This is a genomic window from Embleya sp. NPDC055664 (genome assembly GCF_053618075.1).
Genome location: NZ_JBSHGZ010000016.1, coordinates 115343 through 173013 on the forward strand (window position 1 = coordinate 115343; position 57671 = coordinate 173013).

Annotated in this window: 48 protein-coding genes and 1 pseudogene (2 of these 49 running past the window's edge); 26 read left to right on the plus strand and 23 right to left on the minus strand. The window is 72.4% G+C overall.

Going from position 1 to position 57671, the window contains the following annotated elements:
* From ACWGR4_RS25170 to ACWGR4_RS25200, 7 genes and pseudogenes are all read right to left on the minus strand, one after another.
* Positions 1-502, minus strand: partial view of a DUF6271 family protein gene (locus ACWGR4_RS25170; protein ID WP_452132781.1) — the 5' end (the start) only. Its footprint begins 812 nt before the window's first position; the window shows 502 of its 1314 coding nt (coding positions 1-502); the start codon lies at positions 500-502; its stop codon lies beyond the left edge, outside the window.
* Positions 484-1557, minus strand: coding sequence for a phytanoyl-CoA dioxygenase family protein (locus ACWGR4_RS25175; protein WP_452132782.1), 1074 nt, complete (start codon positions 1555-1557; stop codon positions 484-486). Before ACWGR4_RS25175 ends, ACWGR4_RS25170 begins: the two co-directional genes overlap by 19 nt.
* Before the next feature lie 988 nt (positions 1558-2545).
* The gene (locus ACWGR4_RS25180; protein ID WP_452132783.1) at positions 2546-3727 is read right to left on the minus strand and encodes an NAD(P)/FAD-dependent oxidoreductase; all 1182 of its coding nucleotides are present in this window, start codon (positions 3725-3727) and stop codon (positions 2546-2548) included.
* A 3-nt stretch (positions 3728-3730) separates the two neighbouring features.
* Positions 3731-3919, minus strand: a complete 189-nt coding sequence (locus ACWGR4_RS25185; protein ID WP_380007324.1) for a ferredoxin — start codon at positions 3917-3919, stop codon at positions 3731-3733.
* Positions 3920-3974: 55 nt separating this feature from the next.
* Complete coding sequence (locus tag ACWGR4_RS25190; protein ID WP_452132784.1) at positions 3975-4826, minus strand: fumarylacetoacetate hydrolase family protein; 852 nt, start codon at positions 4824-4826, stop codon at positions 3975-3977.
* Complete coding sequence (locus ACWGR4_RS25195; protein WP_380007330.1) at positions 4823-5779, minus strand: DODA-type extradiol aromatic ring-opening family dioxygenase; 957 nt, start codon at positions 5777-5779, stop codon at positions 4823-4825. Before ACWGR4_RS25195 ends, ACWGR4_RS25190 begins: the two co-directional genes overlap by 4 nt.
* Positions 5775-7242 (minus strand): annotated as a pseudogene (locus ACWGR4_RS25200) (aldehyde dehydrogenase); the annotation flags it as partial. The pseudogene ACWGR4_RS25200 and the gene ACWGR4_RS25195, both read right to left, overlap by 5 nt.
* A 174-nt stretch (positions 7243-7416) precedes the next feature.
* Here ACWGR4_RS25200 and ACWGR4_RS25205 point away from each other — a divergent pair.
* Positions 7417-8928, plus strand: a complete 1512-nt coding sequence (locus ACWGR4_RS25205; protein WP_452132785.1) for an aldehyde dehydrogenase — start codon at positions 7417-7419, stop codon at positions 8926-8928.
* 112 nt (positions 8929-9040) lie between these two features.
* The gene (locus ACWGR4_RS25210; protein WP_452132786.1) at positions 9041-9730 is read left to right on the plus strand and encodes a gamma-glutamyl-gamma-aminobutyrate hydrolase family protein; all 690 of its coding nucleotides are present in this window, start codon (positions 9041-9043) and stop codon (positions 9728-9730) included.
* Between the two features lie 31 nt (positions 9731-9761).
* Here ACWGR4_RS25210 and ACWGR4_RS25215 read toward each other — a convergent pair whose 3' ends face one another.
* Positions 9762-10139: a DUF4259 domain-containing protein gene (locus tag ACWGR4_RS25215; RefSeq protein ID WP_452132787.1), complete on the minus strand. Its 378-nt coding sequence runs from the start codon at positions 10137-10139 to the stop codon at positions 9762-9764.
* A gap of 190 nt (positions 10140-10329) precedes the next feature.
* Between ACWGR4_RS25215 and ACWGR4_RS25220 the strand changes: the two genes are divergently transcribed.
* Both ACWGR4_RS25220 and ACWGR4_RS25225 read left to right on the plus strand, forming a co-directional pair.
* Complete coding sequence (locus tag ACWGR4_RS25220) at positions 10330-11550, plus strand: sensor histidine kinase (RefSeq protein ID WP_452132788.1); 1221 nt, start codon at positions 10330-10332, stop codon at positions 11548-11550.
* Entirely contained in the window at positions 11547-12224 is a 678-nt protein-coding gene (locus ACWGR4_RS25225; protein WP_452132789.1) for a response regulator, read from the plus strand. Before ACWGR4_RS25220 ends, ACWGR4_RS25225 begins: the two co-directional genes overlap by 4 nt.
* Before the next feature lie 94 nt (positions 12225-12318).
* On the opposite strand, the gene ACWGR4_RS25230 is transcribed toward ACWGR4_RS25225, so the two are convergent.
* Entirely contained in the window at positions 12319-12891 is a 573-nt protein-coding gene (locus ACWGR4_RS25230; RefSeq protein ID WP_380007342.1) for a MarR family winged helix-turn-helix transcriptional regulator, read from the minus strand.
* A gap of 197 nt (positions 12892-13088) precedes the next feature.
* Between ACWGR4_RS25230 and ACWGR4_RS25235 the strand changes: the two genes are divergently transcribed.
* The gene (locus ACWGR4_RS25235) at positions 13089-14552 is read left to right on the plus strand and encodes an APC family permease (protein ID WP_452132790.1); all 1464 of its coding nucleotides are present in this window, start codon (positions 13089-13091) and stop codon (positions 14550-14552) included.
* A 63-nt stretch (positions 14553-14615) separates the two neighbouring features.
* On the opposite strand, the gene ACWGR4_RS25240 is transcribed toward ACWGR4_RS25235, so the two are convergent.
* Complete coding sequence (locus ACWGR4_RS25240) at positions 14616-15431, minus strand: acetoacetate decarboxylase family protein (RefSeq protein WP_452132710.1); 816 nt, start codon at positions 15429-15431, stop codon at positions 14616-14618.
* 194 nt (positions 15432-15625) lie between these two features.
* Here ACWGR4_RS25240 and ACWGR4_RS25245 point away from each other — a divergent pair, with 194 nt between their 5' ends.
* The 3 genes from ACWGR4_RS25245 to ACWGR4_RS25255 all read left to right on the plus strand — a co-directional run bounded on the left by ACWGR4_RS25245 (position 15626) and on the right by ACWGR4_RS25255 (position 19434).
* Positions 15626-16984 (plus strand): glutamine synthetase family protein, encoded by a 1359-nt coding sequence (locus ACWGR4_RS25245; RefSeq protein WP_452132711.1) that lies wholly within the window; start codon positions 15626-15628, stop codon positions 16982-16984.
* 48 nt (positions 16985-17032) lie between these two features.
* Positions 17033-18280, plus strand: a complete 1248-nt coding sequence (locus ACWGR4_RS25250; RefSeq protein WP_452132722.1) for a cytochrome P450 — start codon at positions 17033-17035, stop codon at positions 18278-18280.
* 98 nt (positions 18281-18378) lie between these two features.
* Positions 18379-19434, plus strand: coding sequence for a PI-PLC domain-containing protein (locus ACWGR4_RS25255; RefSeq protein WP_452132712.1), 1056 nt, complete (start codon positions 18379-18381; stop codon positions 19432-19434).
* Positions 19435-19698: 264 nt separating this feature from the next.
* On the opposite strand, the gene ACWGR4_RS25260 is transcribed toward ACWGR4_RS25255, so the two are convergent.
* Together ACWGR4_RS25260 and ACWGR4_RS25265 are read right to left on the minus strand one after the other, a co-directional pair.
* A complete protein-coding gene (locus ACWGR4_RS25260; RefSeq protein ID WP_380007357.1) occupies positions 19699-20388 on the minus strand; it encodes an HU family DNA-binding protein in 690 nt (229 codons plus the stop codon).
* A 1506-nt stretch (positions 20389-21894) separates the two neighbouring features.
* Positions 21895-22290, minus strand: a complete 396-nt coding sequence (locus ACWGR4_RS25265) for an MmcQ/YjbR family DNA-binding protein (RefSeq protein WP_380007457.1) — start codon at positions 22288-22290, stop codon at positions 21895-21897.
* Positions 22291-22502: 212 nt separating this feature from the next.
* On the opposite strand from ACWGR4_RS25265, the gene ACWGR4_RS25270 reads away from it, so the two are divergent.
* The 6 genes from ACWGR4_RS25270 (at position 22503) to ACWGR4_RS25295 (ending at position 28075) form a co-directional block, all read left to right on the plus strand.
* Entirely contained in the window at positions 22503-23030 is a 528-nt protein-coding gene (locus ACWGR4_RS25270; protein ID WP_380007361.1) for a gamma carbonic anhydrase family protein, read from the plus strand.
* A gap of 540 nt (positions 23031-23570) precedes the next feature.
* On the plus strand, positions 23571-24767 hold the full coding sequence (locus ACWGR4_RS25275; protein WP_452132713.1) for a globin domain-containing protein: 1197 nt from the start codon (positions 23571-23573) through the stop codon (positions 24765-24767).
* A gap of 398 nt (positions 24768-25165) precedes the next feature.
* Positions 25166-26221, plus strand: a complete 1056-nt coding sequence (locus ACWGR4_RS25280; protein WP_452134242.1) for a nitric oxide synthase oxygenase — start codon at positions 25166-25168, stop codon at positions 26219-26221.
* Positions 26222-26277: 56 nt separating this feature from the next.
* Positions 26278-26958 carry a TetR/AcrR family transcriptional regulator gene (locus ACWGR4_RS25285; RefSeq protein ID WP_380007367.1) on the plus strand — a complete coding sequence of 227 codons (681 nt, stop codon included), beginning with the start codon at positions 26278-26280 and terminating at the stop codon, positions 26956-26958.
* Positions 26955-27728 carry an SDR family NAD(P)-dependent oxidoreductase gene (locus ACWGR4_RS25290; RefSeq protein WP_452132714.1) on the plus strand — a complete coding sequence of 258 codons (774 nt, stop codon included), beginning with the start codon at positions 26955-26957 and terminating at the stop codon, positions 27726-27728. The genes ACWGR4_RS25285 and ACWGR4_RS25290 overlap by 4 nt, the downstream gene beginning before the upstream one ends.
* A 137-nt stretch (positions 27729-27865) precedes the next feature.
* Positions 27866-28075 (plus strand): cold-shock protein, encoded by a 210-nt coding sequence (locus ACWGR4_RS25295; RefSeq protein WP_380007373.1) that lies wholly within the window; start codon positions 27866-27868, stop codon positions 28073-28075.
* 132 nt (positions 28076-28207) lie between these two features.
* On the opposite strand, the gene ACWGR4_RS25300 is transcribed toward ACWGR4_RS25295, so the two are convergent.
* Positions 28208-28702: a PaaI family thioesterase gene (locus ACWGR4_RS25300; protein ID WP_126642249.1), complete on the minus strand. Its 495-nt coding sequence runs from the start codon at positions 28700-28702 to the stop codon at positions 28208-28210.
* 224 nt (positions 28703-28926) lie between these two features.
* Between ACWGR4_RS25300 and ACWGR4_RS25305 the strand changes: the two genes are divergently transcribed.
* The 4 genes from ACWGR4_RS25305 to ACWGR4_RS25320 all read left to right on the plus strand — a co-directional run bounded on the left by ACWGR4_RS25305 (position 28927) and on the right by ACWGR4_RS25320 (position 33043).
* Positions 28927-30915, plus strand: a complete 1989-nt coding sequence (locus tag ACWGR4_RS25305; protein WP_452132715.1) for an ABC1 kinase family protein — start codon at positions 28927-28929, stop codon at positions 30913-30915.
* A gap of 179 nt (positions 30916-31094) precedes the next feature.
* A complete protein-coding gene (locus ACWGR4_RS25310; RefSeq protein WP_380007379.1) occupies positions 31095-31799 on the plus strand; it encodes a hypothetical protein in 705 nt (234 codons plus the stop codon).
* A 150-nt stretch (positions 31800-31949) separates the two neighbouring features.
* A complete protein-coding gene (locus ACWGR4_RS25315) occupies positions 31950-32708 on the plus strand; it encodes a class I SAM-dependent methyltransferase (protein ID WP_380007382.1) in 759 nt (252 codons plus the stop codon).
* Between the two features lie 128 nt (positions 32709-32836).
* On the plus strand, positions 32837-33043 hold the full coding sequence (locus ACWGR4_RS25320; RefSeq protein WP_380007385.1) for a hypothetical protein: 207 nt from the start codon (positions 32837-32839) through the stop codon (positions 33041-33043).
* 148 nt (positions 33044-33191) lie between these two features.
* On the opposite strand, the gene ACWGR4_RS25325 is transcribed toward ACWGR4_RS25320, so the two are convergent.
* A complete protein-coding gene (locus ACWGR4_RS25325; protein ID WP_452132716.1) occupies positions 33192-33848 on the minus strand; it encodes a hypothetical protein in 657 nt (218 codons plus the stop codon).
* 340 nt (positions 33849-34188) lie between these two features.
* On the opposite strand from ACWGR4_RS25325, the gene ACWGR4_RS25330 reads away from it, so the two are divergent.
* Positions 34189-36231 carry a prolyl oligopeptidase family serine peptidase gene (locus ACWGR4_RS25330; protein WP_452132717.1) on the plus strand — a complete coding sequence of 681 codons (2043 nt, stop codon included), beginning with the start codon at positions 34189-34191 and terminating at the stop codon, positions 36229-36231.
* 42 nt (positions 36232-36273) lie between these two features.
* On the opposite strand, the gene ACWGR4_RS25335 is transcribed toward ACWGR4_RS25330, so the two are convergent.
* From ACWGR4_RS25335 to ACWGR4_RS25345, 3 genes are all read right to left on the minus strand, one after another.
* Positions 36274-37056, minus strand: coding sequence for a DUF3152 domain-containing protein (locus ACWGR4_RS25335; protein ID WP_452132718.1), 783 nt, complete (start codon positions 37054-37056; stop codon positions 36274-36276).
* Between the two features lie 128 nt (positions 37057-37184).
* Positions 37185-38114 carry a hypothetical protein gene (locus ACWGR4_RS25340; RefSeq protein ID WP_452132719.1) on the minus strand — a complete coding sequence of 310 codons (930 nt, stop codon included), beginning with the start codon at positions 38112-38114 and terminating at the stop codon, positions 37185-37187.
* A gap of 102 nt (positions 38115-38216) precedes the next feature.
* The gene (locus ACWGR4_RS25345) at positions 38217-38729 is read right to left on the minus strand and encodes a SigE family RNA polymerase sigma factor (RefSeq protein ID WP_452132720.1); all 513 of its coding nucleotides are present in this window, start codon (positions 38727-38729) and stop codon (positions 38217-38219) included.
* A 272-nt stretch (positions 38730-39001) separates the two neighbouring features.
* Between ACWGR4_RS25345 and ACWGR4_RS25350 the strand changes: the two genes are divergently transcribed.
* Positions 39002-39568: an NADPH-dependent FMN reductase gene (locus ACWGR4_RS25350; protein ID WP_452132721.1), complete on the plus strand. Its 567-nt coding sequence runs from the start codon at positions 39002-39004 to the stop codon at positions 39566-39568.
* Positions 39569-39856: 288 nt separating this feature from the next.
* Positions 39857-40366, plus strand: a complete 510-nt coding sequence (locus ACWGR4_RS25355) for a cupin domain-containing protein (RefSeq protein ID WP_380007406.1) — start codon at positions 39857-39859, stop codon at positions 40364-40366.
* 73 nt (positions 40367-40439) lie between these two features.
* Here ACWGR4_RS25355 and ACWGR4_RS25360 read toward each other — a convergent pair whose 3' ends face one another.
* Positions 40440-40880, minus strand: coding sequence for a DUF2000 family protein (locus ACWGR4_RS25360; RefSeq protein ID WP_452132578.1), 441 nt, complete (start codon positions 40878-40880; stop codon positions 40440-40442).
* Positions 40881-40930: 50 nt separating this feature from the next.
* Here ACWGR4_RS25360 and ACWGR4_RS25365 point away from each other — a divergent pair, with 50 nt between their 5' ends.
* Positions 40931-41839, plus strand: a complete 909-nt coding sequence (locus tag ACWGR4_RS25365) for a helix-turn-helix transcriptional regulator (RefSeq protein ID WP_380007412.1) — start codon at positions 40931-40933, stop codon at positions 41837-41839.
* A gap of 125 nt (positions 41840-41964) precedes the next feature.
* Positions 41965-46530: a hypothetical protein gene (locus tag ACWGR4_RS25370; RefSeq protein WP_452132579.1), complete on the plus strand. Its 4566-nt coding sequence runs from the start codon at positions 41965-41967 to the stop codon at positions 46528-46530.
* Positions 46531-46680: 150 nt separating this feature from the next.
* Here the strand turns inward: ACWGR4_RS25370 and ACWGR4_RS25375 are convergent, their stop codons facing one another.
* Positions 46681-47703, minus strand: coding sequence for an ABC transporter substrate-binding protein (locus ACWGR4_RS25375; protein WP_380007418.1), 1023 nt, complete (start codon positions 47701-47703; stop codon positions 46681-46683).
* A 224-nt stretch (positions 47704-47927) separates the two neighbouring features.
* On the opposite strand from ACWGR4_RS25375, the gene ACWGR4_RS25380 reads away from it, so the two are divergent.
* On the plus strand, positions 47928-49328 hold the full coding sequence (locus ACWGR4_RS25380) for an aminotransferase class V-fold PLP-dependent enzyme (RefSeq protein ID WP_380007421.1): 1401 nt from the start codon (positions 47928-47930) through the stop codon (positions 49326-49328).
* A 16-nt stretch (positions 49329-49344) separates the two neighbouring features.
* Here ACWGR4_RS25380 and ACWGR4_RS25385 read toward each other — a convergent pair whose 3' ends face one another.
* From ACWGR4_RS25385 to ACWGR4_RS25395, 3 genes are all read right to left on the minus strand, one after another.
* Positions 49345-51111 carry an ATP-binding cassette domain-containing protein gene (locus ACWGR4_RS25385; RefSeq protein ID WP_452132580.1) on the minus strand — a complete coding sequence of 589 codons (1767 nt, stop codon included), beginning with the start codon at positions 51109-51111 and terminating at the stop codon, positions 49345-49347.
* Between the two features lie 120 nt (positions 51112-51231).
* Positions 51232-54300, minus strand: a complete 3069-nt coding sequence (locus ACWGR4_RS25390) for a helix-turn-helix transcriptional regulator (protein ID WP_452132581.1) — start codon at positions 54298-54300, stop codon at positions 51232-51234.
* On the minus strand, positions 54183-54842 hold the full coding sequence (locus tag ACWGR4_RS25395) for a GNAT family N-acetyltransferase (RefSeq protein ID WP_452132582.1): 660 nt from the start codon (positions 54840-54842) through the stop codon (positions 54183-54185). Before ACWGR4_RS25395 ends, ACWGR4_RS25390 begins: the two co-directional genes overlap by 118 nt.
* A 155-nt stretch (positions 54843-54997) precedes the next feature.
* Here ACWGR4_RS25395 and ACWGR4_RS25400 point away from each other — a divergent pair, with 155 nt between their 5' ends.
* Positions 54998-56812, plus strand: a complete 1815-nt coding sequence (locus tag ACWGR4_RS25400; RefSeq protein ID WP_452132583.1) for a glycosyl transferase — start codon at positions 54998-55000, stop codon at positions 56810-56812.
* Positions 56813-56847: 35 nt separating this feature from the next.
* Here the strand turns inward: ACWGR4_RS25400 and ACWGR4_RS25405 are convergent, their stop codons facing one another.
* A complete protein-coding gene (locus ACWGR4_RS25405; protein ID WP_380007436.1) occupies positions 56848-57294 on the minus strand; it encodes a hypothetical protein in 447 nt (148 codons plus the stop codon).
* Between the two features lie 245 nt (positions 57295-57539).
* Here ACWGR4_RS25405 and ACWGR4_RS25410 point away from each other — a divergent pair, with 245 nt between their 5' ends.
* On the plus strand, positions 57540-57671 hold the beginning of the coding sequence (locus tag ACWGR4_RS25410) for a histone deacetylase (protein ID WP_452132585.1). It continues 528 nt past the right edge of the window; only the first 132 of its 660 coding nucleotides appear in the window; it begins with the start codon at positions 57540-57542; its stop codon lies beyond the right edge, outside the window.

The following is a 57671-nucleotide window of genomic DNA, read 5'->3' on the forward strand; positions in this document are numbered from 1 at the left end:
CGAGGGTGGTCTCCGACACGCCGGCGCTCGCCTCGCGCGCCGGTCGGCCGAGCGACATCAGCTCGTGGTGGATCGGGAAGACGGGAGCGCCGTCGAGCATTTGGTAGGTGCTGTCCGAGTCCCGGCGGTGGATCGATCGGCAGCCGAGGGCGGCGGCGATCAGGAACGCGCGGTTCGTGCAGGCGCCGTAGGAGACCCGGTCCGGGAGCATCAGGTCGAGCAGCAGGTCCGGCTTGGTGACGTCGGCGCGGGCGAGAACCGCGCGGAGGAAGGCGCGCTGTTCGCTCTCGTCGAGGTGGTGCACGACCACGTGCGGTGTCGCCGGCAGAGCGGCGACCGCCTGCCGGTGTTCGCTCAGTGTCGCCGGGTCGGCGGAGTCGAGGATCAGCAGGTGCACCTCGACGTCGAAGCGCCCGGCCGCATGGGCGGCTTCGGCGGCGATCGCCGAAATGGTCGCGGCGCAGGCCCTGTTGGTGGGGAGGGTCAGGCAGATTGCGTGCATTGCGCTTCTCCGGTCGATGGTGCGGGTGTGTGCCCGCTCCAGGATTCGAGGCCCAGGAGCTTCCTGCCGAGGTCGTTCAGCGTCGCCGTCTCGTACCTGAGGGATTCGTGTTTGCGGGCGTCGCCGACCAGCGTCTTGTTCCAGTCGGGGGTGCGCAGGTGCCGCCAGGAGTCGACTCGGGATTCGGTCAGTTCCCGGTTGCTTTCGAGCGCGGGCATCATGGACAGGTACTGGACCGCGCGCACGCCGCGCTCGGAGGTGTTGCGGGCCACGCCGTGGGCGAGCAGTCCGTTCCAGATCAGCAGGTCGCCGGCCGCCAACTGCGGTCGCACCACCGGGTATTCGTCGCGGTCGGCATCCGGCCGGATCGGGTCGCGGTCCTCGGGTTGGCCGGACTTCCAGTGCTCGAATCGGCGGAACAGCTCCGGCGAGCACTGGAAACCGCCGTGGTCCGTGCGGGTGTCGTCGAGCGCGATGATGCCCTGTACCCGCTGCGGGGGTGTCGCGAGTGTGGTGTCGACGTCCCAGTGCAGCTCGATGTCGAAACCCTTGTCCGTGGGCGCGATGTGCGCGCGGTCACGGTCGCGGACGTTGGGCGGGTTCAGGTTGAGCCGGTCCAGCGTCACCCACAGCTCCTCGCAGTCCCACACGTCGACGAAGGCGTCATAGACACGGGCGGACTGGCGGCTGTCCCAGATGAGTTGGTGGTGGTATGCCTCGACGAAGCCGTAAATGTGCAGCTCGCGATCCAGCGCGGAACGGAAGTGCCGGTCGTCCGAGTACCAGCTCTCGGGGTCGTCGGGGTCGAGCCCCTGGAAGTCCCAGGCGAATTCGAGCAGTCGCGCGGCGGCCTCGGCCGGGATGGCCTCCTTGACGACGACGTACCCGTAGGTCTGCCAGAAGTCGAAGTCGGCTTCGGAGAGCACCCGCAGGGGTCGGGTCTTCTTCAGGTCGCGCAGCGGGGTCGGGGCCAGGTAGGTCTCGCCGATCGAACTGAAGTAGGGGATCTCGGACGCGGCTCGGTACGGGTATGGGTCGGATTCGGGCGTCGGCATACGATCCCTCCAAGGCTCGAATGATCTGGTCGGTATGGGGGCGTGGGACATCGCGGTTCGTGCCGGCGTACCGGCGCGTCGGCGCGATCGCCCCGCCCCCGGCCGTCGCCGTCCGGGATCGACCGGGCGAGTCGAGGCACGGGCGGCGGTCGGCCGTTCCCGGGCACGTGAAGTCGTGGATAGGAAAGGGCGGTTCGCTCGTCATCGGACAAGCGCGGCTGCTCGCGCGCGCTCGCCCGGCCTGCGGGTCGCCTCGATCCGACCGGGGGCAGGACACATCGCAACCTCGCCTGCCTGCGCGTGCCGCGAGGTCGTGCCGGTCGCGGAACGTGTGTCGGGTGAGGCCGCCGATGTGGTGCCGTGTGCGGTGCTCGGGAGTTCGGCTGTGGGAGTCAGCCGTGGAAAACGGCCGAGGGAGGTCGGCCGGGAGGTTCGGCGGTACAAGGGGGGTGGTCCGGGGAGGCCGTGATCCCCGACGAAGCCTCGATCGGGATTCCTACCTCCTCGTATCCGGCGCCGCACATCGATCGCGGACACCCAAAGCGAACGCGAGATGCCTCACCGACCGGCCGCGCTACCACGCTGCGGCCATGCCGGGACACACACCTCTCCAATCCCCGTACCTCTAGGTTGGTCTAGACCAACTTTCAGTGTCAACCCCCACGATGATCCTTTTTGCAACGGCGCGTTCCCGCATGATCACGCAGGCGGAGGACGGGGGCTCGGCGACGCGCGAGGTGTTCGGATGCCGTTCGACCTCGGTTGCCCGGGAGTTCGCTGGGCGTGCCGGCAACTGTCGTGCGGAACCCGCTCGAAGGGACGAGAATCGGCCGGCACGACGTCGCCCGGGCGACCGCCGGTCGCTCGTCCGGGGCGGCGGGACGGCGCGGGCGTACACACGGCAACAGCTACGACTTCGAGTGGGAACCGGACTGCTCCGTGGTCTTCGACACGGAGGGTTGCGACAGCGGGGTCACGCGGGAGGGGGTCAGTCGAGGTGGCCGCGGTATTTGGTGGACAAGGGGTGGCCTCTGGGGGTCAGGGCCACCACGCCCACCAGGGTGTCGTCGCGGTGGTAGCCGACCGCGCAGGCGGTGGTCCACGTGCCTTCGAGGAGGCGGATGTCGGTGGCACCGAGGGCGGGGGCGCCGTAGGACTGGAGGCGGTCCTCGTACTGGTCGGACCAGAAGCCGGGCAGCGGGGCGAAGGGGGCGTCGGGCGCGGCGGTGTCGGACAGGTGGGCGGTCAGGGTGCGGGCCGCGTGCCTGGCCGTGTCCGTGGGGATGCTCCAGTGTTCGACGCGGCGTGGGACGTCGTCGTAGCGCGGGTTGGCGAAGCGGGCCACATCGCCGACGGCCACCACGTCGGGGCGGGATTCGACCCGCAGGGCCGCGTCGCAGCGCACGCCGTCGGTGAGGTCGAGGCCGTTGCCGGTCAGCCATTCGGTGTTCGGGATCGCGCCGATCGCCTCGATCACCACGTCGGCCGGGAGCGTGCGGCCGTCGTCCAGGACGACCCCGGTGGCGTGCCCCTTCCCCGTCAACCGCTCCACCGTGCGGCCGAGTTCGAAGCGCACCCCACGATCCGTGTGCCGCCGGCGCACGGCCGCGCCGAGTTCGGCGCCGAGCGGGCGGTACATCGGCTCCGCCTCCCGCGCCACCACCGTCACCTCCGCCCCCGACAGGCGGGCGGTGGCCGCGACTTCGCAGCCGATGAAGCCCGCGCCCACGACCACCACCCGACGCCCGGGACCGAGCGCGTCGCGCAGCCCGCGCGCGTCGTCGAGGGTGCGCACCACGTGCCGCCCCACCGCCGGCCCCGGGCAGCCCAGCCGACGCGCACGCAGCCCGGTGGCCACCACCAGTCCCGCGTACGACAACGACGATCCGCCCGCCAACCGGACCCGACGCGCGTCCAGGTCGACCCCGGTCACCGCCTCGCCCAACCGCCAGTCGACGTCCGCGCAACTCGCGCGCAGCCGAAAGGCGACCGCCGCGTGCGTCACCTCGCCGGCGAGCGCGTCCTTGGACAACGGCGGCCGGTTGTACGGCATGTGCGGCTCGTCGCCCAAGACGGTGATGCCGCCGGTCCAGCCGGCCGCCCGCAGTTGTTCGGCGGCCCGCAGACCGCCCATGGACGCGCCGACGACCACCACCCGACGCCCGGTCATCGCTCAGTCCTCGATCGTGATGGCCTGCAACGGGCAGACGTCGGCGGCGTCCTCGACCGCGTCGCGCAGCGTGTCGTCCGGTTCGGCGACGAACTCGAGGCGTCCGGCATCGTTGATCCGGAACACCTCGGGCGCGGAGAACACGCACTGCCCGTGGTCCCGACACCGGTCCATGTCGACGATGACCTTCACGGTCGTGGTCCCTTCCGTTCGAATGAGGTGGGCGGCCGAGCGAATGGCGGGCAACTCATCGCCTGGGCGCGCGGATTCCGCGCAGCTCCCAGTCGCCGCCGAGGGCCGTGGAGCGCACCTCTTCGGACTCGGTGGGCTGCGCGCCGCAGTCGGTGCGAATGGGGGTCGGGCCGGTGACGATGTGGTTGGTCAGTCGGCCCAGGCCCTCCGCCTCGACCTCGACCACATCGCCCGGCTGTACGGGACGCGAGCCGGCCGGGGTGCCGGACAGGAGCACGTCGCCGGGGTCGAGCGTGATCGTGCGGGCGATGTCGGCGACGAGGTAGTGCATGTCCCACTCCATCTCGTCCGTGGAACCCTCCTGCACCACCGCGCCGTTGACGTAGGTGCGCAGCACCTTGCCGCGGAAGTCCCAGCCCTCGACCAGGCCGGGGCCGAGCGGGCACAGCGTGTCGGAGCCCTTGACCCGCAACATCGAACCGGCGTCGGTGTCCCGGAAGTCGTGCAGGCCGTAGTCGTTGGCGAGGGTGTAGCCGCGGATGTACGCGCCCGCGTCGGCGGGGGCGATGTTGCGGCAGGTTCGGCCGATCACGATCGCGATCTCGCCCTCGTAGTTGAGGTATTTGCACCCGGCCGGGCGAACCACCGCACCGCCGTGCGCGTTCAGCGACGAGGTCGGCTTGTGGAAGTAGGTCGGCGCGGGCGGCAGCGAGGTGCCGAACTCCTCCACCCGGCTGCGGTGGTTGAGGTGCACCGCGACGATCTTGCCCGGTGCAATCGGCGGCAGGTGGTGCGCGGCGGCGGCCTTGATCCGTCGGCCGTCGGCGGCGACCAGTTCGGCCCCTTCGCGGACGACCTCGACGACGGCGCCGTCGAGCAGGATGCGGCGGTACTCGGTGGTGGTCATTCGGCTCGTCCTCGGGAGGTGTGGGGGTCGGCGACCCGGGAGGTGGGGTCGGCAACCCGCGAGGTGTGTGCGTGGGGCGCCGTCCAGCCGCCCGCCGGTCGGTCGAACCAGACGTGTGCCTGCCCGGTGCCGGTGGCGTTCTCGTAGTCGCCGACCAGCCGCCCCGGCGCGGTGCAGCGCTCCTCGCCGAGCGCGCCGAGCATCATCAGGTAGTGCCCGAAGCGGGCCTCGGGCTTGTGGCGCAGGAAGTCCGGCATGCCCGCGAGTACGCTCGCGTGGTCTCCGCGCTCCATCCAGGCGATGCGCTGCTCATCGGCGGCGCGCGCCTGCGGGGTGCGCACGTGGACCGGGTCCGAGGCTTCGTGGTCGCGCAGTTCGCGCAAGCTCCAGAACGTGTGCGAGAACGCGCCGGACGCGATCAGGAGCACCCTGCGGTCGGTGGCCGCGATGCCGTCGGCGAGCGCCCGGCCGAGCCGCAGGTTGTCCTCGACGTCGGCGGTCTGGCAACAACCGATGCCCAGCCAGCGTTTGCCGGGTACGCCCAGGTGGTGCCACAGGTTGACGGTGGCGTAGTGGATCGGCAGGAACGGGTCCTCGATCGGGGTGATCCAGGTGCCGTGCTTGGCGGCGAACCCGGCAGTGGCGTGCGCCAGTTCCGGGTCGCCGGGGAAGGCGTAGGGAATCTGCCGCATGCCGCGCGGCAGTTCCTCGGAGGTGTACAGCCCGGCGCGGTGCGCCTGGGCGGCGACGACGAACTCGACGGTGGTCGCCCAGTGCGAGTCGAAGACCACGACGGTGTCGTAGTCGAGCCGTTCGAACACCTCGGCGCGCAGCCGGGCCAGGGCCGGGACCAGGCTGATCTCCCGTCCCTCGTTCAGCTCGTGCCGCACGTCCGGGGGCAGCATGATGGTGGGCGAGTGGGCCAGGATGCCCGCGCCGACGATCTCTCCCATGGTCAGTGCCATCCGTTCGGCGAGGTCACGGTGTTCTTGACGTCGCAGTAGAAGTCGAAGCTCCAGGTGCCGCCTTCGCGGCCGACGCCCGACTGCCGCGCGCCGCCGAAGGGTGCCCGCAGGTCGCGGACGAAGAAGCAGTTGACCCACACCGTGCCCGCGACGAGCCGTGCGCCGACCCGCCGGGCACGCTCCCGACCTCCCGTCACCAACGTTGCGGCCAGCCCGAATCGGGTGTCGTTGGCGAGGGTGATCGCCTCGTCCTCGGTGGTGAAGGTCTGGAGGGTCAGCACCGGGCCGAACACCTCCTCCTGGACGATCTCGGCGTCCTGGGCGACGTCGGTGAGCAGCGTGGGGCGGTAGTACAGTCCGCCCAGCCCGGTGTGGGGGCCGCCGCCGAGCAGGGCCTTGGCGCCGGCGTCGAGCGCGCGGCGGACGAAGCCGTCGACCCGGGCGAGGTGCTCCGGGTGGATGTTGGGTCCCATGTCGGTGGCCGGATCGCGCGGATCGCCCTGGACCAGGGTGCGGGCCTTCGCCAGGAACCGGGCGGTGAACTCGTCGGCGACGGCGGCGTCGACGAGCAGCCGGGTGGCCGCCAGGCAGACCTGGCCGGCGTTGTCGTACTGTTCGACGGCCAGCTCCACGGCCAGGTCCAGGTCGGCATCGGCGAAGACCAACAGCGGGGATTTGCCGCCGAGTTCGAGGCTGACCGGGGTGAGGTTGGCGGCTGCGGCGGCGCCGATGTGCCGGGCGGTGGGGACCGAGCCGGTGAAGCTGATCCGGCGCACGTCCGGGTGTGCGGTCAGCGCGGCGCCGACCTCCTCGCCGTAGCCCTGGACCACGTTGAACACCCCCGCCGGCAGGCCCGCCTCGGCGGTGATGTCGGCCAGGAGCGATGCGGTCAGCGGGGTCCATTCGGCGGCCTTGAGCACGACGGTGTTGCCGGCCGCGAGCGCCGGGGCCACCTTCCAGGTGGCCAGCATCAGCGGCGCGTTCCACGGGGTGATCAGCACACACGGCCCGGCCGGGTCCCACGAGACCCGATTCTCGTGGCCCCGGGTGTCGAAGTCGTCGTGCCCGAGCGAGTCGGTCAGCCAGTCGGCGAAGAAGCGGAAGTTGTGCGCGACCCGCGGCATCACCCCGCGCAGGTGCGAGCGAAGCAGCGCGCCGTTGTCCGTGGTCTCGACGATCGCCAACTCGGCGAGCCGGGCCTCGACGCCGTCGGCGACGGCGCGCAGCAGCCGGGCCCGCTCGGCGGGCGACGTGGCGGCCCACCCGGGGAAGGCGGCGCGGGCGGCGGCCACCGCCGCGTCGGCCTCGGCGCGCCCGCCCCGGGCGATCTCGCCGAGCACGGCGCCGTCGATCGGCGAGACGTCGGTGAAGGTGTCCGCGGACCCGACCCGCTCGCCACCGATCCAGTGCCGGGTGTCGACGGTGACGCCCGCGACGGTGACCTCGGTCATGGATACCCCTCCAAGTCGTTTGACCCCAAACAATTTAGCCGGCGCCGAACACGCCGGTCAAGCCCTCTCCCGGGAAGGCCGTTCCGCTGTATCGTTTGCCCCCAAACAATCATCACGAAGGCCCCGCCGTCCGGTCGCCTCGCGCGGCCGACCACCCCGACGAAAGCGGACACCATGACGGAGCACCCGCACCCGAGCGACCCGCCCCACCAGCCCACGCACCACGACTGGCTACGACGCGCCGACCGCCTCCGTCCCGTGACCGTCCATCACATCGACGGCGAGGACCACCCCGGCGGCGGCGACACCTTCACCGTGATCGCCCCGCGCGACGGCACGCCCCTCGCCGAGCCCGCCCGCGCCGGGCAGCGCGAGGTCGACCTGGCCGTCGCCGCCGCCCGCCGCGCCTTCGACGCCGGGCCCTGGCCCCGACTGGCTCCGGCCGAACGCGGCCGGGCGCTGGTCCGGCTCGCCGACGCCGTCGAGGCCCACCGCGCCGAACTCGCGCTGACCGTCTCACTGGAGATGGGCAAGCCGATCACCGAGGCGTACGACATCGAACTGCGCGCGGTGGCGGCCACGTTCCGCTGGTACGGCGAGGTCGCCGACAAGCTGGTCGACGAGGCACCGCAGACCCCCGCCGACGCCCTGGCCCTGGTCACTCGCGAACCGGTGGGCGTGGTCGCGGCGGTCGTCCCGTGGAACTTCCCGCTCACCATGGCCGCCTGGAAGGTCGCCCCGGCACTGGCGGCCGGCTGCACCGTCGTCCTCAAACCCGCCGAGCAATCACCGCTGTCCGCGCTGCGGTTGGGCCGCCTCGCGAGCGAAGCCGGCCTGCCGCCGGGGGTGTTCAACGTGATCGCCGGCGAGGGCCCGACCACCGGCCGCGCCCTCGGCCTGCACCGGGACGTCGACGTGCTCGCGTTCACCGGCTCCACCGCCGTCGGCCGGCACTTCCTGCGCTACGCCGCCGACTCCAACCTCAAGCGGGTCTGGCTCGAACTGGGCGGGAAATCCCCGCACATCGTGCTGCCCGACGCCGACATACCGGCCGCCGCGGCAAGCGCCGCATGGGGCATCTTCTTCAACCAGGGCGAGATGTGTACCGCGCCGTCCCGGCTGCTCGTGCACTCCTCGATCGCCGACGAGGTGGTGGACGCGGTGGTCGACCGGGCCCGCGCGCTGCGCGTCGGCGACCCGCTCGACCCGGACACCACGATGGGCGCATTGGTGACCGCCGAGCACCTGGCCCGGGTCGGGGACCACATCGCCCGCGCCGACGCCGCCGGCGCCCGGCTGCGCACCGGCGGGGCCCGGCTCGATCGCCCGGGCCACTACCTGGAGCCGACCGTGTTCGACCGGGTCACCCCCGACATGGCGCTCGCCCGCGAGGAGGTGTTCGGCCCGGTGCTGGCGGTGCTCACGTTCGATACCGAGGACGAGGCGATCCGACTCGCCAACGCGACCGAGTACGGCCTCGCGGCGGGCGTGTGGACCACCGACCTCTCCACCGCGCACCGCCTGTCCCGAGCCGTGCGCGCCGGCACGGTCTGGGTCAACTGCTACGAGGAGGGCGGCCTCAACGTCCCGTTCGGCGGCGTCAAACAATCGGGCCACGGCCGGGACAAGTCGCTGCACGCGCTCGACAAGTACACCGACCTCAAGACCACCTGGATCCGCCTGTGACCCGGCCGTCCGGCACCTCGCCCGACCCGCACGGCGGTTGGTTCCGAGCGGCCGGGCCGCCGGCCCCGACCCCGCAGCACGCCACCGTCCCGCCGCACCTCCGGAGACCCCCGTGCCCCGTCCCCTGATAGCCCTCCCCTGCCGGTTCGCGGCCACCGCGTCGGCACTGCGCTACGCCGCCGAGGTCACCGCCCGCGCCCTCGCCGAGGCGGTGTACCGGGCGGGCGGCGAGCCGTTCATGATGCACCCGGCCGAACCCGCCGGTGCCGCAGGCCGGTTGGCCCGCGCCGACGGCCTGCTGCTGCCCGGCGGCGGCGACTTGGCGCCGAGCACCTACGGCGCGGACACCACGCACGACGAGGTGTACGACGTCGACGCCGACCAGGACGCCTTCGACCTCGCCGCCGCCCGCCACGCACTGGCCGTCGGCCTGCCCACCCTCGCCGTCTGTCGCGGCCTCCAGGTGGTCAACGTGGCGCTCGGCGGCACGCTGTCCCAGGACATGCCCGTCCACCACCGCCACGTCGTGCACCCGGTGACGCTGACCCCCGACTCGACCACCGCCCGGGCCGCCGGCACCAAGGAGCTGGACGTCTCCTGCTACCACCACCAGGCGATCGACCGCCCGGCCCCCGGCCTCCGGGTCACCGGCACCGCCGCCGACGGCATCGTCGAGGCGGTCGAACTCGTCGACCCCGCAGGCTGGTTCGTCGCGATCCAGTGGCACCCCGAGGACACCGCCGCCACCGACCCGACCCAACAGGCCCTGTTCGACGCACTGATCGAGGCGGCCACGAGGTAGCCACCCGCGGCACCACTCGGCGCGCGGCGTGCTATCGGGCGGCCTCGGTACACGCCCGCACCATGCGGTCGAACGTGGCGACCAGGATCGCCCGCCGCTCCCGCTTCCACTCCTCCGACGGCCCCAGACCGTCGATGGTCCGCTCCCAGACACCCACGAAGGTCTCCTTCCACCCCTCGACCACCTCGGCGGCGGGCATGCTGTCGGCGACATAGCCGGCGTCGTACAGCGCGCACACCAGCTCCAGGTTGCACGGGATCGCCACACCCCAGTACTCGTCCGGCTCCAGCTGCACCGGATCGTCCGCCGCCATCACCTCGGCGACCTCGTCGACGAGCCGATCCACGATCATCGTCAAGTGCTCATGGGCGGGATCGCTGTCGAAGTTACCGCTGCCCCACGTACCCACGTTTCCTCCTCGTCCGGACCACCCGCTCGCTGCGGCGCACCGAGCGAAGCAGACCCGTCCGACATCCGCCGGCCTCCGGGTAGCCGCCCGGGTGTACGCCCGGCGGCGGACGTTCGACACACACACCGCCGGCTACGATCGGCCGGTGCCCGCAGACAACTCGTCTCCCCCGATATCGACCCCGACCCGGATGGCAACACCATTCCGGCTCGAACCGCCGCGTACTCCGCGCCGGCCACGTCCACCCGGCCTGCCCGCCGGCATCCGCGCCGTCCTCGCCCCGCTGCTCGGCCTGTGCACGGCCGCGGCGTGGGTCGTGCTGCACGTGCTGCTGTACGCGACGCGGGAACCTTTCGCGCACTGGGCGATGTCGGGCGCGGCGCTCGTGGCCGTGCTGCTCGCGCTGCCGGTGGGGCCACTGCGCCACCGGCCGTTGCCGGTGCTCGCGGTCATGGTGGCCGAGTCGATCGCGGTGTTGGTGCTGCGCGACCGGGCCTGGCCGCTGTTCCCGGCCCTCGCCGTCCTGGTCGGCCGGTTCGCGGCCGGTGCGCCGCGCCGCGCCGGCATCGTCGTGGCCGCGCTGGTACCGGCCGTGTGGAGCGCGGTGTTCGTCAGCCGGTGGGCCGGCGCATCCCACGGCGATACCGTCGGCGACCTGCTCTCCCAACTCGCGGCCGGCCTCGCCACAGTGCTGATCGGCTGGCTGATCGGCAACTCCTTCGGCCGGCGCCGCGACCACATCGAAGCCCTGCGCGTGCAGACGGCCGCCCGCGCGGTACTGGCCGAACGACTGCGGATCGCCCGCGAGTTGCACGACATGGTGGCGCACAGCATCGGCGTGATCGCGATCCAGGCGGGCGCGGCGAGCCTGGTCCTGGACACGCAGCCGGCCGGCGCGCGCACCGCACTCGACGCGATCGAGACCACCAGCCGGCAGACCCTGGCCGAACTGCGCCGGATGCTGGTGTCGCTGCGCCGGGTGGACGGCGACGACGAGGCCGGGGCGGACGGCGCTCGACTCGCGCCCGCGGTCGGCCTGGAAGGAGTCGACCGGTTGGCCGCGACCACGGCGGCGGCAGGTGTACGGGTGGACGTGACCTGGCACGGGCACCGCCGCCCGCTGCCGCCCGAGATCGACCTGGCGGCGTTCCGGATCATCCAGGAGTCGGTTACCAACGCGGTGCGCCACTCCGGCACCCGGCGGTGTCGGGTGTCCGTGGAGTACCTGGCCGACGAGGTGGCCATCGAGGTGATCGACGACGGCGACGGCCCGCCGCCGGTCGGGGTGTCCGGCGGCACCGGCCTCGGCATCGCCGGGATGCGCGAGCGGGTGGCCCTGGTCGGCGGGCGGTTCGGCGCCGGGGCGCGGCCCGAGGGCGGCTTCCGGGTCGCGGCGAGGTTGCCCGCGTGAGCACCCGCGTCGTCCTGGTCGACGACCAGGAACTGATCCGCGCCGGCCTGGGCATGGTCATCGCCGGCCTGCCCGACCTGGAGGTGGTCGGCGAGGCCGGTACCGGCACGCGCGCCGTCGAACTGGCCGCCGCGCTGCGCCCGGACGTGGTGGTGATGGACATCCGGATGCCCGGCATGGACGGCATCGAGGCCACCCGGATCATCACCGCCGAGTGCCCGACCACCCGGGTCCTGGTGCTGACCACGTTCGACGACGACGAGAACGTGTACGGCGCACTGCGCGCGGGCGCCGCCGGATTCCTGGTCAAGGACATGGCACTGGTGGACATCCTCGCCGCCATCCGGGTGGTGGCCGGCGGCGACGGGCTGATCGCGCCGAGCGTCACCCGCCGATTGATCGCCGAGTTCGCCTGCCGCCCCGAACCCGCCGGCGACCCGGACCGGGTGACCCGCCGGGACGCCGCGCTGCCCGGCATCACCAACCGTGAACGCGAGGTACTCACCCTGGTCGGACGCGGCCTGACCAACACCGAGATCGCCGCCGAGTTGTACATCGGCCCCGCCACCGCGAAAACCCACGTGGGCCGACTACTGACCAAACTCGGCGCCCGCGACCGCGTACAACTCGTCATCGCCGCCTACGAGGCGGGCCTGGTAACACCACCGAGCTGACCCCATCACACCAGGCCACCCCGCGCCGGACCGATCCGCCGCGGCCGGCCCGCACCAGACCACCCCGCGCCGCACCCGGCCGATCCGACCCCGGCTACCCCTTCGGCCGTCGCCCCCCGCGCCTCGGCTTCGGTTCGCCGCCGGCCAGGAGTTCCTGGCGGCGTTCCTCTCCCCTGGCCTCCAGTTGCGCCACGATGCGGCGCAGGCCGTCGGCCAGGGTGAGGCATTCGTCCGGGGTCAGGTCGTCGGCGACGAAGGCCTCCTCGGCGTTGAAGGCCGGGAAGACCCGGGCCATCAGCTCCTCGCCGGCGGGGGTCAGCGAGAGCAGCACGAGCCGGCCGTCGGTGGCGTGCGCCGTGCGGTTGAGCAGCCCGCGCGTCTCCAGCGTGCGGGCCACGCCGGTGAGCGTGCCCTTGGAGATACCCGCCTCCTCGGCGACGTGCCGGGTCTCGCTCTCGCCCCAGATCCACACCTCCCACAACACCGTGAACGCGGTCCAGGTGAGTTCGGCGTCGCGCAGCACCGAGTTCTCCAGGTGCTGGCGCACCGCGGCGGCGGCCCGATAGATGTTCGACACCGCGGCCATCTGCTCGCGCCGCAGCGGGATGTCGCCCAGCCGGGCCTGAACGGCCTTCTCCGTCTCGGTGATGGACCGCTTGCCGACCAACGTGCCCCGCCTTATCTAGTCGTGCGCGTATCCGACCCCGGCCCGATACGCCCTGTGCACCTTGAAATCTAGCTCTTGTGAGGACCTGTTTGCATCCGTACGATCGGCGGCACCCACAGGTCGTACGGACCCAAACGAATGGCTTCCCGCCCGTTCCCACCGGTCCCCACCCGTCCCCATCCTCGGAGGCGCCGGACATGGCAGTCAGAGAAGCGTCGACGAACAACTCCCCCGGCCCCGACCCGACCGTGTCCTCCCGCGGTTCGCTCGGTGTCGCGCACATCGTCTTCTTCGTGGTGGCGGCCTCCGCGCCCCTCACCGTCGCCGCCGGCGGCATCCCGCAGAGCCTCGCGGTCACCGAGACGTCCGGCATACCGGCGGCCTACCTCGTCCTGGCCGCCCTGCTCGCCGTCTTCAGCGTCGGCTACGCGGCGATGAGCCGACGGATCACCGGCGCGGGCGCGTTCTACGCCTACGTGGCCCAGGGCCTGGGCCGGGTCGCCGGCCTCGGCGCCGCGTTCATCGCGCTGATCTCGTACAACGCCATGCAGATCGGCATCTACGGCCTGTTCGGCTTCACCACGGCCGACTTCCTGGACGCCAAGTTCGGGTGGCACGTCGACTGGTGGGTGATCGTCCTGGTCGGCATCGCGGTCGTCGGCACCCTCGGCTACCTGCGGATCGACCTCAACGCGCGGGTGCTGGCCGCGCTGCTGATCGCCGAGACGATCACCGTACTGGTCTTCGACATCGGCGCGTTCGGCCACGCTCCCGAGGGCGTGTCGCTGCACCCCTTCTCCTGGGACGCGCTGACCACCGGCTCGATGGGCGCGGCCTTGTGCTTCGTGATGGCCTCCTTCACCGGCTTCGAGTCGGCCGCGATCTACGGCGAGGAGTGCCGGGATCCCCGGCGCACCGTGGCCCGCTCGACCTACATCTCGGTCGGCGTGATCGGCGTGCTGTACGCGATCACCGCCTGGGCGCTGATCAGCGGCGCGGGTACCGACAAGGCGGTCGCGGCGGCGGGCGAGCACGGGCCGAACCTGATCTTCGTGCTCGGCGGCGACCAGATCGGCTCGGGTTTCGCCGACGTGGCCCAGGTGTTCCTGATCACCAGCCTGTTCGCCGCGCTGCTGTCCTTCCACAACGCGGTCGCGCGCTACTTCTTCGCGCTCGGCCGCGAGGGGGTGCTGCCGACCCCGCTGGGCCGCACCCATCCGCGCAACGACTCCCCGCACCTGGGTTCGGCCACCCAGACCGTGCTCGCCGCGGCGGTGGTGATCGTGTTCGCCGTGCTCGACCGCGACCCGATGGCGACCCTGTTCAACTGGTTCACCAACCTGGGCGCGCTCGGCGTGATGTTGCTCCTGGTGCTGACCTCGCTCGCGGTGATCGCCTTTTTCCTGCGACGCGGCGCCGACGGCGAGAACGCGTGGAGCCGGTTGTTGGCGCCCGCCGTCGCCGCGGTGCTGCTCGCGGTGGTGTTCGTCGCCGCCCTGGACAACTTCGGCGTACTCCTGGGCGTCGACTCGGGCTCCGCGCTGCGCTGGGTACTGCCCGCGCTGGTGCTCGGCTCGGGGGTGGTCGGCGCGCTGTTCGCGCTGTACCTGCGCGCGGCGCGACCGCACGTGTACGCGGGCATCGGGCGAGGGCGCGGCTGACCGCGTACGCGTGAAGGACCCTGCCGGTCGGCAGGGTCCTTCACGCGTGTGCTCCCGCCGGGCCTACGCCGCGCCCGACGCGCCGCTCGCCAGCAGCGTGCCGCCGTTCCAGACCACGCCGACCTGGCGGTAGTAGGCGCCGATCGGCTCGATCGGCTCCAGCCGGGCCAGTTCCTCCGTGGGCGCCTCGAACAGGGTCAGCTCCGCGTCGCCGGCCCACGCCTGCCCGCCCTCGGCGGACTCGGCGCCGGTGACCACCAGTTCGTCCAGGGCCAGTCCCCCGCCCGGTTCGATCGACGGCAACCAGCGGTGGTGCGCCATCGGATGCCCGTTGACGAAGCCGTTGGTCGGCACAGGCTCGCGCAGCGTCACCACCACCTCGGCGAGGCGCCGGTCGGCGGCGGCGAGGGTGGCGCCGAACCTCGCGCCCGCCTCGATACGGGGCGCCGGGCCGTACGGGTGCGGCCGGGTCTGGTGGATCGAGCCCAGCTTCTTCGGATAGCCCTGGTGCAGTCCGCGCGCGATGGCGAAGTCCTTGTCCACCCAGATGTACACGCAGCGCGAGTAGGTCACCCCCGCGTAGCGGCAGCGCACCACCACGAAGCACTCCTTGTACTGCGCGCGCACCGGGTCGAGCAGTTCGCCCCGCCCGGCCGAGCAGGACTGCCAGTCGGCCCAGATCAGCGCGACCGCGCCGGGGTCCTCGTCGGCGAGTTCGAGTTGCGGGGGCAGCAGTTCGGCCACCCGGGCGGGGTCGGTGCGGTATTCGACGGTGAGCAGGTCGCCGGAGTAGTGCCACGGGGGTGCGGGGATCATCGACGACCGGCCCGTGCCGGTCTTGGGGTGGAAGAAACCGTGTACGCCGCGTACGCCGGTCATGGCGCCTCCCTCTGCGAGCCCGAAGCCGAGCCGAGCGAATCGTTTGGGTCCGTACGATATGCCTCCCACTCCGCGTTGTCACGTGCGTAAAAGGCTTGTCCAACCCCTTGTGCGACACCTGCGACCTTCATATGGTTTGGGCTCAAACGAATCGGCTCGTGTCGCCGCCGTCCATCCCGTGCGAGGAGAATCCGGTGAATCCATCCGAGTCGGACCGGGTCCACGACATCGTCGCCGACCTGCGGGCGCGTGGCATCGACGTGGTCCGAGTCGCCTACCCGGACCTGATCGGCACCGATCGTGGTCGCGACGTGCTGGTGGACCACCTGCCGTCGGTGCACACCCACGGACTGGCCTTCTGTCGCGCGGTCTTCCACACCACACCCCGGGGCGAGACCGTCGCGGTCGCCGGCGGCATGGACGCGGGGTTGCCGGACATCTGCGTGTACCCGGACCCGGACACCCTGGTCGACATCCCATGGGAGCCGGGCGTGGCGTGGTGTCTGGGTGACACCGTGGACCCGGCGACCGGGCGACCCGCCGCCGAGGCGCCGCGCTCGGTGCTGCGCGACGTGCTGCGTCGCATGGCCGACGAGACCGGGCTGCGGCCGGTGGTCGGGCCCGAGTTGGAATACTTCCTGTGCGAGCCGGATCCGGACGTCCGGGGCGGGTGGCGGCGGTACGGCGACGCGCCGGGCAACGTCTACGTCGCGGGCCGGCGCGGCGACCCGGACGGCCACCTGCTGCGCACCCTGCGCCACCTCGGGAAGCTGGGCATCGGCGCCACCACCGGCAACCACGAGTACTGCTCGGGCCAGTTCGAGATCAACCTGCACCACTCGGACGCGCTCGATGCCGCCGACCGGGCCTTCCGCTTCAAGGCATCGGTCAAGGAACTGGCCCGTCTGGAAGGCAGGTTGGCCACCTTCATGGCCAAACCCTTCGCGGACGAGGGTGGTTCCGGGTTCCATCTGCACCTGAGCTGCGTGGACCCGGACGGGACCAACGCGTTCGACGACCCCGACGGGGCACACGGCCTGTCCACGGTCGCGCACCACGCCATCGCCGGCGTACTCGCCCACGCCCCCGCGCTGGCCGCGCTGCTGAACCCGACGGTCAACTCGTACAAACGTTTCGGCCCGGACACGCTCGCGCCGTGGCTGATCGACTGGGGACTGGACAACCGCAGCGCGATGGTCCGGATACCGCCCGAGCGCGGCGCCGGCGCGCGCCTGGAGATCCGCCTCGGCGACGCGAGCGCGAACCCGTACCTGGCCGTCGCCGGGCTGCTCGCCGCGGTACATCTGGGCCTGCGCGACAAGGCGATGCCGCCGCCCCCGCTGGAGGGGTACGGCTACGACACCGCCAAGGCGCCGGTCCTGCCCGCGACGCTGACCGAGGCGCTGGACGCCTTCGCGGTCGACGACGCGCTCGTCGCGCTGCTCGGCGCGGAGTTCACCGACGCCTTCCTCACCTACAAGCGCGACGAGGTCGCCCGCTTCCACCGGCACGTCACCGACTGGGAGTTCACCGAGTACGCCCACCACCTCTGAGGAGCCTGCGTGCGCACCCCCACCACCGCCTCGGCGACGCCCGAGCCGATGCCGCTCGACGAGATCGACCTCGCGGACAACGACCGTTTCCTCGACGGCGAGACGCCGTGGCGCATGTTCCACACGCTGCGCCGCGAGGATCCCGTGCACTGGCAGCCCGAACCGGCGCCGAACAGCGGCTTCTGGGCGCTCACCCGGCATGCCGACATCGTCGCGGTCGACCGCGACCCGCAGACCTTCACCTCCACGCGCTTCACCAACCTGGAGGAGGTCGACGACTCGCAGATCGCCATCCGCCGCTCGCTCCTGGAGACCGACGGCCTGCGCCACGGCGCCCTGCGCAGGCTGCTGCAAAAGCAGTTCACGCCGCGCGCGATCGCCGACTACGGCACGTTCCTGCGCGGGCTGACCGCCCGCACCCTCGACAACGCGCTGGCCAAGGGCACGTTCGACTTCGTGCGCGAGGTCTCCGCCGACTTCCCGATCAACGTGCTGGCCAAGATGCTGGACGTGCCGGGTGAGGACACCGGGAAGCTGATCGACTGGGGCAACCGCATCATCGGCAACACCGATCCGGACTACGCGGACGTACTCCTGGAGAGCGCGGAGAGCGAGCGGTATCGCGACCTGCCCTTCCGCAGCCCGGCCTCACTCGAAGTCTTCGCCTACGGAAGGGAGTTGGCCGAACGTCGCCGGGGCGGCGAGGGCACCGACCTGGTCAGCCGGTTGGTCAACCGGGCCCCCTCCGACGGGGTGCCGCTGTCGCGGCACGACTTCGACAACTACTTCCTGCTCCTGGTCGTGGCCGGCAACGAGACCACCCGACACGCGATCTCGCACTCGATGCTGGCCCTGCTGGACAACCCGACCCAGCTGGAGCTGCTGCGCGACAACCTCGCGCTGATGCCGGACGCCGTCGAGGAGTTCCTGCGCTGGGCTTCGCCCGTCTACCACTTCCGCCGCACCGCGACCCGGGACGCCGAGGTCGGCGGCAGGCGGATCCGCGAGGGCGACAAGGTGGTGATGTGGTTCGCCTCGGGCAACCGGGACGAGGCGGTGTTCGAGAACCCGTACGACTTCGACGTCACCCGACGCGGCGTCGACCACGTCACCTTCGGCAAGGGCGGCCCGCACTTCTGCCTCGGCAACGCCCTGGCCCGCCTGGAGATGCGGATCATGTTCGAGGAACTGCTCCCCCGGATCGCCGACATCCGTCTGGCGGGCGCGGTCCGCCGGGTCCGCTCGAACTTCGTCAACGGCATCAAGGAACTCCCGGTGACGGTGACGTTGGCCTGAGCGCCGGCATGCGTGATGCCGGACCGCTCGAAAAGGGTCGCGGGCAGGTCGGTTCGTGGGGGTCACATCGTTGGGGATTTTGGGTACGGTCCCGGGCCATGGACTCTTCCGGCGGCGTCTCGGCCGCCTCTCTCGGATCCCCGGAACACCGCGGCGCGCGCGGTGGGTCGCGCTCGATCGGCCGGCCCGGACTCGGGCTGCTCGTCGCGGTGTTCGCCCTCCTGGCCGCCCTCCTCCCCTCGGCCGCCTCCGCCGCACCCCTCACCGCCGCGGAGCAACGCTGGGGCAACGCCCGGCTGGATCAGGTCGGTTCGCTGACCACGCACAACTCGTTCACCAACTACGAGGACTCCCGGTGGTCCTCGGTCAACCAATCCGAGTCGGTGCGCAACCAGTTGGCCGGCGGCGTACGCGGATTGATGCTCGACACACACTGGTACGAGCACAGCACCGCGCTGTGCGTGATCAGCTTCGGCAGCGACTGCTACCCGAGCGACGTCTACCTGTGCCACGGCAACTGCAAGGCGTTCGCGGGAGTGACGTACGCACTGCCCCGGCAGAGCTTCGCGGGCACGATGCAGACCGTCGTGGACTTCCTGACCGCGAATCCGCTGGAGGTGGTGACCGTCTTCCTGGAGGACTACGTCGACACCGAGCAACTGCGCGGCTCGCTCGGCCGGGTGCGCGGCCTGTCGGATCTGCTGTTCCGCCCGGACGCCGCCGGGGTGCGCGACAACGGCTGGCCGAGGGTGGCGGACCTGGTCGGCGCGAACAAGCGGCTGTTGATGTTCTCCGACCGGTCGGACAAGACGAGTCTGGGGGTGATGTACGACAAGGCGTGGACCGTGCAGAACTACTGGAGCCTGGGCGACCTGGGCAACGACCTCGCCTGTACGAGCCGCTGGTCGGACGTGCCGTTGGACCGAACCGAACCGGGCTTTCGCCGGTTGTTCGTGATGAGCCACTTCCGCAACGTGCCCACGGTGGGCACCGCGGCACTGGACAACGGGACCAAGCTCAGAAACCGAATCGCACAGCAGTGCGAACAGGCGGCGGGTCGGGCCCCCAACTTCGTCGCGGTCGACTTCCATCGACTGTCGGACGGGAGCGGCCATACCCCGGCGTCGATCGTGGCCGAGCTGAACGGGCGGTAGCCGGCGCCGGGCCCGTCGCGGCGGCGGGTGCGGCGCGGACGGGCTCGGGGCGGAATCGGCCGGGTGACTCCGTGGTGTCCGGTCGAGCGTGGTCGACCACCACGGTGTGCCGCGACGGGTGGTCGACGAGATGGTGCTTCGGCGGGTCGCCCCGCCGGAGCGTGTGCGTATCGGGAGGTGGGCCACCGTGCCGCGCCGGCGCGGCGAGCCCGGTCGGACCGCCCCGTGTGGGCGGTCCGACCATCACATCCGACCGGGTGGTCCTCAGGCGCGGTTGGCGGTACGAGCGCCGGTCGCGCGCTTGGCGGCGGTGCCCTTGCGACCGGACGCGCCGCGCGTCGGCGGCTTGGCGGCCTTCTTGGCGGTGGTCTTCGCCGGGGTCGCCTTGGCCGTGGTCTTCTTGGCGGTCGTCTTCTTGGCGGTCACCTTCTTGGCGGTGGTCTTCTTCGCCGCGGTGGTCTTGGCCGCGGTCGCCCGGGTGGTGGCCTTCTTCGCGGTGGTCTTGCGCGCGGCGGCCGGCGCGGCGGCGCGCGTGGTGGCCTTCTTGGCCGTCTTCTTGGCGGTGGCCTTCTTCGCGGTGGTCTTCTTGGCCGCGGCCTTCTTGCCCGCGACGGTGGTGCCGCCGGACACGGTGCCCGGGGACGCCTTCTTGATCGCGGTCTCGCCCTTGGTCAGCTTCTTGGTACCGCCGGTGAGGTCCTTGAAGCCCTGGCCCGGGCGGAAGCGCGGCACCGACGTCTTCTTGACCCGAACCCGTTCGCCCGTCTGGGGGTTACGGGCGTAACGAGCGGCCCGGTCGACCTTCTCGAACGACCCGAAGCCGGTGACCGAGACCCGGTCGCCCGCGACGACCGAACGAATGATGGTGTCCAAAACCGCGTCGACCGCTTCCTCTGCCGCAGCCCGGCCGCCGAGCTTGTCGGCGATGGCTTCGACGAGTTGTGCCTTGTTCATGAGACGCCTTTCGTGGTGCGGGGGTACCGATCGCTTTCGACCGGCCGGACCATCCGACCGATCGGGTCGAACGCCGTTGCGCCAGTACCCATTTCCATGACTGTAACTCTCCGTCACACGGGGGGCATTTCGAACTGCGGTAACGACGCGCTCGAAACACCCCCTTGGATCAACGACGCGGACCCCGCACGGAGATCGGTCCGACACCGACCAAATCCGCGTATCCGGTCCCGACGTTCGCCGCCCGAGGACCGTTTTCCCCTTGTGGGACAAGGCCCGAGGCGGCACGAGGGCGCTCGGATCGGGCGCACGAAACACCCCTTCGGCCCCCTGTCGAGGGTCCGGTAATCGGGAAATACGCGCCGCCACGCGGCCCGTCGAAACCGATTTCCCGCCCCGGCGCGCCAACGCCCGTCGGCGCACGGGACGGAACTCGGCGCCCCAACACAAGGCGTCGGCCGGGCCGAAGGCGTGCCCGCGGGCCGAACTCGGGACATCGGGCGGCCCCACGGCGGGATGGGCACCGGCGGCGGAAAGGCCGCGGGCGCAGGCCGATCCGGGGCCGCGAGGGCGGATGCGCGGCCGGGGACGCCATTGGGCGGGCCGGGAAAGGGCCCACACGCGGGACAGAGTCGCTCAAAGCGCCCCGGTCGACCCCTGGGACGGGCGGTGGACTCCAGGCCCGTGGAGGGCGATTCAGGGCGGTCCGGGGCGAACCGGATCCCGAAACAGGTGGATCCCGGCGAAGGAAGGCACATCCGGGCCGGATTCTCGAGACCCTGCGCCGAATCGGACCGATCGCCCCCGGAACCCACCACGAAACACCACGGATCAGCGCACCGGGTGCGCGAATCCCGATGCCACGGAGGGCGCGTAGAGCCCACGGCCCGGCCCGGCCCCGACCGGGCACGCGGCCGGCCAGGCCCAGCAGCCCACCCCGGCTCCGGCGGGCGCCCCGGCCGGGGCGGCGCAATTCCGTGAACCCGCAGCTCACCGCACTCCACCCGGCCGACGGCTCGCGGAGACTCACCCTCAGTCACCCTCGCACCCGTTCCGTATTGCCGTGCCGAACCCGTTCCGGAATTCCGACTTCGGCATGCCGAATAGCGGTTGGCGGACCCGAGAAAGCGAACGAATGAGCGATAAATCGAACGGCGCCGAACCAATCCGCGCCCCCGCGCGGGGGCACACCGGCGTCCTCGACCCAGGCTCGGGGCGCAGCAGGCGGGCGGACGACCTCCACCACCCGCCCCGACGGTCCCGGGAAATCGTCCACGGCCCCACGGCCTCACGGCCCGAACCCACACCCTCCCGATACGTGCGGCCACCACCGACCGGGCGGGCCGCCCCGAGGGCGACGACCACGAGCCGCCCCGTCCCGGAACTCGTCGCAGCGGTCACCCTGTTGCGCCGACCCCCTCCGAACCCGCCGGCGGAAAACGCCGGTTGGCCGCCACCTCGTGCGGCCGCAGGGCCGGCCGGGAGGACCGGAAGGTGCCGGCACCGTTATCCGTCCTCGCGATTGCGCTCCCGCTGCCCCGGCCAGTCGAGCCTGAGCCGTTGCAGTCGCGGCAGCGAGGCGACCACCAGGTCGTAGGAGTCCTCGATCAGGTCCCGCACCATTGCCTCCGGCAGCGAGCCGTCCAGGGTCACGGTGTTCCAGTGCCGCTTGTTGAGGTGATAGCCGGGCACGATCGCGGGGTGATCGCTCCGCAGCCGAACCGCCAGGTCCGGATCGCACTTCAGGCTCACCCGCAGCGGCGGCGGGTCGGTCAGCGTGGACAGGGCGAAGATCTTCCCACCGACCTTGAAGGTCGACACATCCGGGTTCCGTCCGAACGGAAACTCCTCGACGGCGCCGTTGAAGCCGAGGCACACCCCCCGAAGCCGCCCCGCACCCATCCCCGCCAATCGCCGCGCATCAGCCATCCCGCCAGTATGCCCAGGCATCGGGCGCGCATCCCGGCGACATCGCGGCGCGCGACCTTCGCGTCGCGGAATCCGGCTGAGGCAGCCCCCCGAGCGCGGCCGGGCACTGCCGGTCAGGGGCCGCGGAGCCGCGGCTACAGTGCCAGAGTCGCGGATCGGGTGGGTCCGCGTGTCGAAGGAGGGTCATGTCCAACCCGCTGATCGCCGCCGTGGGCGGACGCGTTCCCCAGGTCGATCCCGCCGCGTTCGTCGCGGTGAACGCGACCGTGGTCGGCGCCGTCACCCTCTCCGCCGGGTCGAGCGTCTGGTACGGCGCGGTGTTGCGCGGCGACGCCGAGTCGATCGCCGTGGGCCCCGAAACCAATATCCAGGACAACTGCACCGTGCACAGCGACCCCGATTTCCCCACGGTGATCGGCGCGCGGGTGTCCGTGGGCCACAACGCGGTACTGCACGGCTGCACGATCGAGGACGACGTCCTGGTCGGGATGAACTCCACCATCCTCAACGGCGCGCACATCGGCGCCGGCGCCCTGATCGCCGCCGGCGCGGTGGTCCCGCAGGGCATGCGGGTACCGCCGGGCATGTTGGTCGCCGGCGTACCGGGCCGGATCCGGCGCGAACTCACCGAGGAGGAGCGCGCCGGCATCAAGGCCAACGGCGTCGGCTACCGGTTCCTGGCGCAGGCCCACGGCGAGATCACCCCGCTCTGACCCCACCCGCACCGCCGACGGATCGCGCCCTCGCATCGACTCGGGGCACGGTCCGTGCGCATATGCAGACTTTTCGGGCGGGCGGCGACGCTTCGCCGAGTCGATTCCCGGGCGTCGCGCCCCCGCCGACAACGGCCGAGGCGCGGCCGCTCGCGCGATGCGTCCGCGACGCGCGTAGACACGATTCGGCGCGTGCCGCCGGCCTCCGAGGCGACACACGCGGCCGCCTCGGATTTCGGACGGCGGTTCTCGACGCCCTCGCGCGCCGCTCTCCGCCGGCCGGAATTGCACTCTCACCTGGGGGTTTACCACTCCCATACGTGTACGTACGGCTGCGGAGAGTGTGGGTGGATTACCGATCAACCGGCGCATAACAGACTTCTGTTCCTCCAGAACCGGAACCGGGCCTTCGACTTGACGGCGGGGCAATGATCCGATGATCGTGTTCCGGCCGCCGGTGTTCCGCGATGGACTCGCGAAGGACTCGCGACGGAACCGGCCGAGCAACCCTCTTGTGGAAGGGCTACCGATGGGCCGATTTTGGAATCCAACGACGCAGACCACATCCGACATAACGACGCCGACTTCATCCGGTACAACCTCGCGGTCGTCGCTCCTCGGGCCGCCGACGTCACGTCCCACTTCTACGCGCTGCTGTTCCTGCGGCGGCCCGAACTGCGCGACCTTTTCCCCCCGGCGATGGACGTCCAGCGCGATCGCCTGCTGCACGCGTTGATCCGCATCGTCGGCGATCTGGACGACGCTCCCGCGCTGCACGGCTACCTCGGCCAACTCGGACGCGACCATCGCAAGTTCGACGTGATCGCCGAACACTACGACCTGGTCGGGGAATGCCTGGTCGCCGCCCTCGCCCGCTACAGCGGCGAAACCTGGAACGACGCAGTGCAGGCCGCCTGGGTGCGCGCGTACGGCGCGGCGGCCAAAATCATGATCGGCGCCGCCGACGAGGACGCCCGGACCAACCCCCCGCACTGGGCGGCCGAAATCGTCTCGCACCACAAGGCCGCCGACGACATCGCGGTGGTCACCGTGCGCCCCGACGTCCCGTTCCCGTACCGGGCCGGCCAGTACACGTTCCTGGAAACCCCGTGGTGGCCACGGGTATGGCGGGCCTACTCGATCGCCAACGCGCCCGACCCCCAGGGCCTGCTCACCTTCCACGTGCGCTCGGTACCGGCCGGTTGGGTCAGCAACGCCCTGGTCCACAAGGCCAAGCCGGGCGACCGGATCAAACTCGGCGCCGCCATGGGCGAGATGGTCGTCGACCACCTGGCACCCAACCCGATGTTGTGCGTCGCGGGCGGCACCGGATTGGCGCCGCTGAAGGCGATGGTGGAGGAACTGGCCTACTACGGCACCGATCGGTTCGTCGACCTCTTCTACGGCGCCAGCGCACACAGCGGCCTGTACGGCCTGGAGGACCTGCTGCGCCTGTCCCAGAAGGTGTCCTGGCTGCGGGTCAGACCCGCGCTCGACGATCTGACCCTGGCCGGGATCAGCGGAGGGATCTCGGAAGTGGTCGGCGAGTACGGACCGCGCTTCGACTGCGACGCATACCTCAGCGGACCACCCGCGATGGTGCTCGACAGCGCCCGGGTACTGCGCCGACTGGGCCTGAACAGAAGCCAGATCCACCACGATCCGGTCGTCGGCGCGTACGCCGCCGAGGCCGAGGTCGAGACACCGACCCCCGTCGCCGCGGAGGCACCCGGCTGAACCCTCGGACCACCCTCGCCGTCTCGTACCCCGCCCAGACCCGAAACAGGCTCCCGCGACCCCGTCGTCGCGCCGCCGAGCCGGTTCCCAGGAGAACGTTGACCGAACACGGCAGCACCCGAATCCGCGAGGATCAGCCGTCACCCGTCGGGTCCCATCCCGAAGTTCCGTCACCGCCCGACGAAGTCGCCTGCCCCACGGGCCGATTCCCCGCCCCACCGGGCCACCCTCCCGCAGCGGCGATCGCAACGGGCGCGATACCGGCCCAACTCCCCGCATCGGCGGCATCCCTGCCCGCCCCACCACCGCTGATCCACTCCCCGCGCCCCCACGGCGCCGTCGATCCCGAACTCGCCCGCTCCTTCCTGGAGCGTTTCCTCCGCGAAACCAAGTCCCCCGTGGATCCCGCGAGTCGATGGCGTGAGATCGCCGAGCAGATCCGGGACACCGGCACCTACACCCACACCTCCGCCGAACTCACCTGGGGCGCCCGGGTCGCCTGGCGCAACTCGGCGCGCTGCATCGGCCGGCTGTATTGGAACAGCCTGGCCGTGCGCGACCGCCGGCACGTGAGCCGGCCCGACGAAGTCGCCGCGCAGTGCGCCGGGCACCTGCGCGAGACCTGGCGCGGCGGCCGGATCCGCCCGACCCTCACGGTGTTCGCCCCCGACACCCCCACCGGTCCGCAGGTACGGATCTGGAACGAGCAGCTGATCCGCTACGCCGGCTACCGTCGCGCGGACGGCACCCCGGTGGGCGACGGCCGCAATCTCGGCATCACCGACCTCGCCCACGAACTCGGCTGGCGCGGCGAGGGCACCGAGTTCGACCCGCTGCCGCTGATCATCGAGGGCCGGGACGGCCGACTGCGGCCGTACGCACTGCCCCCGGACGCGATCCGCGAGATCGCGCTGACCCACCCCGAACACCCGGGTTTCGCCGACCTGGGGCTGCGCTGGCACGCGGTCCCGGCGATCTCCAACATGCGCTTGGAGATCGGCGGCGTCTCGTACAGCGCGGCGCCGTTCAACGGCTGGTACATGGGCACCGAGATCGGCGCCCGCAACCTGGTCGACACGGATCGCTACGACGCGCTGCCGGCGATCGCCGAGTTGTTCGCGCTGGACACCTCCAGCGAGCGCACGCTGTGGCGCGATCGGGCCCTGATCGAGCTCAACCGGGCCGTACTGCACTCCTTCGACACGGCCGGCGCGACCATCACCGACCACCACACCGAGTCCACCCGCTTCCTGCGCCACGTCGAGCGCGAGGCCGAGGCGGGCCGCAGGTGTCCGGCGGACTGGAGCTGGATCGTGCCACCGGTCTCGGGCGGGCTGACCCCGGTGTACCACCGCTACTACGACGACCACGACGAACACACCCTGACCCCGGCGTACGTCCTCGACGAGGCGGCGACCCGACGGGCGGCGGGCGAGGTCGGAGGGCTGGGGTAGTCCGAGACCGAGGCAGGTTATGTCTCATTGGGACAATAGAGTGTTACGCTGCTGATATGAGCATCGACGACCCCGAGTCCGACGGCCGTCGGCAACGCACCCGGCGCAGTCGGGAGGCGATGTCCGACGCCGCCGTCGAGCTGCTGCTCGCGCACGGTCTCGACGGGGTCACCGTCGAGGCTGTCGCCGAGCGGGCCGGGGTCACACGCCGCACGTTCAGTCGGCACTTCGCCGGCAAGGAGGACGCGATCCTCGCCGAGTTCCGGGAGAACACCGCCCGGATCAACGACGCGCTGCGTGCCCGTCCCGAGGCCGAACCGCCGCTGCTCGCCTACCGCGCCGCGGTGGCCGACTGGCTGGCGGTCGAGTACACCGCGGCCGACGCCCGGCTCGCCCGGCACCTGGAACTGTTCCGCCGGGTCGACGGCGAGCCCGCGCTGTTCGGCGCCTACCAGCGGATCCGGATCGAGGCCGAGGCCGAATCGGTGCGGGTGATCGCGGCCCGTCTGGGTGTCGACCCCGACCTCGATCCGCGCCCCGCGGTGGTCGTCGGGGCCGGCGCCGGCACCCTGGTCGCCGCGTTGCGGGCCTGGGCCCGGACCGGCGATCCGGGCGCGCTGCCCGCGCTCGCCGAGCGGTTCTTCGATGCCCTGGTCGGCACGCTCGCCGACCCGACGGGGGACGTCCATCCCACATCAGGCAACACCCGTTCCACAAAGGTCGTGAACCACCCATGAGCACCACCGCCCCCGAGTACGCCGTCGAGTTCGCCGGCAAGGTCGCCCTCGTCACCGGCGCGGCCTCCGGCATCGGCCTGGCCATCGCCCACCGGCTCGCCGCGGGCGGCGCCGCGGTCGTCCTGGCCGACTTCAACGAGGCCGGCGCCCGGGAGGCCGCCGACGCCCTGTCCGCCGACGGCGCGCGGGCCGCGGCGGTCGCGGTGGACGTGACCGACCCGGACTCGGTCGAGGCCGCCGTACGCTTCACCGTCGAGACCTTCGGCGCGCTGCACCTGGCGGTCAACAACGCGGGCATCGCCGGGCCGAGCGGACCCACCGGCGAGTACGACGTCGCGGCGTGGGACCGGGTGATCGCCACCGACCTGTCCGGGGTCTTCTACTCGATGCGCCACGAACTGCCCGCGATCCTGGCCGCCGGCGGCGGGGCCGTGGTCAACATGTCGTCGATCCTGGGCACCAACGGCTTCGCCGGTCAGGCCGCCTACGTCGCCGCCAAGCACGGGGTGATCGGCCTGACCAAGACCGCCGCCGTCGAATACGCCGAACACGGCGTGCGGATCAACGCGGTGGGCCCCGGGTTCATCGAGACCCCACTGCTGCGGGACAGCGACGAGGAGCAGCACGCGCTGCTGGTCTCGTTGCACCCGCAGGGCCGCCTGGGCACCGCCGAGGAGGTCGCCGAACTGACCGCGTTCCTCCTGTCCGACCGGGCCTCGTTCGTCCAGGGCGGCTACCACCTGGTGGACGGCGGCTACTCGGCCCGCTGAGCCGATCCGGGGCCGCCGCCCGCGTCCGCCGCGTGTTTCGCCGCCGGCCGGGCGGGAAATCTCGGGGGCCGCAGTCGCGACGAGGCTCCGGCGGACGCGCCCGTCGCGCGTCGTGGCATCAGATGAAGGAATGAACGATGGCAACAGGCAAGGTGAAGTGGTTCAACGCGGACAAGGGCTTCGGCTTCATCGAGCAGGATGACAAGGGTCCGGACGTCTTCGTCCACTTCTCCGCCATCCAGGGCACCGGCTTCAAGCAGTTGGAGGAGAACGACAGGGTGGAGTACGACGTCACCCAGGGCCCCAAGGGTCCTCAGGCGGAGAACGTCTCCGTCATCCGCGACTGAGTCGCGGTCGCCGGTTCGACCGCACGCTCGACCGCACATCGGGGCATCGCCGGGACCACGGTCCCGCCGGTGCCCCGGCCGCGTTTCGCCCGAAGGTCGTGTCCGACCCGACGGCCGGAACAGCCGCGCGGGTCAAGGCGTCGGCAGGTCGAACAGCATGCACGTGCTGGTGGCGTGGGCCAGCAGCCGGTCGTTCGCGTCGTACAGGCCGGCCTCGGCGAGGGCGGTGCGTCGGCCCCGGGTGAGCACGGTGCCGATCGCCCGGACCTTGCCCGTGTCCACCGTCATCGGCCGCAGGAACCGGGTGGACAGGTCGAGCGAGGTGTAGCCGACGCCCTTGGCGAGGGTGGTGTGCACGGCGCAGCCGGCCGCCGAGTCGAGCAGGGTGGCGTAGAGCCCGCCGTGCACGCTGCCGATCGGGTTGTAGTGCTCCTCGCCCGGGACCACGGCGAACACGGCCCGTCCCTCCTCGACCTCCTCCAGGGTGAAGTCGAGGTTGGCCGCGATCGGCGGTCCGGGCAACCGTCCGGCCACCATCTCGCGCAGGAAGTCCAGTCCCGACATGGTGCCCACGGCGACGGCGGAGAGCTTCGGGTCCTGCCAGGTGAACGTGCGCGACCGAGTCATGTGCTTTCCGATCTTCTTCCCGACGACGAGGGCGAGGGCGGCGACGCCCTACGACGATGATGATCCAAGCCCTCGACACCGCTTCGCCCGGCCCCGGGTGGGGGCTCGGGCGGTAGGTTCTCCCCCGCACGTGCAAGATCACTCGGGGAAGGTCTCATCAGCATGTCGCATGGATTCTCGGCGCCCGCCGACGCACACGCCATACTCGCGGCCGGCTCCCGGGGGTGCTCGTGCTGAGCGCGGGTGAGGCCGGCGTGGATCGGGGCGTGTTGTGGGTGGCCACCACGCTCACCGCGCTGGCCCTCGTCGTCGGACTGGCCTGGGGCGCCCGGCGGTTGCTGGGGTTGCCGGTGGGCACGAGGCGTACGCTCGCCGCGGGGCTGCTCGGCATGGTCGTGTCGTGGGCCGTCGGCGGCAACATCCAACGGCACAACCCCGGCGTCTTCATGACCGTGACGCTCGGCGTGGCGCTGCTCGCCTCGATGACGTTCATCGTGGTGATCGAGGCGCTGGTGCCGAGCGGGTCGTGGCCCGGCACGGTCGAGTTCGTCCGCGGACTGCGTCGGCGCGCCGCGCGGGGGCGGCGCTACTCGCAGATCAGCCGGATCGCCGCCCGCCACGGACTGGGCCCGTATCTGCGCGGTCGGCGCCGGGCCGACCCCGACGGCCGGCGCGCGGTCCTGGCCCGATCGTTGCAACAGGCGCTCCAGGAGGGCGGGGTCACCTTCGTCAAGCTGGGCCAGGTGTTGTCCACCCGCCGCGACCTGCTGCCGGTCGAGTTCGTGGACGCGCTCGCGCTGCTCCAGCACCGGGTCGCGCCCGCGCCGTGGGCCGAGGTCGAGGCGGTACTGGCCGCCGAGTTGGGCGCGCCGGTGTCCGACGTCTTCGCCGAATTCGACCCGGAGCCGCTGGCGGCCGCGTCGATCGCCCAGGTGCATCGGGCCCGGTTGCGCTCGGGCGGCGAGGTCGTGGTGAAGATACAGCGCCCCGGGATCGGGCCGATCGTCGAGCGGGACCTGGACATCCTGGCCCGGCTCGCGGCGAGTCTGGATCGGCGCACCACGTGGGGACACACGCTCGGACTGGTCGAGTTGGCCGACGGCTTCGCGGTCGCGTTGCGCGAGGAGTTGGACTTCCGGATCGAGGCGCGCAACACCGCCGCGGTGCTGGCCGCCGGGTCCGGTCGGCGGGATCCGAATCTGATCCTGCCCCGGCCGCACCCCGAGTTGAGCACCGCGCGGGTGCTGGTCCTGGATCTGCTGGACGGGATACCGCTGGGGATCGCCGTGCGGACGCTGGACGAACGCGGGGTCGACCGGGGCGGGTTGGCCCGTACGCTGCTCGGCGAGTTGTTGCGGCAGATCATGTTCGACGGGGTGTTCCACGCCGACCCGCATCCGGGCAACATCATGCTGTTGACCGACGGCCGGTTGGCGCTGCTCGACTTCGGCTCGGTGGGCCGGATCGACGCACAACTGCGGGGCGGATTGCAGGATCTGCTGCTCGCGCTCGGCCGGGCCGATCCCGCCGCGATGTCCGACGCGCTGCTGCGGGTGGTGACCCGCCCGGCGGAGTTGGACGAGCAGCGGCTGCAACGTGCGCTCGGCCAGTTCATGGCCCGCCATCTCAGCGCGGGTCTGGCGCCGGACATGGCCATGTTCACCGACCTGTTCCGGCTCGTGTCCGCGTTCGAGCTGACCGTGGCGCCGGAGATCGCGGCGGTGTTTCGGGCGCTGGCCACGGTCGAGGGCACGCTCACCGGGATCGAACCGGGCTTCGACATCTTCGCCGAGGCACGCGGCTATGCGACCGCGCACGTCACCGAACAGTTCGAACCGGGCAGCCTGCGCGACGCGGCCACGAGCGAACTGCTGCACCTGCTCCCGGTATTGCGCCGACTTCCGCGCCGCTTCGAGCGGCTGACGGGGGCGCTGGAGGAGGGACGACTGGGCGTCAACGTACGGCTGTTGGCCGACGAGCGTGATCGCCGGGTGGTCACCTCGATGCTGCATCGGACGCTGCTGACCGTGCTGGGGGCGACCGCCGGGATCATGGCGGTCCTGCTCCTGGGCACCGAGGGCGGGCCGCGTGTGGGCGAAAGTGTGGGGCTGTACCAGGTGTTCGGCTACAACCTGCTCGTGGTCAGCTGCGTACTGGTGTTGCGGGTGCTGTTCACCATCTTCCGTGCGGAGCGGGTCGAGACCCGGCGCTGACGGACTGCCGTGTTCCGTACCGGAATTGGCGATGCCTCGCACGAATCGGTGACGCTGTGCCCGGTCGTGGCCACTCTCCGGTATCTTTCTGTTTCATGATCATTTCGATGGTCGTGCGCCACACCCGTCCCGCCCTTCGTCCGTCCCATGACGACCCGTGCATCCAGGGGGAATCCCATATGAAGCGTTGGCCTGCCGCCCTTGTCCTCGCGTTCGGCATCACCATCGGCGCCGGCGGCGCCCAGAGCGCGGTCGCCGCGTCCACGCACACCCCGGCCTGCGTGGCCGACGCCTCGCCCGGGCACACGCGCCGGCATCTGCCGGTGGCGGAGATCTTCGTGACCGACAACACCGCCGTGATCAGCGATCCGAACGATCCCCGACTGCGGACGGAACTGAACCGCTTCGCCTGCCAGGTGCGTGCGACGATCCGCGCGCACGGTGCCGACCCGGACAAGTCCTCGCTGCTGGACGGGGTGTTCTGGTCCGGCGAGTCGCAGAGTGTCACCTACGAGCGCTCGCGCGAGTTCGACGTCGACGGCCTGGACGCGGCGGAGCTGAACCACATCGCCGACGTGCTGCGCAAGCGCTACGACCAGGAGTCGGTGCTCACCTTCGAGTACCTGCGCGCCGACTCCCCGCGCGCGGACGCGATCGAGGTCGAGGTGCCGGACGTGAGCGTGCAGCGGCTGCACGACGGGCTCGCCGCCGACCCGGAGGCGCGCGAGCGTCTCTTCGGCGGCTCGGTCACGGTGCGCGGCGGCAAGCTGATCCTGGTCGCCGACCGCGCGGACGCGGCCCTGGTCGAGCGCTTCGTCACCACCCTGGGCGGCGACTGGTCGTCGGCCACGGTCCACTACGGGGACCGGGAGTTCGTCGGCTAGCACGACGACCGGGCGGTGCGGTGCGGGATGTGTGGCGACGACGGCCTTCGTCGCCGCATCCCGCACCCTCCGCGCGCGGCGGGTTTTGCGATGACAGGCCGGGGCGGAAAACGTTTGCCGGATGGGTTGCGGCGCGATATCGATGTGGATATGTCACGCACCTTTGCAGACCTGACGGCCGAGGCCGAGTCGGTGTCCGTGGCCGGCTGGGACTTCTCCTGGTTGGCCGGACGGGCCACCGAGGCCCGCCCCTCGTGGGGATACCAGCGGCTGATGGGCGAACGTCTGGCCGGTGTGTCCGCCGCCCTCGACATCCAGACCGGCGGCGGGGAAGTGTTGGCCGGCGTACCGAAGTTGCCGCCCACCATGGTCGCCACCGAGTCGTGGCCGCCGAACGTGGCCAAGGCCACGGAGTTGTTGCACCCGCTCGGCGCGGTGGTGGTCGCCGACGCCGACGAGCCGCCGCTGCCGTTCGCCGACGCCGCCTTCGACCTGGTCACCAGCCGCCATCCGGCGACGATTTGGTGGTCGGAGATCGCCCGCGTGTTGCGGCCCGGCGGCACCTATCTGGCCCAGCATGTCGGCCCGGCCTCGGTGTTCGAGCTGGTCGAATACTTCCTGGGCCCGCAGCCCGAGGCGCGCAAGGGTCGGCACCCGGACACCGAGAGCGCCGACGCACGGGCCGCCGGTCTGGAGATCGTCGATCTGCGGACGGAACGGCTGCGGATGGAGTTCTTCGACGTCGGCGCGGTCGTCTACTTCCTGCGCAAGGTGATCTGGCTGGTGCCCGACTTCACCGTGGACGCCTACCGGGACCGGCTCCACGACCTGCACGAACTCATCGAACGGGACGGACCGTTCGTCGCGCACTCGACCCGGGTGCTGTTCGAGGCGCGGCGGCCCGACTGAGCCGGCCGGGGGCGCGCGGACTGCGCGCCGGGGACGAGCGCCGGGGTACGCCGGAGCGGACCCCGCCCACGCAGGCCCGGGCGGGTGACATGCCGTAGCCCCCGGCCGATCCCGGCGTTGAGCACGGTATGACCCAGACTCGACGCATCATCGCCGCCGTGGTCCTGGCGACGGGCGCCGCCGCACTCGCCACTCCCGTCGCGAACGCGGGCACCCCGCCCCCGGACATCGCCCTCACCACCCCCGACAGCACCGCCTCGGCCGCCAAGGGCGTCACCCCGGAGCAGGCCCTGGGCACCGCCATGAGCTCCCTCGTCGGCGGCCTCGCCCACTGACCCACTCGCAGCTCGCGGCGGCCCCGTCCGCCGCCGGCCGGACCGACCGCCGCCGCCCCTCCCTCCGGGGCGCGGCGGTTTCCCGTTACCGGGGCCGGAAGAAGCCGGTTCCCGCTCGGTTCGGTGCGAAATACCGACGCTCCGGAGATCACCGGTGACTTGGGGTCGTTGCCGCCACACCGGGAGCGCGAGGCTCGATGCCCGGTTCGGGGAACAACGCGTGCAGGCGGGCGACCAGCGCGGCGTCCGGGAGGACCGCGCGGCGCGCATCGGCGGCGATCGGGCAGGACGACATCACCCGCACGCCGTGGCGCAGGCCGTCGTCGTACCCGAACATCACGACGTAGTCCGCCTGGCGACCCGCCCCGGAGCAGGCGAGGCCGCCCGTGGGCAACGCGGGTTGGGTTCGCAGCGCCCGGGCATACTCGGCCGGATCCGGGAGGGCGCGCGTGCCGGCCAGGTCCGTACGGTGCCGCGCCGGTCGGTCGTCGCGCGGATAGCGGCACACCACGGCGGAGCGCGGCGTGCCCGGGACGAACGGGTCCGCCGGGGCGGCGTGGTTCGGCAATCGCCAGTCGGGGGTGGTCGGGTCGACCCAACGGGGGCAGCCCTCCGCGTCCACCGGGGCGGGCGGCGGCGCGGGGTTGGCGGTCGCCGAATACCGCGCGGGGGCGTCCCCGGCGGCATTGAGCAGCACGGTCCCGCCGAGGCCGACCGCGAGCACGGCGACCGCCGGCGCGGCCCACCGGCGACGTCGGTGGGCGCGCGGCGGACTCGGCCGATCGACCTGCGGCTTCTCGCCCATGACAGCACCCTGACACACGGCCCCGGCCGCGTGCGCGGCGGGCCAACCGGCCTTCGGCATCGAAAGGATGCCCCGACGCCCCCGGGCACGGCGTGCGCGGAGAGCGCCACGGCCCGACCGGGCCGATCCGGCCGGGGCGGGCGGCGGGGTGCGCAACAAAACAGCCGGCCACGTGCGCCGGAAAGGCCGCAAGCGGTGCGAAGCCGACAGGAAAGCCCCGACGCGCGCCGGCCCACGCCGCGGCCGGCGCGAGGCGCGCCGATCAACCGGGCGCCCCGGGTTGTTTCGCCGGGTGGCGAAACATTCGGTGGGGCCGGGCCCGACGGTCAGTGTGTAGCGCATGTCGATGATCGGTTTGCCCCGGCAGTTCGTGCGCACTCGGCGGTTCACGTCGGGTCTGCCCACCGCATTCACCGTGTCCGGCGACGGTGCGTCGGTGCTGTTCCTGCGCAGTCGCTCCGGGGAGGATCCGGTGGGCGGTCTGTGGTGTCTGGACCTCGACACCGGCGCCGAGCGGCTGCTCGTGGATCCCGCACGCTCGGCGGGGGCGGCCGGCCGGGCCGGGATCACCGCGTACGCCACCGACGACGCGGCTCGGCTCGCCGCGTTCGTGCTGCCGGACGGGTTGTGGGCGGTCGACGTGCCGACCGGGCGCGCGCGTCGGTTGCCCGTCGAGGGGCCGGTCGCCGACCCCCGCCCCGATCCGACCGGGCGGCGGATCGCCTATGCGGCCGACGGTGCGCTGCGGGTGGTCGAGGCGGACGGCACCGGGGACCGGGCGGTCGCCGAACCCGACGGCGCCGACGTGCGTTTCGGGGTCGCCGAGTATGTCGCGACCGCGTCGATCGGCCGCGACCGCGGCTACTGGTGGTCCCCGGAGGGTACGCGGCTCCTGGTCGCCCGCGTGGACGAGAGCGAGGTGCCGATCCGCTGGCTCGCCGACCCGACGGATCCGCACGTCGCGCCGCGCACCCTGCGCTACCCGGCGGCGGGCGACCCCAACGCCGAGGTCACCCTGTGGCTCGTCACCCTCGCCGGTGAGCGCATCGAAGTGCCTTGGGACCGAGCCGGGTTCGAATACCTGACCGCCGCCGGCTGGGACGCCCACGGCCCGTTCGCCGAGGTGCAGAGCCGCGACCAGCGCACCGTCCGCGTGTTGGCCGTCGACCAGGCGGACGGCCGGACCCGCCTCCTCGCCGAACGGCACGACCCGCACTGGGTGCACCTGCTGCGCGGCACCCCGGTACGGACCGGCTCCGGCGCGCTGGTCGGGCACTCCGACGCCGACGGCACCCGCCGACTCACCCTGGACGGCGTACCGATCACCCCGGCGGGCCTGCAGGTGCGCGAGGTGTTCGGGGTGGACGGCGACGACGTGTTGTTCGGCGCCGCCGACGACCCCACCGAGGCCGGGATCTGGACGTACCGACCGGGCGCCGGCGCCGAACGGCTCGACGGGGAGGCGGGCGTACATACCGCCGTGCGCCGCGCGGGCACGCTCGTGCACACGGCCCGGACCCCCGACCGCCCCGGCGCCCGCACGCACGTGCTGCGGGCGGATCGCCCCGCCGTACCGATCCGCTCGTATCCGGCCGAGCCGGTGCTGCGGCTGCGCGCCACCCGGATCACCACCACCGAACGTGGCCTGCACAGCCAGGTGTTGCTGCCGTCGTGGCATCGCGCGGGCGACCCGCCGCTGCCTGTGCTCGTCGACCCGTACGGCGGTCCGGCCCTCCAGCGGGTCACCGCTGCGCAGGCGCCGATGACCTTCGTCTCCCAGTGGTTCGCCGAGCAGGGCTTCGCCGTGCTGATCACCGACGGCAGCGGGACGCCGGGGCGCGGGCCGGCCTGGGAGCGCGAGGTCGCCGGCGACATCCTCGGCCCGGTGCTCGCCGACCAGGTCGCCGCGCTGGCCGAAGTGGTGCGACGGCGGCCCGAGTTGGACGCCTCGACGGTCGCCGTGCGGGGTTGGTCGTTCGGCGCGACACTGGCCCTGACCGCGATCCTGCGCCGTCCGGACGTCTTCCACGCCGCGATCGCCGGCGGCGCCGTCACCGACCAGCGCCTGTACGACACGCACTGGCGCGAACGATTCCTCGGCCTTCCCGACGAGCACCCCGAACGTTACGCCGACTGCTCACCGCTGTCCTCGGCCGCCGAGTTGCGCCGACCCCTGTTGCTGATCCACGGGCTCGCCGACGACAACGTCTGGCCGGCCAACACGTTGCGGCTGTCCGGCGAACTGCTCGCCGCCGGACGGCCGCACGAGGTGCTGCCACTGGTCCACACCGGCCACGCGCCCACGGACGAGAACCTGTTCGAGAAGTTGTTGGCCCATCAACTCGACTTCCTGCGGCGGCATTTGCGGCTCCCACCGCGCTGAGCGGTCCGCCGGGCGGCGGCGGGGCAACGGGCGGGCGGGTGGTCAGCCGCCGGCGCTCGGGTATGGCCAGGGGTTGGCCTCGCACAGTTCGCCGTTGTCCGCCACCCGGGACTTGGTCTGCTGCATCATCACCGGAGCCAGGCCGCCGGCTGCGCACCCGGTGCTGTGTTGGTGGCCCATCCGGTGGCCCACCTCGTGGTTGATCAGCATGCGGCGGTAACCGAGGAGGTCGTCCCCGTACGCGGTCGAACCCTGGGCCCAGCGGCTGCCGTTGATCATCACCCAGGGTGTGCCGTTGGCATTGCACGACACGTTGGACCTGCTGGTGTCGCCCACGATCGGCGAGCAGATCCGATGCAGGGTGCCGGGGCTGGACAAGCGCACCACGAACGACGCGGCGCCGTCGGTGCGGGCGAAGGCGAGCCCGTCCCGGGACCAGCTGCGCGGATCGTTGAGGGTGCGCTGCACCATGTCGGCGAACAGCGCGCCGTCCAGGGGCAGTCCCTGCTCGATCTCCACCCGATAGGCGACCCGCCGCCCCGGACGCGGCGCCGCCGCCTCCCCGGGCACGGTGACGAACGTGCCGCCGAGCCGCAGTTCGGCGTCCAGGGCGAACGGCACGCTCGCCTGCGCCTCGGGGTCCGGCGAGGCGGATGTCCGTACCGGCAGGTCCCGTTGCGCCGACGGCCCGTCCGGGCTCGTCGGGGTGGCCTCGGCCGGCCGCCCGATCGGTGCGTCGGGCCGGGCGGCACCGACGTCTGTGGTCGGTGAGCCGCCGCCGGAGCCGTGCGGTATCAGCGCGATCAGGAGCACTACGGCGGTCACCGCCCCCGCCACGACCCACGCACGGGTCACCTGCCGCCGGCGGGCGTGCGAGCGGGCCCTCGCCCTGGCTCCCGCGCGGCTCCCGGCCGGGAGGCGTGATCTCGATCGACGGCCCATGGCGCGCCCGCTCACCCCGTCCCCGGTTCGGCTGCCCGCAACTGCCGGGAGATGTCCGACCAGCGCGCGTCCCGCACGATCGCCCGCGCCTGGTCGTCGGTCAACGGCATCCGTCGTTTCTCGTCCGGGATCTCCACCCGGTCGAGCGGCCCGATGGCCCAGAACAGCCGGAACACGGTCGGCCCCGACGGAATCTGGATGCCCTGCCCCCAGACCAGGCCGGCCTCGGTCCTGCGCACGGACTCCGACGCGAAGCGGTCGGCCTCCCCGAGCGGGCCGATGCACTTGAGGTGGTGCCTGCGCCCGTACTCGTCGATCCGGCTGGGCTCGGTGGCGGCATCCGGGGCGCACGCGGCCAGTTCGCCCGAGCGCAGCGACATCGACACCCCGGCCGGTCCCTGGCCGTTGTCCCAGGTCAGCGCGGCCGAGATGCCGTACTCCGGCGAATACCCGGTCCGTACCGCCGACTTCGTCCCCTCCGCCGGCAGCAGGGCAACGAGCAGGTCGCCCAGTTGTCGTGCGATCACCTCCCGGGTCTCCGCGATCCGGGCCTCGGCCATGCGGGCAACCGACCGAGGTCGCGCCTCGGGTACACCGCTCGACGCGGGTGACATCGCTTGCCGCGAGTCGGGCTCGCCCGCGTCCGGCGCGACCGTGGCCGCGACCACCCCGATCGTCACCACCGCGGCCATCGAGGCCACGACGGCGCCCGCGCGGATCCACACCCGCCGCCGGCCTCGGGCGGCGGCACGGGCCACCACCTCGGCCATCGGGCGGGCGTCGTGGCTCCCCAACTCGGCGTGCAGTTGCCGTCGAAAGGCCTCTTCGAGGTCGGGGTCGACGTCGAGCACAACCTCGACGTCGAGGTCGGTGTCCGCTCCGCCGGGGGACCCGCGTCCCGGCTCGGTCCCGGATCGTGGGGTCACCCGATCCGCCGCCATTGCCGCCTCCCGTTCCGGTCGACATCGATTCCCATATCGGTTTTCGTATCGGCTTCGGTTTCGCCGTCGTTCTCGGTCCCGCTCGTCACTGCTCTCCTCCGCTCAGCCGATCAGGGGGTTGACCTCGAGCGTTCCGCGCAGCCGGGCCAGTGCGCGGGGGCCGGCGCTCTTGACCGCAGAGGTGGACATGCCGAGCATCTCGGCGACCGCCTCCACGCTGTGGTCCTCCCAATACCGCAGCACCACCACCACCCGGTCCCTCGGCGCCAACCGCATCAGCGCGTCGATCAGGGTCAGCCGTACGTCCGGGAGATCGGCGTCGGCCGCCGCGTCGGGGCGGCGCTCCAGGCCCGCCGCGTCGATGCCGGGCAACTCGGTGGAACTGAGTCGGCGCCTGCGGTCCAGGTAGGCGTTCAGAAGCACCCGCTTCGCGTACGCGTGCGGCTGGTCGGTGTGCTCTATGCGGCGCCAGGCCACGTACAGCTTCTCCAGGGCGATCTGGGTCAGGTCCTCGGCGAGATGCCAGTCGCCACACAGCAGATACGCCGTCCGGCACAGGCGTTGCGCCGAGGACTCGGCGTACTCGGTGAACCCGTCGCGGCCCTGCCGTCCCATCCCGACCTCCCCTCCTGTCGAGTCCATCCCTGATCCATACGCATCCGGAGGAGGGGGCGGACGCATGTGTCCTGCGTCACAGCATGGGCGGGACGGGCGGGGGTCGCCCTCGCGGGCTCGTACGCGTGTCGCAATCGGTCCCCCAATTGGCATGTCGGGCCGGTCATACCGACATCGAACGGGCCATACGTTGGTTCGGCGCCCGGGAACGAGAGCACCGTCGACCGACCCGGTCGCCGAACCCGGCCACATTCACCCCAAGGAGCCATCGCGTGCGCGACGTCAAGATCCTGGCCGTCTCCGGCAGCCTGCGCGCCGAGTCGCACAACACCCGACTGCTGCACGCCGCACGCAAGTTCGCCCCGGGTGGGCTGGACATCGAGATCTACGAGGGCCTGCGCGAGATTCCCCCGTACGACATGGACCAGGACACCCCGGGCGATCGGCCCGCCGCGGCCGCGGACCTGCGCCGGCGGATCACCGAGGCGGACGGGCTCCTGATCGCCACGCCCGAGTTCAACTACTCGATCCCGGGCGTCCTGAAGAACGCGATCGACTGGGCGAGCACCGACTGGAGCGGCACCGAGGGGCTGCCGCTGCTGCACAAGCCGACCGCGATCATGGGCGCCGCACCCACCAACTTCGGCTCCGTACGGGCCCAGCTGGCGCTGCGTCAGGTATTCGTCTGGACGCACACCGACGTGGTGGTCAAGCCCGAGGTGATCGCGTTCCGGTCGCACGAGCGCTTCGACGAGGCGGGCAACCTCACCGACGAGACGACCATCGGCCTGCTCCGCGATCTGCTGGTCGCGCTGCGGGACAAGATCGACGCCAAGTAGGCGTCCGGGACTCCTTCGGGGGCGCGGGAGGGGTTTCGCCGTCACGGGGCGGCGAAACCCCTCCCTTGTTTGTCCGGGGTCGACCGAGGGCTGGAAATTGACCCATCATTTCGGCCTCGGAATGCACCATTGCGAGGGTCGAAAGCGGCCGTAGATTGGTGTCTACGAACGGCGGGGCCGGGCGCCGAGGAAGCAGCGAAGCGCCCCCACCGACCGTACGCATCACCTCGACCGGCAGCGGTCGACCGATCCACTGCTCTCCCGCACGTCCGTACGCAAGGAGCCACCATGTCCGCGAACACCTCGAACACCACCGCCGCCGGCACCGGCGAGGTCCCCGTCCTGGTCCGTACCCGGGACGCCGAGATCATCCAGGACGGTCCGACCAGCCTGATCACGCTGCTGGCCGACACCCCCGGGCTGACCGCGAACCTGGCCACGTTCCGCAAGGGCTCGCCGGGCGCGCCCGCGCACTTCCACACCCGGGCGAGCGAGATGTTCCACGTCACCGAGGGCACCATGCGCATCCTGCTCGGCGAGGAGATCGTGACGCTGGAGACGGGCGACTTCCTCCTCGTGCCGCCGAACACCACGCACGCCTTCGCCCCGGCCCCGGACACCGAGGCCAAGATGCTGGTGGTCTTCACGCCCGGCATGGACCGCTTCGACTACTACCGCCTGCTGGAGCGGGTGCACCGCGGCGAGGCCGACTTCGCCGAACTGCGCGCGACGTCCGAGCGGTTCGACAACCACTACGTCGACAGCCCGGTGTGGCGCGAGGCCATCGCCGGGAAGTGAACCCGCGCACGGTGACGCAGGGCCCGGACCACGTGAGGTGGTCCGGGCCCTGCGTGTTTCACGCGGACAGGTGTCACGGGTGCATCGCCGCGCCCTTGCAGACCTTGTCCACCGCGTTGCGCGGCCCGTACACGGCGATGCCGACCAGGTCCAGATCGGCGCGCGGCACCGCCCGCACGGCCGCGCGGTTGTCCCGGTCGTTGCCGGTCGCGAACAGGTCCGCGGTGAACACCGCCACCGGCAGGTCCCGGCCGAGGGCGCGGGCGTGCGCCGTGGTCAGCAGTTCCTTCCCGGCCTCGAAGACCAGTACCGGCTGGCGGAACATCGGCAGGTACGCGGTGTCGTCGGCGTCCGCGTACGGCTCGCCGATCACCTCCGGCACCCGGGTGCCCAGGCCGCTGACCAGGAACGCCGTCACGTTCAGTCGTTGCCAGGCGGCCAGGTCCTCGCGCAGCAGGACGGCGATCTTGGTGTCGAAACGGATGGGCGCGTTCTCGGCGTGCTCGGATTCCATGCCCGGAAGTCTTCCGGGGCCCGCATCGGCCCGTCTTGTACGATCCTGACATGGTTGCCGGTGCGGAACTCGTGGCGTGGCGGCCACCGGTGGCCGGCGTCACCGAGGTGCTGCACGCGCACATGACCGACCACGCCTACCCGATGCACACGCACGCCGCGTGGACGTTGCTGATCGTCGACGACGGTATGATCCGCTACGACCTGGACCGGCACGAACACGGTGTGTTGCGACAGACCGTGAGCCTGCTGCCGCCGCATGTGCCGCACAACGGGGCCGCGGCCACCGCGACCGGGTTCCACAAGCGGGTGTTGTATCTGGACTCCTCGCACCTGCCCCACTCCCTGATCGGCCCGGCCGTGGACCGACCGGTGTTCGACGATCCGGAATTGCGCCTCCGGCTGGACCGGCTGCACCTGTCGCTGGCGTGCGCCGGCGAGGAGCTGGAGACCGAGAGCAGGCTCGCGTTCATCGCCGAGCGGCTGCGCACCCACCTGCGGGGCCGGGTCGGCGCACCGCCGCAGGTGCGCGATCCGGGCCTGGCCCGCCGGTTGCGGGACCTGCTGGACGAGCGTTATGTCGAGGGCGTCACGCTGCGCGAGGCGGCCGAGGTGCTGTACGCGCATCCCACCCATCTGGTCCGGGCCTTCGGCCGGGAGTTCGGAATCGGCCCGCACCAGTATCTGACCGGCCGTCGGGTCGACCTGGCCCGCACGCTCCTGCTCGACGGCATGCCGGCGCACACCGTCGCCACCGCCGCGGGATTTTATGATCAGTCGCATCTGAACCGGCACTTCAGGCGTGTATTGGGTACCAGCCCGGGCCGGTTCGCGCGGATCGGGGCCGGTGCGGTCGCGATGCGCGGGCGGTCGTCGGCGATCCCGACGACCGCCCCGGGCGATCGCCGCCGACCTCGGCCCGCGCCCGCGCCCCTGTCCGGCACCCCTGTCGGCCCCTGACCGGTCCGCGCTCGACGGCCGATCGTCGGTGAGCTGTGGTGGGGTGGTCCTCGCGATGCCGCCCGGAACCCGGGCGGAGCCACGACGGACGGCCGGTGGGTCCGACCAGCAAGGGGAGGCGAACAGTGACGCAGGGAGCCGCGCGGCGATCCGACCCGGCTGCGGAGGTGCTGCTCGCACTCGCGGTGGCGAGCGGCGAGCCGGGCGACGCGGGCCGGCTGCGGCATCGACTCGGCATGCGCGATCCGGCCTGGTTGGCCGATGCGGCGCTGCCGATCACCGCACGTCGTCGGGCGGTCCGCGATCCGGACGTGCCGGTGCGCCGCGCGGTGGCGCGCAACCCCCGGGCCACTCCGGCCGATCTGGCCGCGCTCCTGGAACGGCCCGACCCGGTTGTCGATCGCCTGGTCTACCGGCACGCCACCGCGCTGCCGTGGATGCGCCGGGAGATCCTCGCCCCGGGCCGGCACCCGGACGCGATCGCCCTCGCGGTGTTGTGGGAGGAGATCCGCGCGTGTACCGAAGACCCGCCGGACCACCCGCACTTCGTCGGCGCGGCGGTGGTCTCCGGCATCCCGGCGCTGATCGAGCACGCGCTGCGCACCCAGGGCGCGCGGCTGACCCGCGCCGAACAACTGCGCGGCCTGCTCGGCCTGTTCGCCGAGCCGGAGCGGCTGGGCGCGCTGCTCGGCGAGGTGCGGTTTCGGCCCGGCGTGCCGCCCGAGCCGGGCAGCGCGCCCGGGCCAGGTGTCGCCGACCTGGCCGCCGCCGCGCTCGCGTCCGGGGACGACGGGCCGCTGCGGGCCGCGGTGCTCGCGGCGGAGGGCTCCGCCGGGCTGATCGCGGGGCTGCGGGCCGGCGAGCCGGAACCGACCTGGCGCCGGCATATCGACTGGACCGGGCTGCCGGCCGCGCACCGCGCCGACCCGCTGCCCGAGTCGGCCGCCGTCGCGCTGGCCGCCCGGCCGGACTGTCCCGAGGTGCTGCTCACCGAGCTGTATCGGGCCCACCCGGCCGCGGTGGCGCGCGTCGCCCGCCCCTCGGTCGCCCTCCTGGAGGCCGCGGTGCACCTGCCGGGCCATGTCGAGGCGACCCGGATCGCCGCCGCTGCCGCCGCGTCCGGACTGGCCGACGAACGACACGCCGCGCCGATCCCGAGCCGCGTCGCCCCCGCCCGCGTCGGGGTGGCCATGCTCGCCGAACTCCCGCCCGGCCGCCCGCTCGCCGAGCTGATCCACCGTCACCTGGGTTGCTCGGCCGACCGCTGGGCCGGCCTGCGCGGCGCGCTGTCCCGCTACCGGGGCACCCTGGCCGACCTGCTGGCGGGCATCGCCGACGGCACCGTGCCGGGCCCCGGCAGCGCACCGCCCCCGGCGCTGTCCCGGCCCTACCGATTCCTGCTCCACGCCGCCCCGGCAGAGGATCTACGCGCCCTGCTGCCGCACCTGCCCGACGAGTTGCTGCGCGATCTGCTCGGCCGCGGCCCGCTCCCCGAGCACGTCTTCGACACCGCCCTCGCCGGCCGCGACCCGAGGGTCTGCGCGGCGTTGGCAGCCAACTCGGGCCTGGATCCGCGCCGGCTGGGCCGGCTCGTCGGGCTGGACGAACCCCGCGTGAACGCCGCGGTGTACCGCAACCCCCACTGCCCGCTCACCCTGCGCCGCCGCATCGCCTCGGGCGCGCCGCGTACCGCGGGTCGGACCGAACCGGTGCCGCTGGACCAGGCGTTGCGCGCCGAACTGCTCGACTGCTCGGACCAGCGCCGGCTCACCCCGCTGGTGGTCAGCGGCGACCCGGAGCTGGTGCACGCCGCGCTGTACGCATTCCCCTCCGCCGACGCGCGGGCATTCGCGTTCCTGAAGGTGTGGCGACGCGGCGGCCCCGACGCGGCCCGACGCCTGGTGGAACTGATCGGCGGACTCGGGCCCCACCGGGCCGACGCCCTCCCGGACCACCTCGAATCCGCGGCCGGGCCGGGCCGGTTGGGCGCGGTGCGCATCCCGTACGAGGACCCCGACGCACTGCCGAACGTGCTGGCCGGCGCACGCGGGCGCAACGCCACCCGCCGGCTCCTGGCCACGCTGGTGCACGAGCCGTACGCGTACGACCTGCCGCGCCTGATCGCCCGGCATCGCGAGACGCCCTTCGCGCCCGAGTCGATCGACGAACTCCTGCGCCACGAGGACGCCGTCGGCGAACCGGCCCGCCTGCTGCGCCTCGCGGTGGTCAACCGCGCCTGCGGGACGACCGCCGAGGACCTGAACCGCGAGCCGATCGATCGGCTGCGCGAGGTCGCCTTCCACCGCACCGACGCCGGCTGGGTGAACGACTGCGTCGAGCACGAACTCCTGGACCCGATACGCCTGGTGGACACCGCCCGCCCGGCCGGCGAGGTGTTGCGCGCACTGCCCAAGCTGACCCGGGACACCGTCGCCGCACCGGTCCGGGCCCGGATCGGCGCGCTGGTGCGGACCCGGCTCGCCGGGCACGTCGAGGCGAGCGTGATCGCGCTGAGCCTGCTCGACTCGTTCGCCGGCACCGTCGGCGAGCTGATCGACGTCGCCGCCCAGGCCGCCGGACCGCCGCCCGGGCCCGAACAACGCGCCGCCGACGACGCCGAGATCGCCGAATCGGCGCGCGAACTGGCAACGTCCCCACCGGCGTCGCGCACCCCCGAGCGGGTCGGGCCGACGTTGCCGACCCGGTGCGGGCGACGCGGCGCCCCGGACCGGGGTTGTGCGCTGGCCGCCGCGCATCTGCTGCGGTCGATGGTGCCTGGCGCGCCGATCCCCACCGATCCGGCCGTGCTCACGGTCTTCGCGGAGACCCCGGAGGCGGATGTACCCGGGCTGGCCCACCCGGACTGGCTGCGCGCGGCCTGCGCGGCGGCTCCCGTGGATCTGCCGCGCGAGCGGTTGGCCCGGCGCGATCCGGTCGGCTTCCGCGCCGGCGCCTCGGCCTCGGTGCGCTACCGCGCCGGGCTGGTCGGCCCCGCCGAGTTGATCGCCGGCACCCCCGCCCGGGCGTTGAGCGCCGCGCGGCCGGGCGAGTTCTCCCAGCTCGCCCGGGAACCGCTGACCCGGGCGGTGCGCGCGCTGCTCGCCGAACACCTCGGCCACGACCCGCGCCGCTGGCTCGCCGCACTGGCGGTGATGGACAGCGACGGCAGCGAACTGCCACTGCCCAAGCTGCTTGAGCGGGTCGCCGCCGGCGCGCCGGAGCCGCCGGGGGACGGACCGCCCCCGGTGCTCTCCGACGCCGGATCGGCCCTGCTCGTCTACGCCGACGTGCGGGTGCTGCGCGCCGTCCTGCCGCTGCTTGCGCCCGGCGCGCCGAGCATCCTGGCCCGCGACGCCGAGCGGGGTCGGCATGTCACCGCCGACCTGGTCGAGTACGTGCTCGGCCTGACCGACGTCGAGCCCGCGCTGATCCTGGCCGAGGGCGAGGCCCGCTCATCGCACACCCGACACGTGCGCGAACGCCTGCTGGCCCGGCGCGATCCGGCGCTGGACGACCGGCTGTACGGCGATGTGAAGCGGCGCGGCGACGTCGCGGAGCGGCGGCGGATCCTGGCCCGGGCGGCGGACGACCCCCGGCCGCTGTCCGCCGCGCTGCGGGCCCGGCTGCTCGAACCCGGTGTGTTCTCGGCGTATTGGGTGGACGCGCTGCGGGTCACCGTCGAGGCGGCCGACGCGGACGTGGTCGAACCGGCCCTGGCGGCGATGTCCGGGAAGTTGTCCCTGCTCGACCAACTACTCGCGGCCCACAACATGTTGCGCTTCGGCGGCGCGCACCGGCTACGCGCGGTGATCGATCGCGGCCTCCTCGGCAGCGGCGCCGCCGGGATCGCCGGCAAGGCCCTGGAGGCGCACGATCGCGCGCTCGACGCCCCGCCGGCCGGGGGGCGGGCCGGGCTCGACCTGTCCCCGCCGGCGCGCGCCGCGCTCGACGCCGGGCTGGCGGTGCTGAGTGAGCGGGTCGAGCGGGAGTCGTCGCCGGCCCGGCTGGTGGCCCGGCTGCGCGGGTGCCGGCGGCTGCCGGACGCGGAGCGGGTCCTGGATCGGCCGTACCGACGCGACTGGGCGCTGCTGGCGCGCGAGCACGCCCGTGAGCCGTGGCCGGCGGGGGTGCGGCACGCGCTCGCGACCCGACCGGACGCGCCCGACGAGATCGTCCTGTCGATGCTGGCCGACCTGCATCCGGCGGAGGCGTTCGCCGCGGCCCGGCGCGGCCCGCGCACCGCCCGCGCCGTCACCGCGCTGGTGGTGCCCGACGGCGGCACCGCCGAGTGGCACGCGGAGGTGGAACGCCTGGTCGAGGCGGGCCTGTTGACCGGCCATGACCTGGTGCACGAGGTCGGCCACGCGGAACGGGCGCTGCGCTACCTCGCCGACGCCCGGACCCGGGTCGACCTGGCCGGGCCGGTGCGCGCGGCGGTCGACGCGGCATACGTGGAGGTCGCCGTACTGGCCGTCGACCTGCTGGGCACCGAGGACCGCTCGTGGCAGCGCCTGTTCGCGGCACTGACCGAACACGACGAGCACTGGCGCCGCGCACACGGCCCGGCCGCCGGCATCGCCGGCCTGCTGACGTACGCGGCCCGCGAACCGCTGGCGCGTGTCTTCGAACCCCCGCCGAACTCCACGACGCCCGGCACCGCACCTCGCCGCCCCGGAGAAACAGGCGAATAGAACCACTATGCACCTGCTTCTCCGGCACACCGATGCACGGCATCCGCCCTTCGGGCTCCTCGCTGCGCTCACGCCGCGGAGCCCGACGGGGGTTCGAAGACACGCGCTGGGACCGGCCTGACATCGGCCCGGTCCCCACCGCGCGCGGCCTCAGCCGGCCAGGTTCTTCTCCAGGTCGCCCAGGATCGAGTTCGCCGCGACCACGCCCAGGCCGAGGTACCAGGTCTCGTCGGGGACCGTGACGGCCTTGCCCTTCTCCACCGCGCCGAGCTTCTTCCACAGCGGGTTGTCGGTGACCCTGCCCTGCGCGGTCTTGTCCGCCGGGCCGTAGGTGCCGACGAAGATCCGGTCGGCGTCCGCCTCGGTGATGCGCTCCTCGGACAGCTCCACGGCCAGGTCGTCGATGTTCTGGTTGGCCGGGCGCGGCAGGCCGACGTCCTGGAGCACCGTGCCGATCAGCGACTTGTTCGCGTACAGGCGGATCTTGCCCGGCATGAACCGCACCATCGAAATGGTCGGCTTGTTCGGACCCAGCTTCTCGCCGAGCGCCTTCGCCCGAGCCTGGTAGGCGTCCAGCTGCTGCTTCGCCTCGGCGGTCTTGTCCAGGGCCGCGGCGTTGAGCAGGAAGTTCTCCTTCCAGGTGTAGCCGGGGCGCACGGAGAACACGGTCGGCGCGATCTTGGCCAGCGTGGCGTACTGCTGTTCCGCGCGCAGCTTGCTGCCCAGGATCAGGTCGGGCTTCAGGTTCTCGATCGCCTCGAGGTTGAGGCTGTTGATCGTGCCGACCTTGGCCGGCTTGCCGGCCTTGCCCTCCAGGTAGGCGGGCAGTTCCTGGGAGCCGTCGGTGAACGCGACGCCGACCGGCTGCACACCGAGCGCGGCGACGTTGTCCAACTCGCCGGTGTCCAGCACGACGACCCGCTTCGGCCGCGCCTTCAGGACCACATCGCCCATCGCGGTACGGATGGTGCGCGGGTACTGTCCCGGCGCCGCGTCGGTGCCCAGGCCCGTGGTGACCTGACCGGCGTTGCCGAACTCCTTGCCGCCGGCGGCGACGGCGGGCTTGCCGCCCTTGTTCCCGTCGGACGAGTCCGAGCTGCCACAGGCCCCGGTGAGCAGGGCGGCGGACAGGGTCACGGCGACGGCGGCGATCCGGCGGCGGGGTATCGGCATGGGTGCTGGTTCCTTGGCGCGTGGGGGACGCGGGCCGAACGCCGCGGTGCGGCGGCAATCGACCCACCTGTGTTCAGGTAAGGCTTACCTTTCCTCACCCTAGAGGATGGTTGGCGCGGAACCGCCATCAGGGGTGAGAACGGGCATCCGGAACACGCGGTCGCATCCGTTGACGTGCGCTCCGTGAGGGCGCGAGACTCGGACGTCCGGGGGAGGTGGGGACCGTGGGAAGCGCCGAGCCGGCCGGACCGCCGGACTTCGAGGCGATCCGCCGCACGGAATACGGCTATCTCGACGACCAGGGCCTGGTCTACCTCGACCACACCGGCGCCGGCCTGGCCGCACGCCGCCAGTGGCAGGCGCACGCCGCACGCATGGCGGGCCGTACCTACGGCAATCCGCACTCCGAACACCCGGCGTCGGTCGCCTCCACGGACCTGGTCGAGCACACCCGCCGGGCGATCCTGGCGCACTTCAACGCCGATCCGGATCGCTACGCGGCGGTGTTCACCGCGAACGCCACCGGCGCCTGCCGACTGGTCGGCGAGGCCTACCCGTTCCGGCGCGGCACCCGCTTCCTCTTGCCGATCGACAACCACAACTCGGTGAACGGGATCCGCGAGTATGCCCGCGTCCGCGGCGCCCGCACCGAGTACATCGGCCTGTCCGGGCCCGAACTGCGCCTGGACGGGGAACGATTACGCGCCACGCTGGCCCGCCGCCGGGGCCTGTTCGCGTTCCCCGCACAGAGCAACTTCACCGGCGTACGCCACCCCCTGGAGTGGATCGACGTCGCCCACGAGCACGGCTGGGACGTACTGCTCGACGCGGCCGCGTACGCCCCCACCAACGTGCTCGATCTGGGCGTCGTGCAACCGGAGTTCGTCGCGGTCAGCTGGTACAAGGTGTTCGGCTACCCGACCGGCGTGGGTGCGCTGATCGCCCGTCGGGACGCGCTGGCCCGACTGCGTCGGCCATGGTTCGCCGGCGGCACGATCGAGGCGGTCAGCGCGCAGGGCGGCTGGCATCGCATGGCCGACGACGAGTCCGCGTACGAGGACGGCACGCTCAACTTCCTGGCCGTCCCCGACGTCGCGCAGGGCCTGGCCTGGGTCGAGGAGGTGGGCATGAACGCGATCCACGAGCGGGTCGCCGCGTTGACCGCGCATCTCCTGGCCGGGTTGGCCGGGTTGCGCCATCCCGGCGGCGAACCGCTGGTGCGGGTGTACGGACCGGGCACGACGGACGAGCGGGGTGCGACGGTGGCGCTCAACGTCTTGGACGCCGCCGGGCGGGTGGTCGACGAGCGGGTCGTGGCGCGTGACACCGCCGCCGCGCGGATCTGCGTGCGCACCGGCTGCTTCTGCAATCCCGGCGCGGGCGAGGCGGCGTTCGCGATCGGCCGACGCACGCTGCGCGGCGCGGTGTTGCGCACCGCCGCGTCCGGCGGCACCCTCGACGACTATCTGACCCGGCTCGGTCTGCCCTCGGGCGGCGCGGTCCGGGTCTCGCTCGGCCTGCCGTCCACCCGCGCCGACGTGGACGCCTTCCTCGACTTCCTGGTCCGCACCTACCGCGACCGGCCCGTCGACCCGAACGGACTGGCCCCGCGCCTGCGCTGCTGACCACGCCCGCGCGCGCTCACCACCCGGCCCGGGGGCAGCGGCGGGCCAGCACGACGCAGGTCGCGGCGACGAACAGCGCGGTGCAGCCCGCGAGTACCGCCCAGCCGAGCAACGGCGCATGGTCGAAGCTGTCGCCGTACGATGCGAGCAGTGGCGGTCCGAGCGGGGAACGGCTGTGCGCCCAGCGGCCGGACAGGTCCAGGTCGCTGCCCAGCGCCTCGAACGCCCACCGGTTGGTCATCGCGTAGCTGAGGGTGTGTCCGATCGCGGGCATCCGGGGCACCGGGACGAACGCCCCGGAGAAGAGCACCTGGGGAAAACACAGCAGCGGCAACATCAGCGTGGCCTGGCCCACTTCGGTCACCGCGGCGGAGGTCAGCAGCCCGAGCGCGAGCGCCGCGGCCGAGGCGAGCAGCAGCGTCACCAGGAGGGATCCGTACACGCTCCAGGACGCGGCGGGCAGCCGGTTCATCCCGCGCAGCACGGCGAGCAGCAGTACGTCGGCCAGTACCAGGATCGGCAACAGCACGGTGAACTTGGCCGCGAGGTACGGCCCGATCCGCAGCACGGTCAGCCGTTCTCGGCGCACGATCGGCAGTTCCACGCAGATCTGCAACAGCCCGTAGGTCAGCCCGAAGAAGAAGCCGCCGAACGCGATCCAGAACAGGATCATCGCCGCTCCGGACGGGCTCGGCGCGAGCGGGTCGAAGGCGCCGGGGCGAAAGAGCATCGCGAACATGGCCACGATCACCAGCGGCGAGCCGATCAGCATCGCGGCGGTCAGGCGATCCCGGGTGATCAGTTCGAGATCGCGGCGGGCCAGGATCGACCATTGGCGCAGCGGGTGATCGGCTTTTCCGGCGCCGCGGGCCGGGCCCGGTCCGCGGACGGCCGCGGGTGTCGCGGCGGCGGGACGTGGTTCGGCCGCGTGATCGGATGTGGGCACCGATCCGGCGGCCCGGCCAGACCTGCCGCCCGGTCCGGCCGTTCGCTCCAACTCCGGTTCCAGGGCGCCAAGTTCTGGTTCCAGTAGCAGCTCCGGCTCACGGCCCGCGTCCACGCTCGCCCCTCGGGACGCCACCGCGGCGTACACGTCGGCCTCGGTCGCCACGCCGAAGTGCGCGCACATCGCCCGGGGGTCGCCGACGTAGGCGGGGCGTCCGTCGGGCGCCAGGAACGCCACCCGGTCGCAGCGGGCCAGGTCGGCCGGGGCGTGTGTGGTGAGCACGACGGTGGTGCCCGCGCGGGCCAACTCGTGCAGCAGGGCCATCAGTTCGGCCGCGGCAGCCGGGTCCAGGCCGGACGTCGGCTCGTCCAGGAACAACACCCTGGGCCGGGTCAGCAACTCCACCGCGATGCCGGCCCGCTTGCGCTCGCCGCCGCTGAGCGTGCCCACCCGCTGATCCGCGAGTGCGGTCAGCCCGAGCGCGGCCAGAGTGCGCTCGACGGCGTCGGCCGGCCCCTCGTCGGCCGGTGCGCGCAACGCCGCCGCGTAGCGCAGGCTGTGCGCCAACGGCAGCGCGCGGTGCAGGATGTCGTCCTGCGGGACATAGCCCAGGCCGCGCGCGTCGGGCCGCCCGCCGTCGTGCCGCACCTCGCCCGCACTCGGCGGCCGGATCCCGGCCAGGGTGTCCAGGAGCGTGGTCTTGCCCGACCCGCTGCCGCCCGCGATCGCCGACACCTCGCCGGCCTCGGCGACCAGCGAGACGCCGCGAAGCACGGTCCGCCCGCCGACCGTTCGCTCCACGTCGCACGCCGCGACCCGTATCCCGTGCCCTGCCATGAGCGCCCCCCGACGACTGCCCCCGAACCATCGACGGGTCATGTATAACCCGTGCACCCGGCCCCGGACACCCCGCCGGGGACGATCGGTGTCGGCTCGCCGAGGTTCGTCGGCGCCGGATCAGTCGTCGAGCAGCCGCATCCGGTGGGCCAGCGCGGCGGCCTCGCCGCGGGTGGCCACCTCCAACTTGGCCAGGATGTTGGACACGTGCACGCTCGCCGTCTTGACGCTGATGAACAACGTCTCGGCGATCTGTCGGTTGCTCCGCCCGTCCACCAGCAGGCCCAGCACCTCCTGCTCACGGGGCGTCAGATCGCCCGCCTGGTGCGCCGATCGGGCCGCGGTCGAGCTCGCGCCGGCGCGGCCGAACGGTTCGAGTCGGGCCCGTCGGGCGAGCAGTTCGATACGTTCGCGCAGCGGCACGGCGCCCAGGCGCACCGCCGTCTCGTGGGCCCGGCCGAGCACGTCGGCGGCGGCTGCCCGCTCGCCGGCGGCCACGAGCGCGGCGCCGAGGTCGGTCTGTACCTGCGCGGTGGGATAGGGCTGCGTGGTCGCCTCCCAGCCCGCCACCACCTCGCGCCATCGGTCCACGCTGTCGGTGCCCTCGGCGCGGTCCAGGTAGGCGGTCAGGGTGCGTGCCTGGGTGCGGTCCAGCGCGCAGTCCTGGGCCAGCGCCGCGCCGGCCGCCCGGATCCGGGCGAGGTCGGCCCGGGTCGCCGCGGTCGGCTCGTCGTCGGCGTACGCGCGGGCCGCCTCGATCAGCAGCGGGAAGGCGAACCGCTGGTTGCCGACGCCGAATCCGGCCCGCAGTTCCGCGTCCAGGATCTCGGCCACCTCGGCGCGCCGGCCCTGCGCCCGGGCCAACGCGATCGCGGCGCCGGACTGCGGGATGCGGTGTTGCGCCTCCTGGTGCCTGCCGCGTGCGCTCTCGCGCGCGTGGGTCAGCGGGGCCGCCACCTCGGCGATGTCGCCGCGGACCAGGTGGGTCATGGCCAGCATGCGTTCGGCGTGGCCGGTGGCGCAGCCGTCGGCGTTGTGCTCGCGGATGTCGTCCACCGTCCGGGCCACCTCGTCCCAGCGGCCGAGCGAGAACAGGCTCTCCGCGAGGTTGCCCAGGAGGAACGCGCCGGTGTTGCGGACCACCCCGCGTTCGCGGGACAGGTCGAGCGCGCGGTGGAGCGCGGCGACCGATTCCTCGTGCCGGCCGACGCCCTCCAGGACGGAGGCCCAGTTGCCGAGCACGTAGATCAGCGTGTCCGGCTTGCCGCCCGTCGCCGCCTCCGCGACGCGGACCGCCTCGAGGCCGTACGCGAGCGCCTGCGTCTCGTCCGGCTCGCCGGACCCGGTCAGGAACCAGGACAGCGCCTGGAGCGTGCCGGCGATCATGTCCTGGTCGTCGAGTCGGCGGGCGATCTCCAGGACCTGCCGGGCGATCTGCAGGGCCTCCTGGACGTGTCCCTCCAGGAAGTGGGCGCGGGCGCTGCGCAGGGCCACGCCCGCGTACTCGATCGAGTCGGGTCGGTCCTGCAACAGGCTTTCGGCGTGCTCCAGTTCGACCATGCCGGAGCCGCGGCCCAGCCGGTTCAGCGACTTCGCCCGCTGGGTCCACAGCAGCGCCGCCCGCAGCGGGTCGCGCTCCTCGTCGACGAGGTCCAACGCGTGGCGCAGCAGGGCGAGTTCGCGATCGCCGGAGTTGTCGTAGCGGGCCGCGACGATGGCGCCGTCCAGGACCTGCGCGAGCGTGGTGCCGGTGGACTGCTCCGGGTCGGGGACCATGTCCCACATCGCGATCGCCCGCTCGTACAGCTCCCGGGCCTCGCCGAAGGCGTACCGGTCGGCGGCGGCGACCGCCGCGGTCAGGCTCGCGGGCAGCGCCTCGGCGGGGCGCCCGGCGGCGGTCCAGTAGCGGGCCCGGCGCTCCACGTGGTCGCGGTGCGGGGACAGTTCGCCGCGCTCCACCAGGGTGTCGTGGGCCCGGGCGAACGCCGCGTACATCCGGGTGCGCTCGCCGGGCAGCAGGTCGCCGAGCGCCGCCTCGCCGACGAGCGCGTGCCGGAAGGTGTAGCCCTCGCCGTCCGCGTCGGAGACCAGGACGTGCCCCGACACGGCCGCGCGCAGCGCCGTCTCCAGGGTGTCCGGGTCGAGACCGGCCACCTCGGCGAGCAGCCGGTGTTCCACGCCGATGCCGCCGACGGCGGCCAGCCGAACCACCCGGCGGGCTTGTTCGGGCAGTTGTTCGATCCGGATCAGGAGCAGGTCGCGGAGCGTGTCGGACAGGTCGGTGAGCCGCCCGTCGCGGACGCCGGCGGCCAGTTCCTCGACGAAGAACGCGTTGCCCTCGGAGCGTTCGAACACCTGCCGGGTGAGAGCGCGCGAGGGCGTCTCGCCGAGCAGGCCGGTGAGGTGCTTCTCCACCTGCGGCAGGGTGAGCCGGCCCAGTTCCACCCGGGCCACCGAGCGAATGCGTTCCAGCTCGGCGACCAGGCGGCGCATCGGGTGGCTGCGGTCCATCGCGTCCGCACGCAGCGTGCCGACCAGCAGGATCCGCCCCCGGCGCAGCGAGCGGACCAGGAACGCGAGCAGTTCGCGGGTGGCCGAGTCGGCCCAGTGCAGGTCCTCGAAGGCGATCACGAGGGTACGGTCCTCGCCGGCACGCTCCAGCAGGCGCAGCGCGGACTCGTACAGCCCGGCCCGCTCCGGTGCGGGGCCCACGACGGGTTCGGCGGCGAGCGTCGGCGAGATCCAGGCCAGCTCGCGGCGGCGGTCGCCGACCACGGCGTCGAAGTCGTCGCCGAGCGTGGTCGCCAGCGCCCGCAGGATGGCCGAGAACGGCGCGAACGGCAGCCCCTCGGCACCCAGTTCGAGACAGGCCCCGACCGCGACCACGGTCGGCTGCGACCGATCGGCGGCACCGGCCAAAAACTCGTCCAACAACCGAGTCTTCCCGACCCCGGCCTCCCCGGTGAGCAACACGACCCGGGGCTCCCCGCCGTCGGCCTCGCCCAGCGCCTCGACAAGCCGCCCCATCTCGGACTCACGACCAACAAACAGCGGCACCCCGACAAAAACATTCACACGACGCAGCTTCCCACGCCCCGCGGCCCCTCGGGCCGGCGGATCCGTGGTGGGCGGAGGGCGGCGGGTGGTGTTGCGCCGGGTCGGGCGGTGGGCCGGGTTCGGTGGAGCCATTCGGTGCGGGTGATGGTGTATTCGACCTCGCCGTGTTCGGAGCCCTCGATCGGCTCGGGCCAGTTGTCGAAGTATGTGCGTCGCAGGGTCAGGCCAAGCTTTTCCAACACCCGTCGCGAGGCCTGGTTCACGGACATCGTGTTCGCGGTCACCTCGTGCAGTCCCGGCTCGGCGAAACCCCGGTCGAGCAGCGCCCCCGCGCCCTCGGTCGCGTAGCCCAGCCCCCACGCGTCACGACGCAGGCGATATCCCAGCTCGACCACGTCGACACCGTCCTCGACGAGCGGACGCAGCTCGAACCACCCCACGAACCGCCCGCCGTCCCGCTCCCGCGCGGCCCAGAAACCCGGTCGCCCCCACGCCGGGTATACCTGCCGCAACCGAGGCAGGACCCGCTCCCGAACGGCTTCGACCGACGTCGGCCGCCCGCCGTCGATGAAGCGCATGACCTCCGGATCGCCGTCCAACTCGACCAGATGCGTCAGGTCCGACTCGACGAACGCCCGCAACTCCAGCCGCGGCGTCTCCAGAAAGATCGACATCCCACCATCCTGGCCGCCGCCCCGGCGCCGAGCCGGCGAATTCACCCGGCGGCGACCCCGGTGCCCACTCGGCCGCCCGGCCCTCGTACCATGGCCGGCGATCCTCTCGCCGCTGGGCGCTCATGGCGGGCAATCTCCCCGGAAGGACCCGATCCATGGCCGCCGTCGCGACCCGGCTCCGCATCTCGTCCCGCTTCACGCGCGCCGGGGGTATACGCGGCGGCCGCATACCCGGCGTGCGTGCCGGCGACCGGTGGGTCGCCGTCGGGTTCCTCCTGCTCGCCATCTGGCTCTACCACGACCTCTGGGCCGATCTCGATCACGCCTACCTGGCCTCCGCCGGCCAGGACCAGAACATGTGGGAGTGGTTCTTCGACGCCACCGCCGACGCGGTGCGCGACCTGCGCAATCCGCTGATCTCGGACCTGCAGAACCACCCGCTGGGCGTCAACATGATGGCCAACACGGCCATGCTCGGCCTCGGCGTACCGCTGACCCCGGTGACCCTGCTGTTCGGCCCGACCAGCACGTGGGCCCTGGTGCTCACCGGCGGCATGGCCGCGAGCGCGTTCGCCTGGTACCGCCTGTTCATCCGCCACCTCGTGCAACATCGCGCGGCGGCGGTGATCGCCGGCGGGTTCTGCGGGTTCGCGCCGCCGATCGTCGCGCACGGCAACGCGCATCCGAACTTCGTCGTGCTCTTCGTGATTCCGCCGATCATCGGCGCGGTGATCCGGCTGTGGCGCGACGAACGCCCGGTGCGCAACGGCATCGTGCTCGGGCTGCTGATCGCGTTCCAGATCTTCATCGGCGAGGAACCGCTGGTGTTCGCCGCCACCGGCCTGGTGGTGTTCGGGTTCGTCTACGCGCTGGCCCGCCCCGAGGCGGCCCAGGCGGCGGCCCGACCGCTGGGCACGGGACTGCTGATCGCCGCCGCCGTGTCGTTCGCGCTGGTGGCGTATCCACTGTGGGTGCAGTTCTTCGGGCCGCAGCACTACTCCTCGCTCGAACACGAGTCGGGCAACGACCTGGCCGCGTTCACCGCGTACGCGAGCGATTCCCTCGCCGGCGACCGGAGCAGCGCGGCGGCGCTGTCCGAGGGCCCGACCGAGGAGAACGCGTTCTTCGGCTGGCCGCTGATGATCCTCACCGGATTCCTCGTCGTCTGGCTGCGCCGCGAGGTGGTCGCCCGAGCGGCGACGATCACCGCCCTGGTCGCGGCTTTGCTCTCGCTCGGCCTGCGGATCGTGGTCGACCACGACAAGACCGGCATCCCGGGACCGTGGCAGCTGGTGAACAAGCTGCCGCTGTTCGAATCCATCCTGGAATCCCGGTACGCGATGGTCTGCGTCCCCGCGATCGCGGTCCTGCTGGCGATGGCCACCGATCGGGTACTGGCCTCGGTCCGGGATCGACCCGTCACCGAGCGCGAGTTGCCGGTACGGCTGATCTGGGCCGGCGTGCTGACCATGGCCCTGCTCCCGATCGCGCCCACCCCGCTGGACGTCGTCGACCGCCGCCCGGTACCGGCCTTCTTCGCCGACGGACGGTGGCGCCCGTACGTGGACCACGGGTCGGTGGTCGTGGTGCCGCTGCCGAGCGTGGTCGAGGCGTCCGCGCTGCACTGGCAGAGCGTGGCCGACCTGGGCTTCCCGCTCGCGGAGGGCTACTTCGTCGGCCCATGGGGTCCCGACCGGGTGGGTGTGTACGGCGCCGACTACAGCCCGACCTCGGCTCTGCTCGGTCGGGTCGCGTCCGAGGGCAAGGTCCCCGAGATCACCGACGACCAGCGCCGCGAGGCCCGCGAGGACCTGGCCCGCTGGCGCGCCGACGTGGTCGTACTGCCCCGGCACCCGCACGGCGCGGAGCTGGCCGGCACCCTGACCGCGCTGCTCGGTCCGGGTCAACGGGTCGCCGACGTGCAGGTATGGGACGTACGACCGCTGGTGGCGGCGGCCCGGGCCGGATAGGCCGGGCCCGATCCGGCCCGAGACCGCGCACCGGATCAGCGGTATCTGGCCTCGATCTCGGCGAAGTACGCCTTGGCGAGCCGCAGGAACTGTGCTTCGCACAGCGCGATCTCCTCGCCGAGCCGATATCCCAGGACGGACAGCGCGGGATCCAGCCGGATCTGCGTGTCGCCGACCAGCCGACCGGCGTGCGCCGTCAACGATCTGGCCAGCACCCGGACCTCGTTGACGGGGTTGCCGTCCTTCTTCTCCAGACTGCGGCTGCGGTTCGCGAAGAAATGGTCCAGGGCCAGGACCAGGTTGTTGAAGAACACCGGCTCGAACGCCTCCAGCGCCTTCTCGAACCGTGTCGCGGCCGCGCCGGACAACCGCGCCCCCGTCGCCGCCAGTGCGTGATACGTGTCGACCTGGCACTCGATCGAGGCCCGACACGCATCGATGTAGGTCTGGTCGTAGCGGTTCACGCACACCACGCCCGCCACCTCCCGATACTCGACTGCGTTATCCGACTGACGCGCCCCGCCCCGCGAATGTGACCGGGCACGCCGCGCCGGCGCGTGTCTTCAAACCCCCGTCGGGCTCCGCGGTGTCCGGTGCCGTGCATCGGCGTGCCGGAGAAGCAGGTGCACAGTGGTTCCATTCGCCTGTTTCTCCGGGGCGGCGAGGTGCGGTGCCGGGCGTCGTGGAGCTCGGCGGGGGTTTGAAGACACGCGCTAGGCTGCCGGACGTGTGTTCCGATCTGGTGTGGTATGTCGCGTACGGGTCCAACATGCACGCCGCCCGGCTCGACTGTTACCTGCGCGGCGGCCGGCCCCCCGGCGGCGTCCGGAACTATCCGGGATGCCGGGATCCGGCCGCA

What these genes read in the sequence shown, in the direction of transcription:
- ACWGR4_RS25175 (WP_452132782.1), bottom strand. Translation starts at nt 1,557, where the DNA reads ATGCCGACGCCCGAATCCGACCCATACCCGTACCGAGCCGCGTCCGAG.
- ACWGR4_RS25180 (WP_452132783.1), bottom strand. Translation starts at nt 3,727, where the DNA reads ATGACCGGGCGTCGGGTGGTGGTCGTCGGCGCGTCCATGGGCGGTCTG.
- ACWGR4_RS25190 (WP_452132784.1), bottom strand. Translation starts at nt 4,826, where the DNA reads ATGACCACCACCGAGTACCGCCGCATCCTGCTCGACGGCGCCGTCGTC.
- ACWGR4_RS25195 (WP_380007330.1), bottom strand. Translation starts at nt 5,779, where the DNA reads ATGGGAGAGATCGTCGGCGCGGGCATCCTGGCCCACTCGCCCACCATC.
- ACWGR4_RS25205 (WP_452132785.1), top strand. Translation starts at nt 7,417, where the DNA reads ATGACGGAGCACCCGCACCCGAGCGACCCGCCCCACCAGCCCACGCAC.
- ACWGR4_RS25220 (WP_452132788.1), top strand. Translation starts at nt 10,330, where the DNA reads ATGGCAACACCATTCCGGCTCGAACCGCCGCGTACTCCGCGCCGGCCA.
- ACWGR4_RS25235 (WP_452132790.1), top strand. Translation starts at nt 13,089, where the DNA reads ATGGCAGTCAGAGAAGCGTCGACGAACAACTCCCCCGGCCCCGACCCG.
- ACWGR4_RS25240 (WP_452132710.1), bottom strand. Translation starts at nt 15,431, where the DNA reads ATGACCGGCGTACGCGGCGTACACGGTTTCTTCCACCCCAAGACCGGC.
- ACWGR4_RS25250 (WP_452132722.1), top strand. Translation starts at nt 17,033, where the DNA reads ATGCCGCTCGACGAGATCGACCTCGCGGACAACGACCGTTTCCTCGAC.
- ACWGR4_RS25255 (WP_452132712.1), top strand. Translation starts at nt 18,379, where the DNA reads ATGGACTCTTCCGGCGGCGTCTCGGCCGCCTCTCTCGGATCCCCGGAA.
- ACWGR4_RS25260 (WP_380007357.1), bottom strand. Translation starts at nt 20,388, where the DNA reads ATGAACAAGGCACAACTCGTCGAAGCCATCGCCGACAAGCTCGGCGGC.
- ACWGR4_RS25265 (WP_380007457.1), bottom strand. Translation starts at nt 22,290, where the DNA reads ATGGGTGCGGGGCGGCTTCGGGGGGTGTGCCTCGGCTTCAACGGCGCC.
- ACWGR4_RS25270 (WP_380007361.1), top strand. Translation starts at nt 22,503, where the DNA reads ATGTCCAACCCGCTGATCGCCGCCGTGGGCGGACGCGTTCCCCAGGTC.
- ACWGR4_RS25285 (WP_380007367.1), top strand. Translation starts at nt 26,278, where the DNA reads ATGAGCATCGACGACCCCGAGTCCGACGGCCGTCGGCAACGCACCCGG.
- ACWGR4_RS25290 (WP_452132714.1), top strand. Translation starts at nt 26,955, where the DNA reads ATGAGCACCACCGCCCCCGAGTACGCCGTCGAGTTCGCCGGCAAGGTC.
- ACWGR4_RS25295 (WP_380007373.1), top strand. Translation starts at nt 27,866, where the DNA reads ATGGCAACAGGCAAGGTGAAGTGGTTCAACGCGGACAAGGGCTTCGGC.
- ACWGR4_RS25300 (WP_126642249.1), bottom strand. Translation starts at nt 28,702, where the DNA reads ATGACTCGGTCGCGCACGTTCACCTGGCAGGACCCGAAGCTCTCCGCC.
- ACWGR4_RS25310 (WP_380007379.1), top strand. Translation starts at nt 31,095, where the DNA reads ATGAAGCGTTGGCCTGCCGCCCTTGTCCTCGCGTTCGGCATCACCATC.
- ACWGR4_RS25315 (WP_380007382.1), top strand. Translation starts at nt 31,950, where the DNA reads ATGTCACGCACCTTTGCAGACCTGACGGCCGAGGCCGAGTCGGTGTCC.
- ACWGR4_RS25320 (WP_380007385.1), top strand. Translation starts at nt 32,837, where the DNA reads ATGACCCAGACTCGACGCATCATCGCCGCCGTGGTCCTGGCGACGGGC.
- ACWGR4_RS25325 (WP_452132716.1), bottom strand. Translation starts at nt 33,848, where the DNA reads ATGGGCGAGAAGCCGCAGGTCGATCGGCCGAGTCCGCCGCGCGCCCAC.
- ACWGR4_RS25330 (WP_452132717.1), top strand. Translation starts at nt 34,189, where the DNA reads ATGTCGATGATCGGTTTGCCCCGGCAGTTCGTGCGCACTCGGCGGTTC.
- ACWGR4_RS25340 (WP_452132719.1), bottom strand. Translation starts at nt 38,114, where the DNA reads ATGGCGGCGGATCGGGTGACCCCACGATCCGGGACCGAGCCGGGACGC.
- ACWGR4_RS25345 (WP_452132720.1), bottom strand. Translation starts at nt 38,729, where the DNA reads ATGGGACGGCAGGGCCGCGACGGGTTCACCGAGTACGCCGAGTCCTCG.
- ACWGR4_RS25355 (WP_380007406.1), top strand. Translation starts at nt 39,857, where the DNA reads ATGTCCGCGAACACCTCGAACACCACCGCCGCCGGCACCGGCGAGGTC.
- ACWGR4_RS25360 (WP_452132578.1), bottom strand. Translation starts at nt 40,880, where the DNA reads ATGGAATCCGAGCACGCCGAGAACGCGCCCATCCGTTTCGACACCAAG.
- ACWGR4_RS25365 (WP_380007412.1), top strand. Translation starts at nt 40,931, where the DNA reads ATGGTTGCCGGTGCGGAACTCGTGGCGTGGCGGCCACCGGTGGCCGGC.
- ACWGR4_RS25375 (WP_380007418.1), bottom strand. Translation starts at nt 47,703, where the DNA reads ATGCCGATACCCCGCCGCCGGATCGCCGCCGTCGCCGTGACCCTGTCC.
- ACWGR4_RS25385 (WP_452132580.1), bottom strand. Translation starts at nt 51,111, where the DNA reads ATGGCAGGGCACGGGATACGGGTCGCGGCGTGCGACGTGGAGCGAACG.
- ACWGR4_RS25390 (WP_452132581.1), bottom strand. Translation starts at nt 54,300, where the DNA reads ATGGCTCCACCGAACCCGGCCCACCGCCCGACCCGGCGCAACACCACC.
- ACWGR4_RS25395 (WP_452132582.1), bottom strand. Translation starts at nt 54,842, where the DNA reads ATGTCGATCTTTCTGGAGACGCCGCGGCTGGAGTTGCGGGCGTTCGTC.
- ACWGR4_RS25400 (WP_452132583.1), top strand. Translation starts at nt 54,998, where the DNA reads ATGGCCGCCGTCGCGACCCGGCTCCGCATCTCGTCCCGCTTCACGCGC.